At 30.7% G+C, this 48,880-nt stretch carries 48 protein-coding genes and 1 other annotated feature; of the genes, 13 read left to right on the forward strand and 35 right to left on the reverse strand.

From position 1 onward, the window contains the following. Window positions 1–207: 207 nt before the first annotated feature. On the forward strand, window positions 208–1,305 hold the full coding sequence (locus ACJAX4_RS02185) for a DUF3810 domain-containing protein (RefSeq protein ID WP_435787817.1): 1,098 nt from the start codon (window positions 208–210) through the stop codon (window positions 1,303–1,305). A gap of 48 nt (window positions 1,306–1,353) precedes the next feature. Here the strand turns inward: ACJAX4_RS02185 and ACJAX4_RS02190 are convergent, their stop codons facing one another. Then, entirely contained in the window at window positions 1,354–2,625 is a 1,272-nt protein-coding gene (locus ACJAX4_RS02190; protein WP_435787818.1) for an NlpC/P60 family protein, read from the reverse strand. A gap of 142 nt (window positions 2,626–2,767) precedes the next feature. Further along, entirely contained in the window at window positions 2,768–3,847 is a 1,080-nt protein-coding gene (locus tag ACJAX4_RS02195) for a serine/threonine protein kinase (protein ID WP_435787819.1), read from the reverse strand. A gap of 281 nt (window positions 3,848–4,128) precedes the next feature. Between ACJAX4_RS02195 and ACJAX4_RS02200 the strand changes: the two genes are divergently transcribed. Together ACJAX4_RS02200 and ACJAX4_RS02205 are read left to right on the forward strand one after the other, a co-directional pair. After that, window positions 4,129–4,572 (forward strand): cell wall hydrolase, encoded by a 444-nt coding sequence (locus tag ACJAX4_RS02200; protein WP_435787820.1) that lies wholly within the window; start codon window positions 4,129–4,131, stop codon window positions 4,570–4,572. A 65-nt stretch (window positions 4,573–4,637) separates the two neighbouring features. Then, window positions 4,638–5,075 (forward strand): hypothetical protein, encoded by a 438-nt coding sequence (locus ACJAX4_RS02205; RefSeq protein WP_435787821.1) that lies wholly within the window; start codon window positions 4,638–4,640, stop codon window positions 5,073–5,075. Between the two features lie 122 nt (window positions 5,076–5,197). On the opposite strand, the gene ACJAX4_RS02210 is transcribed toward ACJAX4_RS02205, so the two are convergent. The 11 genes from ACJAX4_RS02210 to ACJAX4_RS02260 all read right to left on the reverse strand — a co-directional run bounded on the left by ACJAX4_RS02210 (window position 5,198) and on the right by ACJAX4_RS02260 (window position 17,284). After that, a complete protein-coding gene (locus ACJAX4_RS02210) occupies window positions 5,198–5,749 on the reverse strand; it encodes a peptidylprolyl isomerase (protein ID WP_435787862.1) in 552 nt (183 codons plus the stop codon). A gap of 194 nt (window positions 5,750–5,943) precedes the next feature. Beyond that, a complete protein-coding gene (locus ACJAX4_RS02215) occupies window positions 5,944–7,701 on the reverse strand; it encodes a diguanylate cyclase domain-containing protein (RefSeq protein WP_435787822.1) in 1,758 nt (585 codons plus the stop codon). A gap of 17 nt (window positions 7,702–7,718) precedes the next feature. Beyond that, entirely contained in the window at window positions 7,719–8,183 is a 465-nt protein-coding gene (locus ACJAX4_RS02220) for a chemotaxis protein CheX (RefSeq protein ID WP_435787863.1), read from the reverse strand. Between the two features lie 8 nt (window positions 8,184–8,191). Further along, on the reverse strand, window positions 8,192–8,566 hold the full coding sequence (locus ACJAX4_RS02225; protein ID WP_435787823.1) for a response regulator: 375 nt from the start codon (window positions 8,564–8,566) through the stop codon (window positions 8,192–8,194). A gap of 5 nt (window positions 8,567–8,571) precedes the next feature. Then, on the reverse strand, window positions 8,572–9,426 hold the full coding sequence (locus tag ACJAX4_RS02230; protein ID WP_435787824.1) for a CheR family methyltransferase: 855 nt from the start codon (window positions 9,424–9,426) through the stop codon (window positions 8,572–8,574). A gap of 85 nt (window positions 9,427–9,511) precedes the next feature. Further along, complete coding sequence (gene cheB / locus ACJAX4_RS02235; protein WP_435787825.1) at window positions 9,512–10,594, reverse strand: chemotaxis-specific protein-glutamate methyltransferase CheB; 1,083 nt, start codon at window positions 10,592–10,594, stop codon at window positions 9,512–9,514. 47 nt (window positions 10,595–10,641) lie between these two features. Continuing rightward, window positions 10,642–12,657 (reverse strand): methyl-accepting chemotaxis protein, encoded by a 2,016-nt coding sequence (locus ACJAX4_RS02240; protein ID WP_435787826.1) that lies wholly within the window; start codon window positions 12,655–12,657, stop codon window positions 10,642–10,644. A 57-nt stretch (window positions 12,658–12,714) separates the two neighbouring features. After that, window positions 12,715–13,143, reverse strand: coding sequence for a chemotaxis protein CheW (locus tag ACJAX4_RS02245; RefSeq protein WP_435787827.1), 429 nt, complete (start codon window positions 13,141–13,143; stop codon window positions 12,715–12,717). A 13-nt stretch (window positions 13,144–13,156) separates the two neighbouring features. Then, a complete protein-coding gene (locus ACJAX4_RS02250; protein WP_435787828.1) occupies window positions 13,157–15,712 on the reverse strand; it encodes a chemotaxis protein CheA in 2,556 nt (851 codons plus the stop codon). Between the two features lie 226 nt (window positions 15,713–15,938). Further along, entirely contained in the window at window positions 15,939–16,769 is an 831-nt protein-coding gene (locus tag ACJAX4_RS02255; protein ID WP_435787829.1) for a type I phosphomannose isomerase catalytic subunit, read from the reverse strand. A gap of 20 nt (window positions 16,770–16,789) precedes the next feature. Further along, on the reverse strand, window positions 16,790–17,284 hold the full coding sequence (locus tag ACJAX4_RS02260) for a hypothetical protein (protein WP_435787830.1): 495 nt from the start codon (window positions 17,282–17,284) through the stop codon (window positions 16,790–16,792). A 220-nt stretch (window positions 17,285–17,504) separates the two neighbouring features. Between ACJAX4_RS02260 and ACJAX4_RS02265 the strand changes: the two genes are divergently transcribed. Continuing rightward, entirely contained in the window at window positions 17,505–17,648 is a 144-nt protein-coding gene (locus tag ACJAX4_RS02265; RefSeq protein ID WP_435787831.1) for a hypothetical protein, read from the forward strand. 88 nt (window positions 17,649–17,736) lie between these two features. On the opposite strand, the gene ACJAX4_RS02270 is transcribed toward ACJAX4_RS02265, so the two are convergent. From ACJAX4_RS02270 to ymfI, 6 genes are all read right to left on the reverse strand, one after another. After that, a complete protein-coding gene (locus ACJAX4_RS02270) occupies window positions 17,737–18,387 on the reverse strand; it encodes a lysoplasmalogenase (RefSeq protein WP_435787832.1) in 651 nt (216 codons plus the stop codon). Between the two features lie 178 nt (window positions 18,388–18,565). Next, window positions 18,566–19,972, reverse strand: a complete 1,407-nt coding sequence (cysS, locus tag ACJAX4_RS02275; protein ID WP_435787833.1) for a cysteine--tRNA ligase — start codon at window positions 19,970–19,972, stop codon at window positions 18,566–18,568. Between the two features lie 260 nt (window positions 19,973–20,232). Then, window positions 20,233–20,364 (reverse strand): hypothetical protein, encoded by a 132-nt coding sequence (locus ACJAX4_RS02280; RefSeq protein ID WP_435787834.1) that lies wholly within the window; start codon window positions 20,362–20,364, stop codon window positions 20,233–20,235. Window positions 20,365–20,417: 53 nt separating this feature from the next. Next, window positions 20,418–21,257 carry a phosphatase PAP2 family protein gene (locus ACJAX4_RS02285; RefSeq protein WP_435787835.1) on the reverse strand — a complete coding sequence of 280 codons (840 nt, stop codon included), beginning with the start codon at window positions 21,255–21,257 and terminating at the stop codon, window positions 20,418–20,420. A gap of 151 nt (window positions 21,258–21,408) precedes the next feature. Beyond that, entirely contained in the window at window positions 21,409–21,711 is a 303-nt protein-coding gene (locus tag ACJAX4_RS02290) for a hypothetical protein (protein ID WP_435787836.1), read from the reverse strand. A 138-nt stretch (window positions 21,712–21,849) separates the two neighbouring features. Continuing rightward, on the reverse strand, window positions 21,850–22,590 hold the full coding sequence (gene ymfI / locus ACJAX4_RS02295) for an elongation factor P 5-aminopentanone reductase (RefSeq protein WP_435787864.1): 741 nt from the start codon (window positions 22,588–22,590) through the stop codon (window positions 21,850–21,852). Between the two features lie 676 nt (window positions 22,591–23,266). Here ymfI and ACJAX4_RS02300 point away from each other — a divergent pair. The 3 genes from ACJAX4_RS02300 to ACJAX4_RS02310 all read left to right on the forward strand — a co-directional run bounded on the left by ACJAX4_RS02300 (window position 23,267) and on the right by ACJAX4_RS02310 (window position 26,691). Beyond that, window positions 23,267–23,983: a YesL family protein gene (locus ACJAX4_RS02300; RefSeq protein WP_435787837.1), complete on the forward strand. Its 717-nt coding sequence runs from the start codon at window positions 23,267–23,269 to the stop codon at window positions 23,981–23,983. Window positions 23,984–24,165: 182 nt separating this feature from the next. Beyond that, window positions 24,166–26,157 carry a transketolase gene (gene tkt, locus ACJAX4_RS02305; RefSeq protein ID WP_435787838.1) on the forward strand — a complete coding sequence of 664 codons (1,992 nt, stop codon included), beginning with the start codon at window positions 24,166–24,168 and terminating at the stop codon, window positions 26,155–26,157. Window positions 26,158–26,520: 363 nt separating this feature from the next. Further along, the gene (locus ACJAX4_RS02310) at window positions 26,521–26,691 is read left to right on the forward strand and encodes a 4Fe-4S binding protein (protein WP_435787839.1); all 171 of its coding nucleotides are present in this window, start codon (window positions 26,521–26,523) and stop codon (window positions 26,689–26,691) included. A gap of 58 nt (window positions 26,692–26,749) precedes the next feature. Here ACJAX4_RS02310 and ACJAX4_RS02315 read toward each other — a convergent pair whose 3' ends face one another. The 5 genes from ACJAX4_RS02315 to ACJAX4_RS02335 form a co-directional block, all read right to left on the reverse strand. Then, the gene (locus ACJAX4_RS02315; protein WP_435787840.1) at window positions 26,750–27,601 is read right to left on the reverse strand and encodes a YitT family protein; all 852 of its coding nucleotides are present in this window, start codon (window positions 27,599–27,601) and stop codon (window positions 26,750–26,752) included. A gap of 121 nt (window positions 27,602–27,722) precedes the next feature. Continuing rightward, on the reverse strand, window positions 27,723–29,114 hold the full coding sequence (gene asnS / locus ACJAX4_RS02320; RefSeq protein WP_435787841.1) for an asparagine--tRNA ligase: 1,392 nt from the start codon (window positions 29,112–29,114) through the stop codon (window positions 27,723–27,725). 63 nt (window positions 29,115–29,177) lie between these two features. Next, window positions 29,178–29,431: a binding site (T-box leader), on the reverse strand. A 188-nt stretch (window positions 29,432–29,619) separates the two neighbouring features. Continuing rightward, complete coding sequence (locus ACJAX4_RS02325; protein WP_435787842.1) at window positions 29,620–29,868, reverse strand: hypothetical protein; 249 nt, start codon at window positions 29,866–29,868, stop codon at window positions 29,620–29,622. A gap of 78 nt (window positions 29,869–29,946) precedes the next feature. Next, window positions 29,947–30,810, reverse strand: coding sequence for a YitT family protein (locus tag ACJAX4_RS02330; RefSeq protein ID WP_435787843.1), 864 nt, complete (start codon window positions 30,808–30,810; stop codon window positions 29,947–29,949). A gap of 297 nt (window positions 30,811–31,107) precedes the next feature. Then, complete coding sequence (locus tag ACJAX4_RS02335) at window positions 31,108–31,845, reverse strand: MBL fold metallo-hydrolase (protein ID WP_435787844.1); 738 nt, start codon at window positions 31,843–31,845, stop codon at window positions 31,108–31,110. Window positions 31,846–31,921: 76 nt separating this feature from the next. On the opposite strand from ACJAX4_RS02335, the gene ACJAX4_RS02340 reads away from it, so the two are divergent. Further along, window positions 31,922–32,290: a VOC family protein gene (locus ACJAX4_RS02340; RefSeq protein WP_435787845.1), complete on the forward strand. Its 369-nt coding sequence runs from the start codon at window positions 31,922–31,924 to the stop codon at window positions 32,288–32,290. Between the two features lie 51 nt (window positions 32,291–32,341). Here ACJAX4_RS02340 and clpA read toward each other — a convergent pair whose 3' ends face one another. Together clpA and ACJAX4_RS02350 are read right to left on the reverse strand one after the other, a co-directional pair. Beyond that, window positions 32,342–34,639, reverse strand: coding sequence for an ATP-dependent Clp protease ATP-binding subunit ClpA (gene clpA / locus ACJAX4_RS02345; RefSeq protein ID WP_435787846.1), 2,298 nt, complete (start codon window positions 34,637–34,639; stop codon window positions 32,342–32,344). A gap of 2 nt (window positions 34,640–34,641) precedes the next feature. Next, on the reverse strand, window positions 34,642–34,959 hold the full coding sequence (locus ACJAX4_RS02350) for an ATP-dependent Clp protease adaptor ClpS (RefSeq protein ID WP_435787847.1): 318 nt from the start codon (window positions 34,957–34,959) through the stop codon (window positions 34,642–34,644). 230 nt (window positions 34,960–35,189) lie between these two features. On the opposite strand from ACJAX4_RS02350, the gene ACJAX4_RS02355 reads away from it, so the two are divergent. The 3 genes from ACJAX4_RS02355 to ACJAX4_RS02365 all read left to right on the forward strand — a co-directional run bounded on the left by ACJAX4_RS02355 (window position 35,190) and on the right by ACJAX4_RS02365 (window position 37,682). Further along, window positions 35,190–35,978 (forward strand): CsxC family protein, encoded by a 789-nt coding sequence (locus ACJAX4_RS02355; protein WP_435787848.1) that lies wholly within the window; start codon window positions 35,190–35,192, stop codon window positions 35,976–35,978. 84 nt (window positions 35,979–36,062) lie between these two features. Further along, entirely contained in the window at window positions 36,063–36,830 is a 768-nt protein-coding gene (locus ACJAX4_RS02360; RefSeq protein ID WP_435787849.1) for a CsxC family protein, read from the forward strand. Between the two features lie 117 nt (window positions 36,831–36,947). Further along, window positions 36,948–37,682: a hypothetical protein gene (locus tag ACJAX4_RS02365; protein WP_435787850.1), complete on the forward strand. Its 735-nt coding sequence runs from the start codon at window positions 36,948–36,950 to the stop codon at window positions 37,680–37,682. Between the two features lie 74 nt (window positions 37,683–37,756). Here the strand turns inward: ACJAX4_RS02365 and ACJAX4_RS02370 are convergent, their stop codons facing one another. The 7 genes from ACJAX4_RS02370 to ACJAX4_RS02400 form a co-directional block, all read right to left on the reverse strand. Further along, window positions 37,757–38,518, reverse strand: coding sequence for a YdcF family protein (locus ACJAX4_RS02370; protein WP_435787851.1), 762 nt, complete (start codon window positions 38,516–38,518; stop codon window positions 37,757–37,759). Next, window positions 38,508–39,245 (reverse strand): glycerophosphodiester phosphodiesterase, encoded by a 738-nt coding sequence (locus ACJAX4_RS02375; RefSeq protein ID WP_435787852.1) that lies wholly within the window; start codon window positions 39,243–39,245, stop codon window positions 38,508–38,510. The genes ACJAX4_RS02370 and ACJAX4_RS02375 overlap by 11 nt, the downstream gene beginning before the upstream one ends. A 77-nt stretch (window positions 39,246–39,322) precedes the next feature. After that, window positions 39,323–40,219, reverse strand: coding sequence for a DMT family transporter (locus ACJAX4_RS02380; RefSeq protein WP_435787853.1), 897 nt, complete (start codon window positions 40,217–40,219; stop codon window positions 39,323–39,325). 143 nt (window positions 40,220–40,362) lie between these two features. After that, window positions 40,363–42,642, reverse strand: a complete 2,280-nt coding sequence (locus ACJAX4_RS02385; RefSeq protein WP_435787854.1) for a glycoside hydrolase family 65 protein — start codon at window positions 42,640–42,642, stop codon at window positions 40,363–40,365. A 44-nt stretch (window positions 42,643–42,686) separates the two neighbouring features. Then, window positions 42,687–43,532, reverse strand: a complete 846-nt coding sequence (locus tag ACJAX4_RS02390; RefSeq protein ID WP_435787855.1) for a carbohydrate ABC transporter permease — start codon at window positions 43,530–43,532, stop codon at window positions 42,687–42,689. After that, window positions 43,532–44,410, reverse strand: coding sequence for a carbohydrate ABC transporter permease (locus ACJAX4_RS02395; protein WP_435787856.1), 879 nt, complete (start codon window positions 44,408–44,410; stop codon window positions 43,532–43,534). Before ACJAX4_RS02395 ends, ACJAX4_RS02390 begins: the two co-directional genes overlap by 1 nt. Window positions 44,411–44,485: 75 nt before the next feature. Next, window positions 44,486–45,763, reverse strand: coding sequence for an ABC transporter substrate-binding protein (locus ACJAX4_RS02400; protein WP_435787857.1), 1,278 nt, complete (start codon window positions 45,761–45,763; stop codon window positions 44,486–44,488). A gap of 186 nt (window positions 45,764–45,949) precedes the next feature. On the opposite strand from ACJAX4_RS02400, the gene ACJAX4_RS02405 reads away from it, so the two are divergent. Further along, entirely contained in the window at window positions 45,950–46,699 is a 750-nt protein-coding gene (locus ACJAX4_RS02405) for a helix-turn-helix domain-containing protein (protein WP_435787858.1), read from the forward strand. Between the two features lie 73 nt (window positions 46,700–46,772). Here the strand turns inward: ACJAX4_RS02405 and proB are convergent, their stop codons facing one another. Then, window positions 46,773–47,576: a glutamate 5-kinase gene (proB, locus tag ACJAX4_RS02410; protein ID WP_435787859.1), complete on the reverse strand. Its 804-nt coding sequence runs from the start codon at window positions 47,574–47,576 to the stop codon at window positions 46,773–46,775. 282 nt (window positions 47,577–47,858) lie between these two features. Here proB and ACJAX4_RS02415 point away from each other — a divergent pair, with 282 nt between their 5' ends. After that, complete coding sequence (locus tag ACJAX4_RS02415) at window positions 47,859–48,272, forward strand: hypothetical protein (protein ID WP_435787860.1); 414 nt, start codon at window positions 47,859–47,861, stop codon at window positions 48,270–48,272. Between the two features lie 306 nt (window positions 48,273–48,578). Here ACJAX4_RS02415 and ACJAX4_RS02420 read toward each other — a convergent pair whose 3' ends face one another. Beyond that, complete coding sequence (locus tag ACJAX4_RS02420) at window positions 48,579–48,731, reverse strand: hypothetical protein (protein ID WP_435787861.1); 153 nt, start codon at window positions 48,729–48,731, stop codon at window positions 48,579–48,581. Window positions 48,732–48,880: the final 149 nt, after the last annotated feature.

A 48,880-nucleotide genomic window follows, 5' to 3' on the forward strand; every position in this document is an offset into this window, starting at 1 on the left:
CCTTTTAATTTTATATTTTAATATTTATTTAACCAAAATATTTTACATTTAACTTTTAAAAAATAATTTCATGTACCCCCCATAGGTATATAATAACATTCATATTTAATAAATGCAATATTTTTTTTTCTTAACACAAAATCTTTTGATTATTTATCTATTAATTGGTAAACTATAATTTGAAGAATCTATAAAGAAGGTGTTTTTTTGTATAAATCACCCTGTAACAAGCAAATAATATTAATTTTACTTTTACCTTTAGGTATAATTCTCACTCAAGTATCTAGAATATTTCCAAATTTTATAGAAAAGTTCTATTCCTCATTTTTTTATAAAATAATTGCTAATATTCTAAGCGCACTGACTAGATTCTTACCCTTTTCTCTTGCGGAACTTATAATTGTATCCTTTTCAATTCTAACATTAGGATATATTTTAAAAACAATTTTCAAATTATATAAATGTAAAAATAAAAGATTTAAAATTCTTAAAAATGCTATTTTAAACGCATTTGTTGCAGTAGGATTAATATATTTTTCTTTTCAAATTTTGTGGGGATTCAATTATCAAAGACCTACATTAGATAAAATATTTGAATTAAACGTACGCAAGTCGTCCTCAAATGAGCTTGCTCTACTTTGTGAAAGCCTTGTATATAGAACTAATACTCTAAGACAAGAAATAAACGAAAACGAAAACGGCGTAATGGAACTTCCTTATAACAAAAAATACATATTAAAAACCGCACATTTAGGCTATGACAGTGCTTCACTACAATATACTAAATTAAATGGTAACTATGGAACGCCTAAGGCTATACTGCTCTCTACTCCAATGTGCTATACAGGAATTACAGGTTTTTATTTTCCTTTCACAAATGAAGCAAATATTAATATGGCAGAGCCGGTTTCGTTTTTGCCTTTTACAACTACTCACGAAATGGCTCATCAAAGAGGATTTGCCAAGGAAGATGAGGCAAACTATATATCATACTTAGCCTGCATAAATCATCCAGATGTAAATTTCCAGTACTCCGGAACCCTTGCTGCCTTATCTTATTCAATTAATGCATTACGAAAAAATGATCCTGAAAGATATAATGCATTGATTTCAACCTGTAGTAAAGGTGTACTTAATGATTTAAATTATAACTATGAATTTTGGGCAAGGTATTCTGGTCCTATAGAGAAAATAAATGATAAGATTAATGACACTTACCTTAAATCTCAAAATCAGAAGTCTGGTACAAAAAGCTATGGTGCAATGGTGGACTTACTTCTTGCTGATTACAGAAAAAAGATGTAAGTAGATTTGTTTACACAAGTCTACTTACATCTTTTAATTTACAATTTATTATTTAACTCTTCTTGCAGAAAGATAATCATTTCTTGTTAATATTGATATTTTAACTACATCCCCTGTGTGAGGAGCATGAATGTACGAATTATTTCCTAAATAAATACCAACGTGATGAGGAGTTCCTGATCCAAAGAACACTAAATCCCCTGGTTGTAAATTTGCCCTAGACACATACTGGCCATGTGCTATCTGATTACCTGTTGTCCTACCTGTTGTAACTCCAAAATGTTTATACACATATTGAACAAAACCTGAACAATCAAAGGAATTTGGGCCTGTAGCTCCATATACATATGGCGTTCCAAGGAAAGTTTTAGCATAAGCTATTACTCCACTTGAGCTTGCTGTTGAAGTTTTTTTTTGCTGGCTTACTTCTTTTTTTATTACTACTGGAGGCGCAACCTTTGTTTTAACTTGTGTTTTAACTTTTTTTTCAACTATTGCTTCAACCTTTTTTTCAACTTTTTCTTCCACTATTGCTTCATTTCGCACTGCATTAACTGTACTACCTCTTGAAGGAGAAATTTGTTGAGCATCTCTAGTTGCTATTGCCAAATCATATTTAGCTGCTTCAATTTCATTCATAGTATTACCTAATAAAGCCTGTGTTTGTATTATTTCAGTCCTATGTATTTGTTCTTGTTTTCTGGATTCTACTATTAACTTCTTCTGCTCATTTTGCTTAACATTAAGCTTGTCCAATTTTTTTTCATTTACAATTTTTAGGGCTAACACTCTTGTTTTATTTTCATTTAGTACACTTTTCTTATTTTCAATAATTGTATTTTTCTCATTTAATTCGCTAATAATCTTGTTATCATATTCTACGATCTTTTTAACATTTTCTACTCTTGAAATGAGGTCTTCAATTCCATCCGCCTTAAGTAATATCTCTAGATAACTATCTGCACCATTTATAAACATAATTCTCATTCTTTTATTAAATAACTCTTCTTCATCTTTTATATTGTCTTCTGAAACTGCTATATCTTTTGTGTTTTGCTCTATCTTTTTCTCAGTACTCGCTATCTCATTTTTCGCTTTATCAATTTCAGTGTGAATTCCTCCAATATCAGAGTCTAACATCTCAATGGACATCTCTAATTCGTCATACTCCCTCTGTAAATTAGTATATGAACTCTGTTGATTCGTGAGCTGCTGCTTTTGATTACTTAGCTGCTGCGATAATGTTAATGCTAAAGCTGGCATACTTACAGACATAGCTAAACCAGAAGCTATAACTAAAGATAATATTTTTCTTCTCATTGTTTCTCCCCCATTTCAAATGTTATAAAAACGTCATGAATTCTCATATTATTTTCTTTAACAACATTATATCACTACATTAGGACAAACCTCAATAACAAATTAATAATTACATTATTTTCATATAATTTTATTTTTTCCTCTATTTAGATAATGTTGATTCCTCTTGGTTTACATTAATATTTTGTATGTCAAGATTAGTTTTTCGGTTCATAGTTTGTATAATATGGTCATCCGCAATAGCATCTGCAGTATTCACATCTATCCCTTGTATTTTATTACCATATAAAATATACATACCTACTAAAATTGCCATTATGAAAAATAAAAAACCCTTACTAGTTTTTACAAATTGCGTTTTATTCATAAATTGTGCTTTTATATACTTATTAAAGAAATTTGTATTAATAATAGGGCTACTAAAAACTGTATTTTTTTTATATTCATCTTCTTTGGATACCTCTAAGATTGCTTTTTTTAAATCGTTAACTGAACCATACCTATCACAAATATTAATCTTAACGCATTTCTGTATTATAATTCTTAGACTATCATCAATATCCTTATCATAATTTTCGTCCCAAAGAGGCTCTATGCCTGTGCATGGTGCCTTTCCCTTAAGCATAAAGTATATTAGCATTCCAAGGCCATATATATCCGTTTGCATACAACTTTTACCTGACCCATATTGTTCTGGGGCTGCATATCCGTTTGAACCAGCACACGCTATATCTTTTTCTGTATCTTCCTTATAAACTTTCGAAATACCAAAATCTATTAAAACGACTTTCCTACTGGAAGTTATAATAATATTGGATGGTTTTATATCTCGATATATTATAGCTGGATTCTGATTATGCAAATATCCTACAATATCACATAAATCTAATGTAATCCCACAAATTACATCCCGTCCTATGATACCACTTGCCTTAACATACTCAGCTAGTGTTTGTCCTTCTATGTAGTCTTGGACCATGTAAAATTTATTTTTTTCATAAAAAACATCAACTATTCTTCTAATACCTAAATGGTTCAGATTTTTTAAAATATTAGCTTCTGTCAAAACGTCTATGTTGTTTATATCTTTCATTATTTCTTTTATAGCCCAAAGGTTTTCAAACCTAATATTTTTGCATAAATAAACTGTGCTCATGCCACCCTTGCCTAGAATCTTAATTACCTCGTATTTACCGTCTAATATATCTCCACTATTTAACATAATTCACCTCTTGTATAAATGTTTAATAATTTATTCACATACTAATATACGTATAAATGCAAATTTTTAAAGGAGTTTTTCTTTTTTAGTCATATTTTATCCAACATCAATATATATATATACTATGATTGTACCAAATTTTAAGTGAACTTACTAGATTTTTAATTGCACTTTTACAATTTTATTGCAAATATAAATTATATTTCTTTTAATTTTTAAGTACTATTCTTAGCAGCATGAATATAATAATACTGTAAAGCGAATTAAGGAGATGACAATCGGTGGCTTACAGTGCTAGAGAGTTGTTGGCTAGAATAATAAAGTGTGAAGCAGGTGGAGAGGGAGAAAACGGAATGAAAGCCGTTGCCTCTGTAGTTATGAACAGAGTTCACGTAGCCTATGGTGAATATTTTAGGTTAGGTCAAGGTAATTTAAGAAATATTGTATTTCAAAGCGGGCAATTTGATTGTGCTGCTTCTGTACTTAACGGTATGTCTAACCCACAAACCATTTGGTCAAGCCCACCTGAACAGATACATTATGACATTGCCGATTGGGCTTTAGCTGGCAATAGATTATATACAACAGGCGACTCCTTATGGTATTTTAACCCATTTGCACCTGGGTGTCCATATTTGTTTCCTTTTAACGGCAATGGTTCCTTTCAAGTATCAGTAGCGGAGCATTGCTTTTACAATCCCACAAAAGGGTATGGTTTGACTTAATTTTAAATTGTTATTACCAAGCCTTTATATAATAATTTAATATAATTTTTTAAGGAGGATATTATATGTTTATAGCACCACCTAATAATTCCAATGGAGCTCCAATGTGGAACTCTGCTTCTATGTTTTCTGAGCCACCAATGATGCCTCTTCCAAATTTTGATATGCCTGAGGATGAAAGACAAGTTAAGCCACCTATGTTCCAAACTCCTATTAGTGCGGATGAATTAACTGAACCTATGCCACCCATAGTTAATAACCCTCTTTATAATCAAGGTTGGTTAACCACACAAATAGGTAAATATATAAAAATAGAATTTTTAATTGGAACTAATATGTTGATTGATAGAGAAGGCATTTTACAAGAAGTTGGCATTAGTTATATTGTTATTAAAGAAACTGGTTCAAATGATATAATAATGTGTGATATATACTCTATTAAATTTGTAAGAATTTTTGATAATCAAGCTATTAAATGTAGATCATCACGCGATAAAAAATAGGTCCTATCTATTTGCATAATGCAAATCACTAAAACATATGAATTCAAAACTATAATTCAGATGGCTATAAAGAGTAAAAATGCACCTAGTAAGTTAAACTTACTAGGTGCATTTTTTATAATTTACTTCACTTTAACTGCTTCTTCATACTTTACTCCAAATGTGTCCACAGTGACTTTTTTCATTATTTGATCTTTTTTAGGTTTGTCTCCACTCCCAGTCTCTACAGAAACTATTTTATCTACTGTTTCCATGCCCTCTGTAACCTTACCAAAAGAAGCATATTTACCATCTAAACTAGCATGATTATTATCAGAATCAGCAGCTACAATAAAGAATTGAGAACCAGCCGAGTTTGGTTCATTAGTTCTCGCCATGGAAATTACTCCTCTTCCATGCTTTAGTTCATTTTCAAACTCATTCTCAGTAAACTCTCCAGCTATTGCGTAACCAGGTCCACCTCCGCCAGTTCCGTCAGGATCTCCTCCTTGTATCATAAAACCTGCCATTACTCTATGAAAAATCAGTCCATTATAATACTCACTATTTATTAATGAAACAAAATTTCTAACTGTATTTGGTGCAATTTCTGGATATAATTCTACTTTTATAACTCCGCCATCTTCCATGTCAATTGTAACCATTGGATTTTTATCATTTGGTCCTTTTTCCATCTTAATTTCTTTAGGAGGTTCTACCTTTTCTGCTGTAGGTGGCGTGCTATCAACTTTTTTTTGTTCTTTATTAACACAGCCTCCTGCAAAAATCACAAACATCAATGTGCATAACAACATTATTTTCTTTAAAAACTTCATTTTTTTCATTTCTTAAACACTCCTTTTTATATCTAGTATATTTATTGGGACATCTAAACAATCTTTTTAAATATTTCTACTAAAATCGGGTCAAATTGTGAACCTGAACATTTTGATATTTCCAAAATAGCTTCCTCTTTAGTCATAGTCTTTCGATAATTCCTTTTATTAGTCATAGACACGTAAGCCTCAACAATAGAAATCATCCTAGAAATCATAGGTATTTCCTCTCCTTTAAGTTTTTGAGGGTACCCTGTTCCATCCCATCTTTCATGATGACATAATATGTAGTCTGCTACTGGAGTAAATTTTTGTATTGCAGTGGCAATTTTGTATCCAGCCTCTGTATGTTTTTTTACAATATCCCACTCTTTATCATTTAATTTCGTATTTTTTTTCTTTATGTCCTCTGGAATAGAAATCATTCCAATATCTCCCATTTCAGTATATAATGATATCTTTTCTAATTCGTTTTGAGATAAATTCATTTTCTTACCCATTTCAAGTAATGTGTTCCGAGTATCTAGGCCATTCTCATCATTACTACAAGAATTTTCTTTTAGTTTATTCTTTATAAATAGTAATGTATCTTCTCTATACTTTTTACTTTCACTAAATTTATTAGCGTACATTCTCTTATCTGCTTCATTTATAGTATGAAAAATATCTTGCTCACTATTCTCGTTTGTAGCTGTACCTACTGATATACTAAGTTTACCAAATCCTGAATTCTCTTCACTGCAAAACTTCTTTATTCTCGCTCCAATAATTTCAGCAGCTTTTTTATCAATATTCGGTAAGACTATTATAAATTCATCTCCACCAATTCGTGCAAGCAGATCACTAGCTCTACAACTTTTCTTTAAAACCTGTGCCGCTTTTTTTATAAGTTCATCTCCTACTTGATGTCCAAATACATCATTAGTTAGTTTTAATCCATTCAAATCTGACATTATAATACTTACTGGTAAATATTCTGGATCATTATATTTACTTATTTCTTCCTCGAAGTAAGTACGATTATTTATTCCTGTTAATTGATCATTAAAGGTTAAGTAATGAATATCTTTTTTTAATTTTTTCTCCTGAGATATATCAGATATGCTTACAACATATCCCATTTTACCACTGTTTCTTTTGGGTATAGAAGTAACTTGACACAATGTTATACATTCCCTTTCATGAGTTCCAATAAGAATCTTTTCACTCTTTTCTGTCAAATCTAAAACTTGTACTTCCTCTCTAGTTTTCGGATCTAATAATTTAAGAATATCCTTAAGTTTACCTTCTGCTTTATCATTAGTATATCCAATTAAATTCCTAGCGCTTTCATTCATAAACTTTACATTTTCATCTTTATCCATAGCTATTACGCCATCATTTATACTTTCCAAAATAGCATTTAACCACTTCCGCTCTTCCTCCAGCTTATTCTTCATTTCATGCTTATATAAGGCCATTTCTATATTGAATAATAGCTCCGTTTCTTCAAAGGGTTTTACTAAAAATGAATACCCTTCTCTTAAGTTTGTTTTTTCTAACATAGTTTTATCGGCTAATGCAGTAAGATATATAACGGGGATGTTTAAAATATTTGTTATTTTAGTAGCAGTCTCGATACCATTCATATCTCCTTCGAGTTCTATATCCATAAGGATAACATCTGGATTATGAATAAGTGAGGCTCTTATAGCCTCTTCACCCTTAGAACAAATTCCGGAAACCTCGTACTCTAATTTTATCAAACCATTTCGTATAGTTTTTGCAGTTACCTTTGAGTCTTCAACTATTAAAACCTTTGTACCCTTCATGAATTACTGCCCCCAAATCAATTTATATAATGAATTTGTGAAAATAACGACCTATCATCAATGATATAATTCTTAGTTACATTGAAGATTTTATCCTTATGCACAATAAAATGCTCTTGTCCTACGATTGTAAATGGTGGCGTGATACTAAAATGATATTTAGTACCCGATAATATTGCCTTTGATCTACCCGCAACCATATTTACAAGTTCTGCTGCTCCATCATATATCTCTTCATCTGTTATATCATTTTTTTCAATTCCTGTCATATAAGATATTATTGTAGTACATAATTCTTTAGACATTGTTAGACTCATTAATGCATTTCTTTCACCTAAAATTAACATAACTCCTGATATTTCACCTTTGTTTATTGTGCAGACTTCTCGCGTAAAATCTTCTTCAATGCACAGACCAGTCATAGTTTCTATAACGTCTCTTATTGCAGTGGTTAGACTTTCCTGTAAATAATCTTGTTCCATATTCAAAGTTATTCATCCTTTCCCAATGCTTCAAACATTTTTTTAGTTACTTCTTCCATAGTAAACGGCTTAACAACATAATGAATAGCCCCAGCTTGAATCGCTTTTATTATATTAAGTTTTTCGCTTTCTGTAGTAACCATCATCACTGGTATACTTTTAAATCTGTCATCACTTTTAATAACCTTTAATAACTCAAATCCATCAATACCTGGCATATTCCAGTCTAACAAAATTAGAGCTATCTGACAATGATTTTTATGTATAATACTTAATGCTTCTTCAGCATCCGCAGCCTCTAAAAACTCATATTCTATTACTTCCACTGCCATCTTTATTATTTTCCTTATTATTGCAGAATCATCCACAGATAAAATTTTCATTATATTCACCTCTTCACCTCATAATATATAGCTCCCAGCTTCTCTTGCCTTTCATAGTACACGTTATAATCAAAATATATTTCTGAACTACCTAAGAAAACATTCCCCAATTTTTCTAAAGAATTAGCTAGCCTTTGCAGCAAATCATTTTTTAAGGTTTCTGAAAAATAAATTGTAACATACCTGCAAAATATTAAATCGAATTTACCAAAGGAAAAAAAGCTCTTTTGAAGGTTAAATTTATAAAACTTTATCATGCTTTTTATATCTTCTTTTATGGTATATATCCTGCCTTCCTGAACAAAATACTTTTTCTTGTAAATTTCCGGAAGACCTCTCATTATAGATATAGCATCATATCTACCTACTCTAGCTAAACTTATTACAGCCCCAGAAATATCTGTGGCCATAATCTCAAATTGTGAGGTTTGAATATCCAAAATGTTGTTTTTCTCTAAGTAGTTATGAATAATCATTGCAATAGTATATGGTTCTTGCCCCGTTGAGCATCCTGCACTCCATATTCTTATCTTCTTTCTTTTATCTTCCCTAAGCATTTTTATATATCTAGGCATTAAAATGTTTTCTAAGACATCCCAAGGTTTTTTATCTCTAAACCATAGAGTTTCATTAGTTGTAATAGCATCAATTACTTTTTCTGTAATAGTATCATTCATACTATTATATATTAATTTATAAAATTCTTCAAAAGTATTGCAATTAAATTCTACTAATAATTTAGATAATCTGCTTTCTATTAAATAGGATTTTTCTAATGAAATTATAATTCCACATTTTTCTTCAATGTATTTTCTCATTTCCGAAAATTCTTTTGTTGATAAATTTACTATGATTTCCACCTCGTTCCAAATGACTTTTTATATAAGGGACATTCAAATAAATAAAAATTAATTATGCTAGTCTATTTGTTTTCATGCCCCTAAACTAAAAACCAGTTAATATATTAATCTTTTCTCCTATAGCACTTAAATGTATACTGGCATCTGAGAGCTTAGCATCTTCTATGCATTTAGGCATACCATAGACAACACAACTAATTTCACTCTCAGTTATACAATAACATTCACAGGACTCTTTTAATGCTTTTACACCCTCAGTGCCATCCGATCCCATACCTGTTAAAACTACAACCAAGACCTTTTTTCCCCTGTACACATTAGCAACAGCTTTAAAAAGCAAGTCCGCTGAAGGTCTTGCCCCTTTTACATTAGCTGAATGCTCAGTGATTATTACCTTAGCTCCATTGCTGCTACGCACAGACATATTTAGCCCTCCTGGAGCTATAAACACCTCGCCCTTCTCAAGAGTATCTCCACTACGCGCTTCAACCACCTTAAGTTGACAAATGTTGTTTAAAGATTGCGCTAAAGATTTAGTAAACCCTGATGGCATATGTTGCACTACTAAAATTGGAATATCAATATTACCCTTCATAGTTCTTAAAATTTTATCAAGAGCTGCTGGCCCTCCAGTTGAGGCTGCTATAAGTATAATATCAGCATTTTTATAATTACTCTGTCTACTTCCTCTTATGTCAATAGTTGCTTCACTAAGCTTATTTTTATTGTAACTCTTTTCATTGTCTAAAATATAAAAAATGTTTTTTGTATTTTTCCCTATGGATATTTGATTGAAAATCAATTTCAAATTACATTTTATTTTCTCAATGCTCATTAAATCTGAGGTGGGCTTTTCAAAAAAATCAATAGCTCCAATGTTAAGTGCTTTTATTGTTAATTTAATATTATCATCACTTATACCGCTTACAATAATTACTTTAATATGAGGATATTTATCCACAATTATTTTAAGAGTTTCGAGGCCCCCTAGTTTTGGCATAACTATATCCAGCAGTACAATGTCAATTTCCGAATGTTTTAGTCTATCTAGGGCTTCCATTCCATCACCTGCTGCATATATTACACGTGCTACACCTGTCACTATGACAATCTCTTTAAGTACCTTCCTAAACACACTGGAATCATCTACAATTAATACTTTTAGCATTATTTAATCATCACCCTCAAAGCTATGCATCATCTTCCATGATGCATTTACTTAATTCTATATTCACTAACTAATGATTTTAATTCTGTTCCCATGTTATTTAGCTCTTGAGACAGTTCACTAGATTTACTTGCTATTTCCGCATTTTCTTTAGTGTCTTTACTGATTTTTTCTATATTTATAGATATCTCATTAGCACCTATACTTATTTCTCTAAAACTTCTTGATACTTCCGATGTTTTTAAGGATACCATTTCTGTATTTCTTACTATTTCGTTAGACGCCATAGATATCTCGGATACAGACCTAGCTACCTCTACTACTCCGCGACTAGCCTCGAATATACTTCTTGATACACTTTCCGATTTATCATTTACACTTTTTATCTCATTTGTAATCATTCTAACTTTTTCTGAAGCTTCTGTGGCAGAATTTGATATTAATTGGGTATTAACAGATTGCTCTGTAACTGCTGAAGAAACAATATTTGTAGAGCTAACCAGTTCATTAATGACTCCATTTATTATTTCCATTGAGATAACCGCTTTACCTGTATCTGTTTGAATTTCTTCAATTTGTTCGCTTATTTCTTCTGTAGCATGAGTAGTTTGTTTTGCAAGTTCTTTCACTTCATTGGCTACAACTGCAAACCCCTTACCAGCATCTCCAGCTCCTGCAGCCTCAATGGCAGCATTTAAAGCTAGCATATTAGTTTGATCTGCAATATCCTTAATAGTACCTATTATTTTCCCTATTTTCTTTGCTAATATATTTAGTTTGATTATACTCTCAGTAGTCACTTTTACTTTTGTTTGGGCATCTTCTGTTATACTCAATGTTCTTTCACCATTTTTACTAATTTCACTTATTGAAGAATTAATCTCTCCTGTAGATATTGCAATACTTCCTACAAATTTATAAATATCTTCTGAAAACTCTAATACACCTTTAGTACTTTGAGACATCGAATCTATTAAATCCACAACTTTATCAATTTCTGTAGAGGTTTGTTCCGATGAAGATGCTATATTTTTTATATTAGTTGAAAGCTCTTCAGTTGCTGCCGCTATCATATTTATGTTATTACTTGTTTCTATTGAAGCATTTGCTGACCCCTCAATACTTGCAGTAATCTCTTCTACTGAAGCCATGACATTTGAGGTTTTATCATTAGTTTCCATACTTTTAACTGACAATTCCTCCGAGGTATCTAAAAGTACCTTAGATATATTATTTAACTTAAGGGATTTTTCTTGAATATCGTGAACAAATCCTACTAATTTTCGAATAAAGTTATTAAAGGCTATAGTTAATCTGCCCATTTCATCCCTGTAAAAGACTTCAGCCTCTATAGTTAAATCTCCAACCTCTGCTTTTTTCATTAAGTTTTCCATATATGTTACTACTTTGGTAATTAGATGTGTAGTATATACCCCAACCAGTATCATTATTACTATACCCACACAAAACAATATAATTACTAATCTTTTTACATATTCCCCTTTAGCTATTATTCTATCATTATCATACTTGGAATCTTCAGTTTTTATTTTTATGGTTTCATCAACAAAGCTATTCATATCTTTGAAGGCTTTGATAAATTCTGTATTTTTTAATAATTTTTGTGCCTCATCTTCTTTTCCACTAAGTGAAAGCTGCATTAATTTTTCTGCATAGTTTTTATAAACTTGTGAGGCATTTTTTGAATCTTGAATCTGCTTATTATTATTATTATTATTATTAGTTGTTGCTTCTATATCTGAAATATCTTTTTCAATTATCTGGAATTTATTTCTAACATCAATTATATACTGATTTTTCTCAGCTATATCTTTAGTTAGAGTTATATCTCTCATTATAACTCTAATAGTTTGAAACTCTTTTACTATTTCTCCCGCTTCTCCAAGTGGCACAACATTTTCATCGTAATTTTCACTGTTTATGCTTGATAAAATATAACTATTTTTTATTCCTACATAACCTATAAGTGCTGTAATTAGAATTGCAATACCAAATGCCACTGCCAACTTTTGACCTATTTTAAAATCCTTGAATTTTCTCAATTGTTCTCCTCCTCGATATTCTCTAAAGTATAAAAGCATTACTACTTAATTTAATTCCTAAAAATTTCCTACCTGAACTATTTTATGAAAATCTAATATTTTAAGTAGCTCTCCCTGTCCCTTTATCACCGAACTTATAAAACTTTCATTTGCTTCTACAATATCTTCTGGCAGCTCACAAAAACTTTCTTTCTTTACTTCTATTACATCACCAGTCTTGTCCAATAAGAACCCTAGCTGCTGATTATCCTCTGTTTTTAATACCATACATTGTAAATTTGTACCTTCTTTATTATTTTTTTTACCTAATATTATTTGCAGGTCAAATATAGTAACAATATTTCCTCTTAAGTTCATTAATCCCTTAATATGCTTTTTCCCATTTAACAAAGGTGTATATTCTATATTTCGAGTTATCTCTTTTACTAGATTTACATCTATACCCAAAAGTTCCCCCTCTACATAAAAAGTTAAAATTTTCTTCATTAGGTAACCTTCTTTATACTTTATTTTTTTCTCCTAAAGCCATTTCTAATAGCTCAGTAATATTTAATAATAATAGTATTTTATTATCTATAACTGGGCTTCCTGATATACCTTTTAATTTTATACTATCAACATTTAGATTTGTATTTACATCTATTTGGGTAGTGTCACATATTTTATTAATTAGTATTCCTACAGACTTATTGCCTTTAAGGATTATTATATATTGCCTTTTGTTAAGATTTTTACTTTTGCTTATAGAAATATAATTTGATGGTCTAATGACTTTGAATATTTTTTCCTTTATTTTTACAAACTCTTCATTCCCTACTAATTCAATGTTATTATATTGTATTTCCTCTACTCTTTCCACTAAGGATACTTCCATTGCCAAGGTTTCATGCTCAGAACACTTGAATAAAATTATTTTATTGCTTTCAAATGTTTGCTTTATTGTTTCGTGTTTTTCTTCATTGTTATCAACAATTGTTTCATTATTTAATTTTAGTTTAGCTTTTTGCGCAATGCTATTTATATCAAGAATCATAGCAACCTTTCCGTCTCCTAAAATTGTGACTCCAGAATAACACTCTGAATCCTTAATATACTTTGGTAAAGATTTTACTAAAACCTCTTCGCCATCGTAAATTTCATCCACCACAATTCCAAATTCCTTAATTCCAATTTTCACTATAAGAATTCTTATTATTTTTTCCCAATTACTTATATCCACCCATTCATTTGTTAATATCTCAGATAAGTTTACAATAGGTAATAATTTTTCTCTAAGTCTTAGAACTAACCGTTCATTAATATATTCTAGTTTTTTATTGTTATCATTTGGAACAATTCTAACTATTTCTTTAATATTAACTTGTGGCAAGGCAAATTTTTGATTACTGCTCTCTACTATAATAGCAGAGAGTATAGCAAGGGTAAGAGGAATAATTAATCTTATGTTAGTTTCCTTATTCTTAATTGAATATATTTCAATATTGCCTCCCATTTTTTTAATGTTAGTTTTAACCACATCCATTCCTACTCCCCGTCCTGATATATCAGTTACATTTTCAGATGTAGAAAAACCTGGCTTCAAAATAAGTTCCATAATTTCTTTTTCGCTCATATGTTCAAGTTCTGTCGAAGAAATAATTTCATTTTCTAAAGCTTTGCTTTTTACTTTTTCTAAGTCAATACCTTTTCCGTCATCAATTACGTCTATTATTACAAAACCAGATTTATAGTAAGCATTTAATTCTATAGTTCCATGGACTGTTTTCCCAGCTGATTTTCTTTCTTTAGGGGTTTCTAGTCCATGAGCTGCAGCATTTCTAACAAGATGTACTAGTGGATCTACTAAAACTTCTATTATTGACTTATCAAGCTCTACTTCTCCACCTTGAACTTCTAAATTAATTTCTTTATTTAAACTCTTTGATAAGTTTCTTATTATTCTTGGAAACTTATCAAAAACATTGACTAACGGCTGCATCCTAGTCTGCATTATCTTCCCTTGTAAACTAGATGTTACATGATCTATGTTTTGAATTATTCTATCCATACCTTGTATATCACTTTTATGTTTCTCCATTGTTCTAAGTAACTGATTTCTTCCAAGAACCAATTCACCTGTTAAATTTAAAAGTTCATTTAATAAACTTACCTTTACTCTTATACTTTCTTCTTTATAATTTCTATTTACTGATTTTTCTTCATTTACTGTTTTTACTTCATTCACTGATTCTACCTCTGTCAGTAATTCTGTTTCAGCAATTAATTCTGCTTGCTCATTTACTTCTAGTTCTTGTACATAATCATCTATACAGAAATCAAGTATTTTGCTCTCTTGTAAATTTATTGCCAAGGACATTAAACTTTTTTCTAATACAGAAGATATAAGTATATGTACTCTTTGTTCCTCTTCATCGCTAGGCCTTAAATATGTTTCGGTATTTGTATAGGAATCAATTATTTCGCCAATAGATTCTAGAATTTTCATAAAATCATCAATTGTTTGATGATTTTTCACTAAATCTTCATTTATGTTAATTATAATTTCGTAAAACCAATGACCACGTTTCTTTGCTTTTACAATAATATCATCATGAATTTTAAATAGGATTCTCTTTGAATCTATACGATTTACATTAAAATCTGTGTTAATACTTATTTCACTTTCATTTATGTTCAAAGTGTCCTTTATTATAATTTTTTGTATGCTGAATATAATTTCTGATATATCTATATTTTCAGTATTATTTATGTTTTCAACAAGTAATTTTAAATAATCATTAGCAGAGAGTAGTATATCAATATCTTTTTCACATATGCTATAAGTGTTATTTCTAATCTCTACAAATAGACTTTCCATAGAATGTGATATCTCAACTATTTTATCAAACTTGAAAAAACCTGCTGCGCCTTTAATGCTGTGTACAGCCCTAAATATCTCATTTATTGCCTCTGAATCCTTCTTGTTTTCTACTAATTGCAATACCTTTTTCTCTACTGTTTTAATATGCATCATGGTTTCCTCAATAAAATCATTTGTTAATTCTTCATTTATCAATTTACTGCCCTCCTAACCTATACATCTATATAAGCATCTTCCTCGAAGATGATATGCTATTCAACAAAATATATAACATAATTATATTCTACACTCATCTCTTAGTTCCTTCACTTTTTAAAATTTTTATCGAAATTTATGTTTAAAATGATAATTTTGTAAATATTTGTAGTGTTTTTTTGCTATATAATTAAAATTAAGGCGAAGTCTCTACTTCGCCTTAATTTTAAACACTCGATTTAATTAATTCCATATTCCCTTCAAGGATATACTTTATTCCTTTTGATATATATATAGTTTGTTCTTCTTTTAATTCAATTTGCTGATTATTAGCATTTATTACTCCTACGCCAGATATAACAGTATAACTATGGAAACTATCATTAACTGTGTCTTCATAATTATCCTTTACAATAATTTTTTCCACTTTAAAATATGGGGTCTCTAATTTATGAAAATTTTCTATTTTTCCACCACTGTTTTTTCCTTCATAATCTATTACATCCAAAGATTTTTCAATATGTAATTCCCTACCACGTCCCCAGTCATGAAGTCTATATGTAATATTACTATTTTGTTGAACCTCAATAAGCTTTATCCCCGCTTCTATAGCATGAACAGTGCCTGCTGGTATGTATATAAAATCTCCTTTTTTAATATTAATTCGCTCTAAATACTCTTCTAATTTATCTTCTTCTATAATAGTTTTCAGTTTTTCTTTATCTAAACCTTTTTTTATTCCTGATACTAAAGTTGCCCCTTCTTTTGCTTCTAATATATACCAACATTCTGTTTTTCCATTGGCATTTTCAACCCTTTTAGCATAATCATCATTTGGATGTACTTGTACTGATAAATTATCTTTCGTATTAATAATTTTATTTAAAATAGGGAAATTACTACCACATCCTAAAACTTTTGATAGTTCTTGACCCTCATATATCCCCTCTTGTATTGTAGATTCTCCGTCCTCATGACACGAAAGCACCCATTTCTCCCATCCCCATATTTTCTCACTTAAGTATGGATTTAATTTTAGAATTAATTCTTCAGACATTAATATCCCTCCAATTACCTTTAATTACTTTTCTCCATATTTGATACAATGATTTTCGCCTCTTCTTTTGTACTACTCGGACCACAAATATTAAATTTCCCACTATACTTACTGTCTACTTCATTTAATCTTAAAAGTATTTCATTAAAATCCTTTGATGTATCTATTGTACCCGTCACTTCATATTGCCCTATTTCACTGTTTTCAGTCTCTATAAAAGAACTATACCTCATAGTCTTAAAAATATTATTTTTCGCCCATATTCTTTTAATTATAACCTGCAGTTTAATGTCATCCACTTCTATAGTACCAGTAAATACATGATTTAAAGATAATTTCTTATTTAATACTCCAACAAGTGTAATTTCAGTTGATTTTTGAAATTCGTTATCCTCTGCGTACATATATCCTCCATAGCTTCTTTCAATGTTCATAGGCCTAAAATATATAACAGATATTAAAATAATACCAATAATTGCGATTGTAACTGAAGCCTTTAACTCTACTTTATCCACATTATCACCTCAAATCTATCTTATTCCATTTAATAATACTATTTTTACTTAATGCTATTCTTAATATTATAAACCAATTTATACTAAAGTGCATTAAAAAATAAAATAATTGGTAATGTATTACATTAATTAATTCAAGAATTATATATCTATTTTCGGAGAAACTATTGTTAATAGTATTAAAGTAACATTTATTAAAAATAGAAAGGTGGCTATATCTATGGCAAGGAAAGATTCTAAGAACTACAATTATACTACTCAAGAGCAAATTATAATTAAAAAAAATGAGGACGCTAGATTACCAAAACGACTTGGTAGCGATGATAAAATTCAGGCTGCTTCTGAGAGAAGTAAAATAGAATAATTTTACTTCTCTCAAAATTTAAAGTACATACATTAATACAAATGTATGTACTTTAATTGAATATTGCTAATATTAATAAATTTAAATATTATAAATATCCACTAACAATTAAAACCTCCGCTACAACATAGGATAGCATAATATATATATTTCCATTTTTAAATTTACCTTTAAAAGTGTAAAATGCTAACATAGAATCTGAACATAAAAACAATAAGGACCCAATAAAGGGAAGAAGAAATGATATACTCATACCCATAACAAAAATACGTGCTAAACTAGTAAAGCTCATTGATAAAATAACTACCATATAAATACAAGTTGGTATTACCATATCCCCCAAATACTTTGTTAATTTTTTCATTATAGCTATAGCGTAAATAGTGTATATTATGATAATAAGGTAAAACCATGCTGGTAAATTTTTTACAAAATAATTGCCTTGTAGAAATAGTAAAACATAACAAATATGCCCTATGAGAAAAGCACCTAGGCCAAGCAAAAAATTATTTTTCCTTTCAGACCACATTAAAAACACGTCACCCATAAAAGCAAATACTAATGCTATTACAATAAGTTTATTTACTGATGCTACACTTTCTATGTAATAAATTGCGAGTAGTGGCATTAACAATGGTTTAGTATAGATTCGCCCCTTAACATATCCATTTTTAGTGAAAATCATATGCATAACAAATGTTATACAAAACAATCCCCCAATTATTAATGTAGTTACCATAAAATCCTCCTAATACATAATAGGTATTTTATGTATATTTTATCATATTATGGCTTTCATTTCAAATCAATTAATAGTATGGCAAAACCCCTAAAGTTTATACATTTTAATAACTTTAGGGGTTCCATATTATTTTAAATTTTAAATTGTTCAACTGCTTTGTTTATTTTGATGTGCCTTATTTAACTTTCCAGGTAGTTCCTTCTTTAGTGTCAAGAAGTTCTATATTCATATTTGTAAATTCATTTCTTATTTCATCGGCTCTTGCCCAGTTTTTACTTGCTCTTGCTTCCGCTCTTTCAATTATAAGCCTTTTTATAAGCTCCTCATCTATATCTGAATCTTCATTTTGGGCTTTCATAAGATCTAACGAGAATATCTTATCAAAGTCTTCTATGAGTATAGCTTTTTCTTTGCTATTAAGTTTATCATCTTTTAAAACATCAAAAAGTACAGTAAAAGCATTTGCAATATTTAAATCATCACTAATACAAAATGAGAATTTTGCTTTGTACTCTGAAACTTTCTCACCACTTATTTCATCTTTTTCATCAATTGAATTTAAAATAGTAGCAATTCTCTCTTTAAGTTTTTTATACCCCTTCTTAGCCTCATTTAAACTGTCAAAGCTAAATAGTAACTGTTTTCTATATTTAGATTGAAGGCAGAAATATCTATAATCAAGAGGAGTATAACCCTCTTCTTCAAGTTTTAATAATGTTAAAAATTCTCCAGTAGATTTTGACATTTTACCACTATCTACTACTAAGAACTCTGCATGCATCCAATATTTCACCCATTTATGCCCTAGAACCCCTTCAGACTGCGCTATCTCATTAGTATGATGTATAGCAATATGATCTACTCCACCACAATGAATATCTAAATATTCACCAATATATTTAACAGACATTGCAGAACATTCTAAATGCCATCCTGGAAAACCTTTACCCCATGGTGATTCCCACTGCATAATTTGATTAGAAAACTTAGAATTTGTAAACCACAACACAAAATCAAGGGGATTTTTCTTATTAGGATCTATTTCTATTCTACTTCCCGCTACCAGTTCATCTATACTAATATTCGCAAGTTTAGTGTAATCTTCAAATTTATCAATTTCAAAATATACATTTCCATTAGAAACATATGTGTAACCTTTTTCCTGAAGTTTTATTATGAAGTCAATCATATCCTGTATATGTTCTGTAGCTCTACATACTACAGTTGGTCTTTTTATATTAAGTTTAGTACAGTCATCAAAAAAAGCATCTTCATAAAATTTAGCGATTTCCCATACGGTTTTATGCTCACGATTTGCACCCAAAGCCATTTTATCTTCGCCTTCATCTCCATCAGATTGAAGGTGCCCTACATCTGTAACATTCATTACATGCTTAACTTTGTAATTTACATACTCTAAGGATTTTTTTAATATATCTTCAAAAATATAAGTCCTTAAATTACCTATATGCGCATAGTTGTACACTGTAGGTCCACAAGTATACATACCCACCTTACCTTCTTTATAAGGCACAAACTCATCTTTATTTCCAGTCATTGTATTATAAACATTAAAACTCATTATATTCACTCCTTCTTAAATGGTAAATGAAATCTAGAATTTTTAAAATATAAAAAGCCACAGGCATACTGTAGCTCTAACCTTTAAAATATAAAATAGTTACGGATTGTTTTATTTCTTAAATCAACATTATATATAAATTCTAACATAATATTTAGATAATGCAATAAATAATCTAAATAATTCAACATTTATTATAAAAATAACAACCAAGTCTTAACACTAAATTAGTTTTAAGCTTGGTTGTTATAATAAATCAATTATTTACTTTTTGTAGATTGCTTTTTGTTTGTGGCATTCTGGTTTTTGCCAGTCTCTCTAGTTATAGGTGTGTCATAGTTACTCTTAACTAATCTAGAAAATTTATTGTCTGGTTGACTATCTTTAGGCATAAAAACATCTCCCTTATCTATACTTATATCTTTAGGTTTTGCTATTTATAAAATTATATTCTAATAAATTTTTTAAATATACTTGGTGCTCCAACTGTGATCCATAATCCTACTACAAGATACCTAAAAAAATCTGAATATATGCTAATAGGAAGTACTTCCTTTAATATGCTTTTTATAGCTATTAGAATGCCTAATCCAAATACTAATTTTATTAATTGTAGTTTAATAGTGCTTCTAACCTCGAACTGAACATACTTTGTTTCTAATATGTATCCAATAACAAATCCTAGAACTGTTCCTGCTATTGTATAATAGTTTTTACCTCTAAAAAATATCATTCCAACAAACATCGGTATAACAATTATCATAAGTATCCAGTTCTTGTTTGTTGCCTTAGCATAATCAAATATATAGTTAGATATAATCGTCCATATAATTCCAATTACTATTCCACCAATTACATCTACTGGGTAATGCAAACCAAGATATAGTCTCGAAAGTCCAACTAAGAGGATCATAATGATTCCAACTACATAAATCCATTTTTTCTTTTTCTGAATAATAGCTGAAACCCAAAAGGTTGTCGCCCCTTGAGTATGTCCGCTTGGAAAAGATTGTCCTGTAGCCGTTTGCAATCGAATCGATCTTACTCCAACTTCTCCTATAGGTCTAGTTGTATTGATTATATCCTTAAGTGCTGTGTTTATAAGTGTACTTGTTAGTATTGCAAATCCTAATTTATACCCAAAGTCTTTACTTATACACCAAAATACTATAGCAGCAGCAATAATATAAAAATACTCTTCACCCGTCATTGTGACTATTTGAAAGAATGCATCCCAAAATGGAGATGCTATAGATTGAATAAATTTAATAATTTCTAGCTGCATATTTGTGCTCCTTCTTTATTAGTTAGTATATGAAATCTATTCGATATACTTATATTAATTACCTTTATTATGACAAAACAAAAAATCAATCTAAAATATAGATTGATTTTAAAAAAATAGTTTGCAAACTTAATTTACCTTTTAAAATTCTTTACTCTACCTTTTCATAATCTACATCAATAATAGCACTATCACTATAATTGATATCATCCGATTCGTCTGCATACTTTTCACTGTTATACATATTTGGCTTCACATCATTTTTACCCTTTGTACTTAACTTATATATAATGTTCTTTACACCCTTTATTATTTTATAACCATACCATGCTGCAATCGCTAAAACTGGAATTAACACAATAAATATAGCTATATAAGGTAATGTCATAAGTAAAAGAATAAAGATACCAATTGATAAAGCTGATTTCATAAATCTTGAAATTGTATATTCCATGATAATATTACCCTTCCTTCATTTAATACAATTATTATCTAATTACTAAACTCATTATATCATATAAATAGAATTTAGTATTAATTGTAACCCAATAAAGTATTAATAAATTATTAATATTTAATTTATTTTGGTTTATTATAGTATTCCACCATCTATGTTTATCACTTGCCCCGTAATATATCTTGAATTTTCACTTGCTAAAAAAGTTACGAGCATTCCAACATCGCACACTTCCCCAAATTTCATCATAGGTATCTCTGAAACTAATGATTCTCGTTCCTCGCCTGTGAGGCAACTGTTCATTTCTGTATCAATAACTCCTGGTGCTATAGCATTAACTCTAATATTAGAGGGTGCAAGTTCCTTAGCTAGTGCCTTTGTAAAAGAATTGATAGCCCCCTTAGACGCAGAGTAAATAACTTCACAAGACGCCCCTACATTACCCCACATTGAGGATATATTTATTATGCTACCGCTTTTTTGCCTTATCATTTCTTTTACAACAATATGCGAACAATTTATCGTGCCCTTAAGATTTACATTTAATATTTTGTCCCAATCCTCCGGACCCTCATCCATAAATAACCCTATTTTAGAAATACCCGCATTATTTACCAATAAATCAATTTTGCCTAATTTTTCAATAGTAGTTTTTATAAGCATTTTTGAAAACTCATAATCACTTACATCACCTTTAATTATCATAGCATAAACCCCGAGTTCTCTAATTTCCTGCAATGTCTTTTCTGCCTCTTCATCATTACTTTTATAATTTATTACAACACATGCCCCCGCCTTAGCAAGTTCTATAGCAATGCCTTTTCCAATTCCTCTAGACGATCCTGTTACTATAGCTACTTTACCTTTTAAACTCATATAATTGCTCCTTCTTATATTGTTATTTTTAATACACTTTTTACTAGCTTTTAATATTGCAGTGGCACCATGTTCTGCCATTTTAGACTCTATAATTTTCTCTAATTCCAAATTATTTTCTATATAGTTTATTATGAGGAAACTGTGTGTTTTCCGCTTAAAAGGTAAGTCACCAATTAAAGGTTTTCTACTATCAATTATATTCGTGCAAAGTTCTTCATCAGTTTTAACTTGAACCCTTTTTATGTTTTCAATTGGTATAAAAAAATATTCTGCAGTTATTGTGGTGTTATATAAGACTCCGGAATTATTTATTACTATATTAGCATTAAAAGCGCATTCAATATTAGCGAAAGCTTTTCCACCTTCATCAAATTTTTTAATACAATTTTTTTTATTTTCATAATCTTTTTTTCTAGTTTTCCACATTCTATATAGTAAATTCATAATAATATCTTCACCTCCATATTATTATCATTCTATTAAATGTATTTTGCAACTATAATTTGATGAGTTTTTATAATACATCGCAACTATAAATATCCTCTGTACATAACACCAAAATTGTATCGTCTTTTTTATAGCTTCTACCTATTTGCATTTCACATAGTTTATGTTACATTTTAAGTAGATCTATTTAAATAGTAGCATTTGATAAATGCAGTTGGGGGAACAAATGGCTAAATCAAAAAGAGAATTTGGTGAAGGACCTATAAATACAATCACTAATTATGTATTTTGGTTTTTTTTGGGCAATCTATATTTTTTACTTTTAAACATTCCACTATTTATGGCAGTACTTATACTTTTTTCTAATGGTTCTGCCCCACTTCCAAAGGGGTTTATATCTATAATTGCTATATGTTGTATTCCACTTGGACCTTCTTTTACAGCCCTTCTTAGTGTTATGGGGAAACTTATTCGCGAAAAGGATATAAATATTACAAAAGATTTTTTTAAAGCTTATAAGACTAACTTCACTCAATCATTATTTTTTGGAACTCTTGAAATAATGCTAATTTCTATACTATACGTTGATATTCAATTTCTAGCTTCCAGAAATTATCCACAAATTTTAACTAGTATTATTTTTATAATTATATGTTTAATTTTCTTAATGAGTTTACACGTATTCCCAGTAATCTCAAGATTTTATTTGAGCAAGAAAGATGTTATTAAACTTTCTCTATACTATACCATTAGAAAATTTCATATTACGATTTTAAATTGCACTAGCTTTTTAGTTGTAGGATTCATATTTACTCAAGTTACTACATTCGTATTCATATTTATGTGGAGTATTATTTGTTACTTTATAATGGTGTATGAGCAGAAAATACTAATTGAAATTGAAGGTAAATTCATAAAAAGCACTGAAAAAGTCTTGCAATAAGGTATTTCACAAAAAATATGGAACGGCTCATATGTTATAAAATACTCTAAATATATAGCTTGCTTATCTTCATATATTCTTTCATATATGATAATATATATAATATAGAATAATATAGAATAATAAAATTATATAATTCAGAATGTTATTTGCTACTTTCAACTAATAAGGAGGAAAATAAATTGAATAAAATCGAACAACTAACCGTAGATACTATAAGGGTTCTATCCGCAGAATCAATACAAAAGGCAAACTCAGGTCATCCAGGTCTCCCTCTAGGTGTGGCACCAATGGCCTATACATTATGGTCCAAACACATGAAACATAATCCTTCTAACTCTAAATGGGAGGATAGAGATAGATTTGTTCTTTCAGCAGGACATGGATCAATGCTTGAATATTCACTGCTCCATCTATTTGGGTATGGACTAACTATTGACGATTTAAAGGGTTTTAGACAGTTTGGAAGCTTAACACCTGGTCATCCAGAATTTGGTCATACAAATGGTGTAGAAGTTACAACAGGTCCACTAGGCCAGGGAATTTCTAATGCTGTAGGTATGGCAATAGCAGAAAGTCATCTTGCAGCAAAATTTAATACAAGTGAGCATTCAATTGTAGATCATTATACATATGCTATATGTGGTGACGGGGATAATATGGAAGGTATATCTTCCGAAGCAGCATCCCTTGCAGGTACCTTAGGACTTTCCAAGCTTATTGTAATGTATGATTCAAATAGTATATCTATAGAGGGAAGCACAGACATTTCATTTACAGAGAATGTAGGCAAAAGATATGACGCCTATGGATGGCAAGTTTTATATGTAGAAGACGGCAATGATATGGAAGCAATAAGTAAAGCAATTGAAGCTGCAAAACTTGAGCAAAATAAGCCTTCCTTTATTGTAGTTAAAACTATAATAGGATTCGGTTGTGCTAAAAAACAAGGTACACCTTCCGCACATGGTGAGCCACTTGGAGAAGACAATATAACTGAAATGAAAAAGTGCTTGGGCTGGAACTTAGATCCGTTTACAGTTCCAACTGAAGTAACCAAACATATGGAAAATGTAAAATCAAAACTTAATGCAAAAGAAGAAGCGTGGAAAACGCTTTATGCACAGTATAGTAAAAAAAATCCTGAACTTGCTAAAGAATATGAAGTTTGGCAAAGTGGCGAACTTTCTATAGATTTACTTAAATTAGAAGAAATGTGGAAATTTGAGGGAAAAGCTGCAACAAGGAATTCATCTGGAGCAATAATAAACATATTAGCAAAATATGTACCAAACCTTATAGGTGGTTCAGCAGATCTTGCTCCTTCTAATAAGACATATATGAAAGGCCTTGGTGATTTTTCAAGAGAAGATAGAAATGGATCCAACCTTCATTTTGGAGTAAGAGAGCATGCAATGGCAGCTATAGGAAATGGTATCTATGCACATGGTGGTCTTAAACCTTTCGTTTCAACTTTCTTTGTATTTAGTGATTATATGAAAGGCGCTATGAGATTATCTTCCCTTATGGGTCTTCCAGTAACTTATGTTCTAACTCATGATAGTATAGCCGTTGGCGAAGATGGACCAACTCATGAACCAATTGAACATCTTGCAGCACTTAGGGCTCTACCAAACTTTAACGTGTTTAGACCTGCTGATTCTAAAGAAACAGCAGCAGGCTGGTACGCTGCAATAACTTCAAAGACAACACCTACAGCATTAATACTTACAAGACAAAATCTACCTTTATATGAAGAAACCTCAATAGAATCACTAAAGGGTGCTTATATATTAAAAACATATGAAGATAAGGGTAAAAACCCTGATATCATTTTAATGGCTTCTGGTTCTGAGGTAGAATTTATTTATGAAGGAGCTAAGGTATTAAATGAAAAAGGTATTAGGGCTAGAGTAGTAAGTATGCCATGTTTAGAACTCTTTGAAACACAATCTGAAGAGTATAAACAATCAATACTTCCCAAAAATACAAGAGTTAGATTAGCAGTAGAAGCAGGTGCTTCCTTTGGTTGGCACAAATATGTTGGACTAGATGGAGATATAATTGCCATTGATAGATTTGGAGCTTCTGGTCCTGCGGATGTACTCTATAAGGAATTTGGATTTACAACAGAAAATGTTGTTAATAAAGCAATGGATTTACTTAGTAAATAATTTATAGCACCATTATAAAAAAGCTCATCTATTCAGTAATCTGAATAGATGAGTTTTTTTAGGTTTATTAATATTTTTATATTGAATAATCTTTAAATTTCTGCATATAATATTATCGATAGTTATTAACTCACAGTGAAATTGATGAGCTCATCATTAATATAAATACAGCTAAAAAAGTTATTAACTACCACTGGTATTAAATGAACTGTTTTAAATCTAGTTTCAGCTGTAACTACAATTTAATTCAGTTCATTTAATACTATATTTTTTAAAAGATTCTATTACTAAAAAACTCTTTATTTATTAGTTCAATTATGATACTATGTATAGGTAAATTAGTAAATAAAGGAGGTAGTTATTATGTCATATAAAATTAATGATTCATGTGTAAGCTGTGGAGCTTGTGAGCCTGAATGTCCAGTAAATGCTATAACTCAAGGAGAGTCCATATATGTTATCGATGAAGATGTTTGTATCGATTGCGGAGCTTGTGCAAGTGTTTGCCCAGTAGGCGCTCCAGTTGAAGCTTAATTAAACATATTTTTTATAATATAAAAGCTACTGATTTTTATCAGTAGCTTTTATATTTTTATTCATTAATATCCTTAAAACCCTCTCCCAGTGTTTCATGTACGTTATAAGTGATTATAAAAGCCTTTTTATCAATCTCTTTTATATAATTTCTAAGTTTTATAAACTGCTTTTTATCTAGAACCGTAGTTATAATTTCTTTTTCTTCATTTGTATAAGCTCCTTTGGCAGTATATAAAGTAGCTCCCCTATTTAGCTTTTCAATAACAAATTTTTTTATATCTTCTCCTTTTTCACTAACCACTTCAACTTTTTTATAGATATTCATTCCTGCAATTACCGCATCTATAGTAAACCCATTAATAATAACTCCAAGCATGGCATACATTCCAATTTTAGGACCAAATGCTATAACTGCCAATATAGTTATAAAAAAATCAGCTAAAAGCAAAGCCTTGCCAATGTCTAAGTTGAAATACTTATTAAGTATTTTAGCTATTATATCAGTACCACCTGTGGAAGCATTTTGATTAAACACCATACCGAGTCCTACTGCTCCAATTAATATTCCAAAGATTAGTTCTAGAAATAAATCATTTGTTATACTCCCACTCATAGGATAAAACTTTTCTAATACCCATACCATACCCGATAATCCCAAGCTAGAGTATATGGTTTTAACTCCAAAACTAGACCCTATGAATACAAATCCTATGATAAATAGAATTATATTTAATACAAGCATTATAGCGCCAATGGTAATCTCTGGAATATACCAATTTACAATCATAGCAAGACCGCTAACTCCTCCTACCGCCAAATCATTTGGCATGAGGAAAAAATAAAATCCTACAGTTACAAGTGCTAGCCCAATAGTTATAAAGATATATTCTTTAATAATTTTTTTCATATTCATCCTCTCCTATTACTCCCGGATAGTGTAACCACTATCTACGCGCAAATTAAAGCAGCTCCCAATTTAGATACATAAAGATCTATGTATTTTGGAAGCTGCTATATACATTGTTAAATTAAAACTCAGCAGACCCAGTTGTTCTTGGGAATGGAATAACATCTCTTATGTTGCTCATACCTGTAATATACATAATAGCTCTTTCAAATCCCAGCCCAAATCCAGCATGCTTAGTTCCGCCGTATTTTCTTAGCTCTAAATACCACCAGTAATCTTCCGTGTTAAGACCGCATTCTTCCATTCTAGCTTCCAATATGTCTTGTCTTTCTTCTCTTTGACTTCCACCGATAATTTCTCCTATTCCTGGTACAAGTAAATCCATAGCAGCAACTGTCTTATTGTCTTCATTTACTCTCATATAAAAAGATTTTATTTCTTTTGGATAATCAGTTACAAATAGTGGTCTGTTATAAACTTCTTCTGTTAAATATCTTTCATGCTCAGTTTGTAGATCACAACCCCAAGTTACTGGGTATTGGAACTGCTTCCCTGATTTTTGTAAAATATCCACAGCTTCAGTATATGTAACCTTACCAAAATCTGCATTTACAACATTATTTAATCTTTCGATTAGCCCTTTATCTACAAAACTATTGAAAAATTCCATCTCTTCTGGAGCATTTTCCATAACATATTTTATAACATATTTCATCATATCTTCTGCAAGTTCCATATCATCATTTAAATCTGCAAAAGCTATTTCAGGTTCTATCATCCAGAACTCAGCCGCATGTCTTGCTGTATTAGAATTTTCCGCTCTAAATGTTGGTCCGAAAGTATAAACATTTCTAAAAGCTAGTGCGAACGCCTCTGCTGCTAGCTGCCCACTTACAGTTAAGCTAGTTTCTTTACCAAAGAAATCCTTAGTGAAATCAACTTTTTTATCCCGATCCGTTGGCATATCCGTGAAATCAAGGGTAGATATTTTAAACATTTCACCCGCACCCTCACAATCACTACCTGTGATTATTGGTGTATGGGTGTATACAAAGTTTCTCTTTTGAAAAAACTCATGAATGGCAAAAGCAGTTAGTGAACGAACTCTAAACACTGCTGAGAAAGCATTACTCCTAGGTCTAAGATGTGCAATGGTTCTTAGATACTCAAAAGAATGCCTTTTCTTTTGAAGCGGATAATCAGTATCTGACATCCCCTCTACAAGTATTTTAGTAGCCTTAACTTCAAAGGGTTGTTTCGCATCTGGTGTCAAAACTAACTTTCCTTCTATTGTTAAAGAAGAGCTTATAGGTAGCTTAGCTATCTCTTCAAAGTTTTCTAAGTCTTCCTCGAAAATAACTTGAATGTTTTTAAAAAAACTTCCGTCATTAACTTCTATAAATCCAAAAGCTTTAGAAGATCTTAAAGTTCGTATCCATCCAGAGATAGATACTGTTTCATCCCCATATTTTTCTTTTTCTCTGTAAATTTGTTTTACTAACAATTTTTCCATAAAATTGACCTCCTCCTAATATTATACTTTCTAAAATAACAAAAACCCTCCGTCTCTTAATAATAAAGGGACGAAAAGTTATAATTTCGCGGTACCACCCAATTTGTCATAAAATATGACCACTCTAATCAGTACAGAACTATACATTCGATACTGCCCAATATTTAACGGATTGGACCCGTCTAAGCCTACTACCCTTAAGGATTTCGGTTAGAAACTCTGAGACGTTCTTCAATATAAACTTCGCATTGGCCTTTCACCATCACCAACTCGCTTTGACTACCTTTTATATCTACTCTTCTCTTCACAGTTTTTACATTTAAAATCTTAATAATTAGCATGTGCATTAATTATTTTTATATTCTACTTAAAATTATAATATTTTTAATAATAATTGTCAATTTATTTTTTAAATAAAATAAAAAACTAAAAGCAACCATTAATAATCTAATAGTTGCTCTTAATTTGGTTCTATTATCCACTAATAGCTATATTTACTGAAAAATTAATACTCTTCGTACCCGTCTTCATCTATTTCTTCGTCTTCAATTTGATCTATTTCACCGATAACTGAATCTCTTTTAGCTGTTTCTCCAGTGACTTTGTTTTCAACAACGATATTGGATTTTACAACTCCATCTACTTCACTTATAAAGGATTTTGCTACAACATCTCCTTTTTCTAAAGAGACCCCCTCAGTAAGTTTTTCTGGGTGATCAAATGTAACAGGTTTGCCATTTAATTTATCACTCATTATATAATCACTTCCCTTCTGCAGTTAGTTTGCGCAACAGAAGTTTCAATTATACTTTGAAAATGTTTCCTAAATTACTTAATTCGTAAATCCTTCACCCAGTACTTCTCTTACATCTGCAATAGTAATGAAAGCATTTTTATCTATATCTTTAACCATTTTTTGAAGAGGAACTATTTCATTTTTACCAACTACTACGAATAACATTTGCTTTTCACCCTTTGTATACATACCAGTAGCATTTATTCCTGTAACACCCCTTTTTAAATCAATCATTAATATTTCCGATATTTCAATAGACTTATCCGAAATAATGATTACCGCTTTGGAAAAATTTATTCCTTCAAGTATACTATCTATAACCTTGGTAACTATGTATATAGATATAAGTGCATACATAGCCTTTTGAGCTCCGAATACAAAAGCACCTATTGTTACTATAGTTGAATCAATCACTAAAATAATTCTAGCTATAGGAACATTCTTCAAATAAACTTTTATAATATTGGCAGCTAAATCTGTTCCACCAGTACTGGCAGATGCTCTTAATATAAATCCTAAGCCTGTTCCAACTAATACTCCACCAAATATACTAGCTATCAAAAGATCTACCTGTGGTGCAGGTATATAGCTTGTATAGAAAAGTGCAAAAGATAGATATGCCGCAGCGAACATAGATTTACCCACAAATTCTCTACCCTTTAATTTCATAGCAATGATAAGTAATGGTATATTCACCACAATATTAGTAAACCATAAAGGTACTGCTATTCCATAATGCTTTTCAGCAACATATTCAATAATAATTCCAAGCCCTGCTACTCCACCTGTTACGAGTTTCAATTGTGCTAAAAACATATTAACTCCTGCTGCAAGTATTGTGGCTCCAATAATAATGTATAAATAATTTAAAATCTTTTCATTTTTTGTATCTATTCTCATTTACTTTATCCTACCTTCATATATTATCTTGTACTTATTTTGTACACGATTCAATTTTGACTTTCACTTAATAAATTTATCACAATTATTGTATTCTGTATATAAAAAACTAATTTCTCAATAGTTTATATATTCCTTTGTAAATTTTATCCACAAATCTATGACAATATAAAAAGCACCCTATGCAATATTAGTTTAGGGGGACTAAAAAAAATATTGCATGTGGTGCTTTTTTATTTGGTTTAATTAAATGATTAACATAAACAGCTTTATTTATACAGATATATTAAAATTTTTTTAATATATTATCTTTTGACCAGAATGATCAATCTGAATTACTTTTACTTTTGGCATTTTAATCCTATCATAAAATTCTTTAGTAATACTAACATCATCCGCGAAGTGCATAGGTATTAGCATTTTAGGTTGAATTTTTTCTGCAAAATACTCTCCACCTATATAATAAAACTCTTGGAGTCTTGGATCTACAGGAAAAAAAGCTATATCAATATGTTTTTCACTTTTTAATTTCTCAACCTCAGCTTTAAAAGAGGACTCTGCAAGAGATTTTTCTTCTACACTATCTTCTTTCCAATGCCACCAATTAAGATCACCTGCATGAAAAATAGTTAATCCATCAACTTTCACGAGAAACGATATACCAATATCTGTTGAACCATAAGCTTTAACATAAATATCTTTAACTAATTTTTCTTGGCCTTCTTCTATAAATGTATAGTTTGATTTTTCTTTATTTATTTTAATATCACTACTAAATATATATTGTATATTGCTATTATAGTTTTCCCATTTCAAAATACTAGGGTTATAATGATCGCCATGACTATGAGATGTGAACACAAAAACATTCTTCATTTCCTTAATATTTTCAGGTGATAGAAGTTCTGGCTTATTACTAGTAACCTCATTTCCCTGAGGCTCCTTATAAAAATCAAATATTAAGAAGTGATCTTTAGTCTTAATAACAAACCCACTGTGGTATATATAGTATATTTCAGTTTCAATTTTATTCATAAATTTCTCCTCCTTGTAAATTAATGATATAATGTACATTATATATTAATTTTTATACAAAAGGTGGTTATGTTAAATGAAGTTTTCTTTTGATCATAATAATATAAACGTATTAGATTTAGAAAAAAGCGTAGAATTTTATAAAAATGCTTTAGGATTTGTAGAAACTAGGAGATTTAGTGCACCGGATGATAGCTTTACTCTTGTGTTTTTAGGTGATGAAACTTCTTCACATAAGTTAGAGCTAACTTTCATGACCGATAGAACTGAACCTTATAATTTGGGGGAAAACGAGTTTCATCTTGCTGTAGTTACAGACAATTTTGATGAAGCATACCTACTCCATAAAGAAATGAGATGTATATGTTTTGAAAATAAACCTATGGGGATTTATTTTATCATGGATCCAGATGGCTATTGGATAGAGATTATTCCAACACGGTAGTTATATTAATTTTCAATTAAAAGGATGTTGCTTAAACGCAACATCCTTTTATTATTTACCTTTAACAATTTTAAGTTTATCATCAACAATGTCAACTGTTGCGCTGCCACCTTCAGAAAGATCTCCAAATAGTACTTCATCTACAAAATAAGTTTTTATTTCCTTTTGAACTACTCTATTTATTTCTCTGGCACCGTAAGCCTCAGAAAATCCCTTTTTACTCAACCATTTATATAAATTTTCTGTAACCACTAATCTTATATTTTTAGTTAGAAGTTTTTCTTCAAATTCTTTCATTGCCTTCTTAGCTATTTTAAGAGCCATAGCTTCATCAATTTTATTAAATACAATTATGTTATCTAATCTATTCCTAAATTCCGGAGAAAATACTCTTTCTACTTCTTTGGTTATCGCTCCTTCAGACCCTAGTCTGTCTCCAAAGCCAATTACATGTTTACTAGCCTCTCTCGCTCCTGCATTAGATGTCATTATTAAAATCACATTTCTGAAATCTGCCTTTTTACCAGTATTATCTGTAAGTGTTGCATAGTCCATAACCTGTAAAAGCACATTTAATATGTCAGGGTGTGCTTTTTCAATTTCATCCAAAAGTAACACAGATTGAGGATTTTTTTTCATTGCCTCAACTAATAGTCCGCCTTCTTCATAACCCACATATCCTGGTGGTGAACCAATAAGTCTAGCCACAGTATGCTTTTCTTGGTATTCACTCATATCAAATCTAATAAGTGGAATAGCGAGGCTCTTTGATAATTGCTTGCTTATTTCTGTCTTCCCTACTCCTGTAGGACCTACAAAAAGGAGCGATGCTACTGGCTTTTCTTCTTCATTAAAACCTGCCCTAGACCTCTTTATAGCTCTTACTAGCGTGTCTATGGCAGTACTTTGGCCAAAAACTTGTTTATTTAAATTGCTGTCTAGATTTTTTAGTGTTAACGTTTCATTAGTTGATACACTTTGCTCTGGAATTTTTGCAATAGAAGCTACTACTTTTTCTACTGCACCTACTGTAATTACAATATTTTCTTCACTTTCCTCAGAATAAAGTCTAGCATAAGCACCTGCTTCATCCATAACATCTATAGCTTTATCTGGAAGATACCTATCGTTAATATACTTGCTAGATAATTCTACTGCTGTTCTTAGTGCTTCTTTTTCGTAGGTAACCTTATGGTAGGATTCATATCTATCCTTAAGTCCCATAAGAATATCAAAAGCATCTTCAGTAGAAGGCTCCGGCACTTCAATTTTTTGAAATCTTCTAGCTAATGCACTATCTTTTTCAAAATGTTTTTTATATTCATCATAAGTAGTTGAGCCAATAAATCTTACTTTACCATCCGCAAGAAAAGGTTTTAGTATATTAGAAGCATCCAAAGATCCTCCTGAAACTGCTCCTGCGCCAACTATTGTATGGATTTCATCAATATAAACTATAGGTTTTTCAACTTTACTAATTTCTGTAAGTACTTTTTTAATGCGCTCTTCAAAATCGCCTCTATACTTTGTACCAGCAAGGAGAGCTCCCATATCCAAATAGTATATCTTACTTCCCTTAAGTAAATTTGGCACTTTATCTTCAACAATTAATTGAGCGAGACCCTCAGTGATGGCAGTCTTGCCTACCCCTGGTTCCCCCACATGTACTGGATTGTTTTTAAGCCTCCTACATAATATCTGTAAGGTTCTCAGAAGAATATCATGTCTTCCAATAAGAGGGTCCATTTCTCCTCTTCTGGCTTTTTCTGTTAGCTCCACCGTGAAATTATTTAAAAAGTTTCCTTCACTCTTTGGATTACTTTTCTCTTCATCAAAATCGTATTCTATTTCTTCTTTATTTTCTTCAAAGTCAATTGCCTCTTCTACATCATTAATGATGGTACCATCAAAGTCAAAAGTATCTACTACAGATATTCCATGAGCTATATAATTAAGAAGATCTCTCCTCTTCATTTGCTGTTTGCGTAGAAAATATGAAGCAAAACTTTCTTCATCATCATACATAGCTACAATCACATCACCTATCCTAACCATTTCTTTTCCCGAAAGCATAACATGATCTGCTGCTGTTGATAATATTGTTTGAATCCCAATTGATTGTATTGGCTCTGTATCTTCTACAACCTCTATATTTTCCTTTAAAAATTTAACTATCTGTTTTTTAAGTCTTTTAATATTTCCACCACTATTTTCTACTATATCAATACCCTCTTCAAAAAATAAAGAAGCGTATAAAATATGTTCTGGAGTGAAATATTCATGTTTGGACATTTGTGCTTCATTATAAGCCGCTGTAATAATCTCATTTACTATATTATCTAATTGCATAATTACTCCTCTTCTAAGGTTAATTTTAATGGGAAACCACTTTCTTCACACATTTCTATAGCTTGGGCAATTTTTGTTACACCCATGTCGTAGCTATATATTCCTGCAGTGCCGCTACCTTTTTTATGGACATCAAACATGATTTTTGTAGCCTGCACAACCTGTTTTTTAAAAACTCCAACTAAAACCTGAACGACAAATTCCATACTTGTATAATCATCATTATGAATGATGACTCTGTAAATTCCAGGTTTCTTTATCTTTATTTCAATTTTTTCTTTAACACTAACTCCATCATCAATTTTATTTTGTTCCGACATAATTAACAACTCCAGTATAAATATTAATTTAATGCTATACCTTACTACTAAACTATTATATCCTACTTGTTTATATATTACTTCATTTCCCTATACTTTTTCAACTGTTTTATACTTTTATCTTTCATATATAAGATTTTAAATATAATAGCACTAAAAGTAACCTTTCTTTTATTTCCCTCATATCATGCTAGTAGGCCTTAATCCCCTTAAAAAAAGGAGGAATTCCGTTGGAAGAGAATCAAACTATTCACCCAAGCGTTAATTGTGGTGATATTAGTTCAAAAACATTACCTTTAAGTAGTGGAGTTAACATTATACCAGTTGGTATTAATGGACCACTAGTTGTTAAAATTCCTGTCGTACTTGCAGAAACAGAAATTCAAATAAATGTTGAAGCCGAACTTAAATTAAAAGAATTATTTTATGAAATTAAAAGAATAAAAAAAAATGTATATTTGACCCAGTGTACTTTGCTTCCAAGGTCAGGCAGAATTGTAGATGGCGTTCTTGTAACTGGAAAGTTATTTATAAGTGGATATGTAAGGAAAAATATAGAATACGCTACTGCTGACTGTGTAGGGGATAAAGGTATAAGTGGTAGAATATATCATACAACAATAGATACCAAATTTACAGCTGTAACAGAAGTTCAATATGCAATACCTCCAATAGTTAATGCTCATGGAGTTCAAACTGAAATAGATTTGTTAAGTGGTTCCACATGTCATGATCGTAAAGATATTTCTATGGGAAAATCCTTATGTGAGCTATCTTTTGAAGAGAATACTATATTCACTGAAAATCCGTACTGCGAATTAGAATCAGTAAGGATTTTCGAAGCAGACCTAAATAGAGATTCTATAAAGCATCCTACTAAACTTTATAATAAAATAGTTGAGAAAATGGTTATATATGTAACAATAAAAATTTTACAACTACAACAAGTAAACATTCCAATGGCAGATGCTTCAGCAAAGGAATGTTACTTAGCTGAGTTGTGCAATTTTGACGTGTAAATATTACATTTAACAGTAACAATTTATTACTTCCATCATAATATGTAGTAGGTCTTAGGACCTTTATAAAAAGGAGGAATTTTCTTGGAAAAAAATCAAACTGCCCCACCTTGCAATTACTGTGGTGAAGTTATTAGCTCACAAACTTTACCCTTAAGTGATGGAGTTTTTATTATGCCTACTGGTATAAACGCCCCTCTTGTAGCTAAAATTCCTGTAGTGTTAGCTGAAAGAGAGATTCAAATAGATGTTGAAGCTGAGCTTAGATTAAAAGAACCATTCTATGAAATCAAAAGAATAAAGAAAAATGTATATTTAACTCAGTGTACTTTACTTCCTAGGTCTGGAGTAATTGTAGATGGCGTTCCTGTAACTGGAAAATTATTTATAAGTGGATATGTTAGAAAAAATATTGAATATGCTACTGCTGACTGTGTAGGGGATAAAGTTGTAAGTGGTAGAATAGCTCATACAACTATAGATACCAAATTTACAGCTGTAACAGAAGTTACCTACGTTGTTCCACCAGTAGTTAATTTCCGTGGAGTCCAAACTGAAGTAGATTTATTAAGTACCTCACATGAAGACTGTAAAGATATTCATATGGGAAAATCGTCATGCGAACTATCTTTTGAAGAAAGTACAATTTTTACTGAAAAACCATACTGTGAATTAGAAGAAGTAAGAATCATTGAAGCAGATCTTTTAAGATCTCCTATAAAACATCACACTAATTCTAATTCAAAGGTAAAACTTTATGATAAAATAATCGAAAAAATGGTTATATATGTTAGGATTAAAGTATTACAAGTACAACAAGTAAATATCCCAGGTCCTGCTGCTACACTATAAGAATTTAGTATAACCGTTCTTCTAACCCTAATATAAACCTTTAGAAGAACGGTTGTTTTATATATTCTAAGCCTAATTCATTACTATTTCCCAATCCCTATAATAAGGAGCTTTGCATTGAAAACTTATAATAGCTATGATAAATTAAGACTAAAAAAAATACTTGGTATTTTGAAACTCTTACAAGAAACATGTTGTACTGAAAATATTCCCGATGAAAAAAATGATAATAGTTTAATATCAAAAATCCCAATAATAATATCAGAAAAAACTTTCGGCACTCCGATTGAATCAATATTTAGACTAAAAACCCCTGCCTTAGAAATAAAAAATATGAAAAAGGACGTATATTTAACTAATAGTACACTACTCCCTATATATGAGGGGCATGATACTTATAGCCATTCTAAAGGAAAACTCTTTTTAGAGGGTTTTGTTAGAAACAAATTAGATTTTTCTATAGCAAAATCATCGAAAGACAACATAATTAATTTAGATACTGAATCGGTTATAATTTATATCCCTTTTAATTGTACTACTTTAATACAGTACAGCGCCCCCCCAGTTTTATCTAAAACAAAAATTCTAGATCCTATCCCCCTTTATATATCACCAAATTGTGCAGATATTACTAATGAATATATTAAGTGCAATATTCCACCTATAAATTGTGAACTAAAAGGATATAATATTTATGAAACATATACCCTTCTTGACAAAACACCTTTTAATGAAGACTTCCCTATAGAAATCAATTTCAATACTATCAAAGAAAATATAATAATAAATCTTTCAATAACACTTATTCAAGAACAAGATGTAGCAATAATTTATGGAGAAAATCCTAAATAAAAAAACAGGGCTTATAAGAATTATTCTTATTTCCCTGTTTTGTAATTTTTAGATGAACTTTATAAATCACATAATTATCTATCAAAAATAAAAGAATTTATTACCGCCAAATATTCCCTAACAAATAAAGTGGGAACAAGCATTGGATGAAGTGGTGATGGATATCCATAAGCCTTTAGGCCTTGCCTTTGTGCTAAAAATTTAGCTCTGAACATATGAAAATTATTTGTTACAATAGTTACTTCTATATTTTTTCTTTTCTCTATTTCCTCTAAAATCACTGTTGTGAATTTCATATTTTCTAGAGTGCTAGTGGATTTTTCTTCCTTTATTATTTGATTCTCTGCTACTCCATTTTTAATTAAAAATCTTTTCATAGCCTCAGCCTCAGTGATAGTTTCACCCGGACCTCGTCCCCCTGAAACTACTATCATTACTAAAGGATTCATTTCGATATATTCTAAACTTGCATAAAGCCTTTGGTAAAGTGCCGTTGAAGGAATTTCTTCTCTAAGTCCTGCCCCAAGTATTATTAAATAATCAGTTTTTTCACTATGCTTAGATACTGCTGCTCCAATTATCACAGCTTCTAATACTACAAATGAAGCTAGTCCCATAAAAAAACAAATTTTTATAACTGTTTTAATTTTACCTGGCCTTAACAAAGTGTATTCACCATCATTGCTTCTGTTAAATAAACCTAATGCTATTAATAATAATCCAAGTCCAAGATAAAATTCCGCAAAAGTTACTCTACCTCCAAATATTATGGTTCCTATAAAATAAATTTCACATACTATACCCAAGACTATATATATATTTCGTTTATTTTTCATAATTACTGTCCTTCATTAATTTATTAAGTTTGTCTGGATAATCAGTTATAATGCCATCAACTTTCATTTCCAAGAAAGATTTCATATACTTCTCATCATCCACAGTAAACACATTCACCTTAATTTTGTGCTTTTTAGTTTGTTTTATTACTTCTTCATTCACCGCCAAAAAATATGGATGTATAGCATTTGCTCCAACAGTTTTCGCATAGTCATATGGCTTATAAATTCCTGCCATATAGAGTACCCCTGTACTAATTTCCTTTGATATTTTATTACACTTAGCTATAGAATAGTGGTTAAAACTGGATAAAATAACTTTATTCACAATCCTATGCTTATAAATAAGTTCAATAAGTTTTTGCTCAATATTTTCATATATTACTACACCACTTTTAATTTCAAAATCAATAATAATGTTTTTATCTTGGACTAGGTAAATTAGCTCTTCTACTGTGGGAATTTTAATACCTTTAAATTCTTCACCCATCCATGACCCAGCATCTAACTTATTTAGTTCACTATAAGTATAGTCCGCTACAAGTCCCTCTCCATTTGTTGTCCTATTCACCATTTCATCATGAATAAGAACTAATACTCCATCTCTGGTCATCTGCACATCTGTTTCTATACCTGTACATCCCATTTCCAAAGCCTTCTCAAAAGAAAGTATTGTATTTTCCGGGAAATACGCACTTGCACCTCTATGAGCATAATTAATTGTCATTACACAATCCCCCTTTAAAGTATTTCATACTAAAGTATAGGTTGATTATATCATTAATATCCCATATTATATATTATTTACATAAATAATATTGCAACTCCGCCTATAGTTATAACTGCCCCTAATACTTCTTTTGCTGATACCTTCTCTTTAAATACAATTATAGAAATTGGTATAATTAAAATACGTGAAACAGAAGCAATTGTTGCCGCAACCCCAGTAGAAATATATTGCACAGCTAATAAGGATAATGATACCCCTATAAACGGTCCAAAAAATGACCCTATAGAAATGTATTTTATAGCCTTTAAATCTTTAAGTGATAGAGCTATTTTGCTCCAATTCTTTCTTAGTGTAATTATTATCGCAAAGGCAACAGTAGCAGCTATAATTCGAATTTGAGTTGCAGCAAAAGCATTATAACTTCCCATACCCAGTTTACTGAACACCATGCCTACGGCTTGTCCTATTGCTCCGATAAATGCATAAGAAATACCTTTTAAAGGATGAGATAATTCAACTTTTTTTTCATTAGATCCTTTAACTAGTATTACAAGAAAGATACCACCCATTGTTACAAACATTCCTAGTAGGTCTAAAATTGTAAGTCGCTCCCCTAGAATAATAAATCCAACCAATGCTGTTATTGGAGGAACCACAGCCATAATTAGTAAAGATATACGGGACCCTATAAGTACAAAGGCTTCAAACAAAAATAAATCGCCTAAAACAAAGCCTATAACTCCAGAAATACTTAGCCACATCCATACAGATGCTGATGCATCTAAGGGTAAAAACATTCCCCTTGTAAAAAAAGTATATATTGCAATTAGCAAAAATGCTATAATAAGTCTTATAAAATTCACAGAAAGTGAACCTACTCTTTTCCCAGCTGCTTCAAAAGCAATTGGGGTTACTGTCCAACAAATAGCTGTAACAAATGCTGCTATTTGTCCTATATTTAAGTCAATCATATATTTCCTCCTAGTATATTAGTCATTATATAAAGTGTTTAATAAATCCAATTTAAGAATATCATATTACATTTGAATAATCACTATATTTATTAACCTAAAAAATAAGCAGGGTAACCCTGCTTATTTTTACTGCTCATAAATTAATTCACTATTTCTATTTTTTCACTTTTGACAATTTCGTATAGTATATTGTTCACTTTAATTTTAATAGGGAATTCACATTGGATAGTTACATATGTTTTATCTTTTTTTACATCCACCTGAACCTGAGCACCTTTGTACAAAAAATTAAATTTAAGTTCACTCCAATGTTCAGGGAGCTTAGGTGATAAGGAAATATAGTCTTCTTTTATTCTAAGACCTGCAAATCCATACACCAATGCCATCCAGGTTCCACCCATATTAGCAGTATGAACTCCATCCTTTGTGTTCCCATGAGTATCATCCAAATCCAGTGTTGCTGTTTCTATAAAATATTCGTATGCCTTCTCTATATAACCTATTTTGGATGCCATAATACTGTAGGCAGCACAAGATAATGAAGAGTCATGAGTTGTTATTTTTTCATAATAATCATAAGAATTTTTAATAGTCTCAAAATCCGAATCATCTTCCACAAGGAAATGAGCAAGTACCGTATCTGCTTGCTTTAATACCTGATATCTGTAAATAGTCAATGGATGATAATTTAGTAATAGAGGATATTTATCTTCAGGTGTATTTTCAAAATCCCATACTGCTTTAGATAAGAACGTATCATCCTGAGCATTAATTTTAAGTTCTTGATTATATGGCAAGTACATATTTTTATAGGCGCATACAAACTGCCCTATTTCTTCTTCATTGAGACTTATTTTGTTACATAAATTCTTTAGCATTTCTGGGTCTATGTCTAATAGTTCATAATACAATTTTGATGCCCATTTTAAATTATACTTTGCCATAACATTTGTATAGTAATTATTATTTACTACAGCAGTGTATTCATCTGGTCCTGTTACAGCGTCAATTTTAAATAATCCCTTATGAAAATGCCCTATTTCAATCCATGTTCTAGCAGTTTCAAAAACAACCTCTGCCCCAAATTCTTTTATAAAATTAATATCTCCCGTTGCTAAATAATATTGTATATAAGAATAAGCTATATCAGCATTAATGTGGTATTGAGCAGTCCCAGCAGGGAAAAACGACGAACATTCCTTCCCTGCTATAGTCCTCCATGGGTAAGCTGCTCCTTTTTTATGTCCCATCTCTCTTGATCTTTGCCTTGCATTATCTAAAATTGTGTATCGATATTTTAAAATTCCTTTTGCAAGATCCGGATAGCATAGAGTGAAAAACGGAAGTATATAAATTTCAGTATCCCAAAAATAATGCCCTTCGTAGCCTTCTCCACTTAACCCCTTTGCTGGTATGTTGCTTTTATCATCCTTTCCTACTGCTTGAAGAAGTTGAAATAAATTGTATCTTAGCCCCAGCTCTAGTTTTTCATCTCCATCAATATTGATATCTGCTAAACTCCAAAATTCATTTAAATATTCCCTTTGACGCTCTAAAACTTTCTTAAAAGGTTCACAGCTAATCTTCTCTATTAAATCTATACCTTGTGACTCTACGCTTTTGTAACGCCTTGAATCTGTGTAAACATTATATTTTGTAAAGTTTATTACACTTTTCGAAGGGTCTGTTTTAAAAGTAGCTTTTACTCCACTGTCTCCGGTTACAATAGAAGCTTCATAATTTACACTTAGGCTATGCTTTGTTGTAACTGCTACAGACATCTTAGAATTTTCAGTCTCAGACACTACCTGCATAATACCATTTTGAGCCACTTTGGACTTTACTGATAAAATATTAGCGTGTCCTGCTGCAACCCGTGGATCACTCTCATCTGTAAAGTTTGATACATCACCGTTAATTTCAGATTCTATAGTAATACCTTCATTAAAATTGACCTTTTCTATTTCATAGTGAATAGCGAATAATTCTAAGTATTTAAGTGAAGCGAGTCTTGTTATTTTTATTTTAAGTTCGAATCCTCGGGGTGAAACCCACCATATGTCTCTCACATAACATCCATTCTCCATATCAAGATATCTGTGTAGACTTTTTACAGTTCCACTAAACAGAGAAAATCTTTCTCCATCAATTATTATATTAACATTTTGCACGTCTGTAACATTTACTATTTTTTCCATAATTTCTGGAAACGCATATGCTTTTTCGCCATATTGTATAGGAACTTCTTCATAAAAAGCATTTATATAGGTACCCCTAACTGTTGGGTAAGTCTTTAAATATCCCTCTTCAAAATTTCCTCTAATTCCTATATATCCATTTGAAACATTAAAGATACTTTCATTTTTCAAAAGATCTTCTATATTTAAACTATTATCACTTATAATCCATTCATTTTTCATAAAGCTACTCTCTTTCCGAGTTATCCATGATTTCTAACTCTAAGTTATTTTACTGCTCCTGCCATAACACCTTTAATAATATATTTTTGTGAAAATAAATAGAATATTATTATTGGTATAATTGTAAGAACAAGACCTGCCATTGCAAGATTCCATTGTATTGTAAATTCACCGAAGAAATAGAAGGTTGAAAGAGGAATTGTTCTAAGTCCTGGACTTCTAAGTACCAAAGATGGTAGTAGATAATCATTCCATATCCATATTACATTTAAAATAGCTACTGTGACTGTAATTGGCTTAAGGTTAGGAAATACTATCCCCCAAAATACCTGAAACTTATTGCATCCATCTATCATTGCTGCTTCTTCAAGTGATCGTGGAAAACTCTTAATAAAGCCATGATATAGAAATATTGATAAACTGGATCCAAACCCAATATACATAAAGATCAGCCCATAAAAACTATCTATCATTGTAAAATTAATAGCTTTCATTTCCCAGCCACTCATGTACTGCATTAAGGGAATCATAACAGACTGAAAAGGAACAAGCATCGTTACTACAAAAGTGTATAGTACAAAATCTGCAAGCTTTGAATTACTTCTAACTAATGCCCATGATGCCATAGATGAAAAAATTATTATTAAACTAATACTTGTAACTGTTACAAATAATGAATTTAACAATGCGCTTAAAAAATTCATTTTATCAATTGCTGTTATATAAAAAGAGAAATCTAATGATTTTGGAAGTCCCATGGTGTCAATAAATATCTGCGCTCTACTCTTAAAGGAATTCACCACCATAATATACATAGGGAATAAGGTTAATGCCGCTGTTATAAACCCTAATATAACAAATATTGTGGATGCTTTAAACTTTGCTTTCATTACATATCCACCTCTCTTTTCTTAGTAGTATAAATTTGTATAACAGTAATTATCATTATGACCAAGAAAAAGATAATGGACTTTGCCTGTGCCTGTGCATACTTGTTATAACTAAAGGCAGTAGAAAAAATATTCATAGTAACAAGTTCTGTACTTCCAAAGGGTCCACCATTTGTTAATGATAGATTAGTATCATATTGTTTAAAGGAAGTAGATAGTGTTACAAATAAACTTATTGTAAAAGCAGGAGCTATTAGCGGAAGCGTTATTTTTTTGAATTTAGTCCAGTTATTTGCCCCATCTATACTAGCTGCTTCCATAACGTCCTCTGATATACTCTCTATAGAAGCTATATATATTACCATTACATACCCTGCCATTTGCCATACCCCTACAATAACTAGTGCCCAAAAGGCCGAAGTAGGTCCATCTAGCCAATTAAAGAATATCTTTTCTGTATGTGTAACTACTCCAAACTCCTCAAAAAACTTTGTAAATACAAATTTCCATATAAAACCTAAAATAAGTCCTCCAATTAAGTTTGGTAAAAAATATACCCCCCTGAAAAAATTCTTGTGTTTGATTTTTGAAGTTACTAGTAGTGCCAGTGAAAGCCCTACAATATTCACTAGAATAATCATAACAAAAGTATATTTTGTTGTAAGGAGAAAAGATGTCATAAACTTTCCATCACCAAAAGCTGCGGTGTAATTTTCAAACCCTACAAATGTAGGTCCTTTAAAAGCAAACCCATCCCAATTTGTAAATGAATATACTAGTCCCATAACAAAGGGAATTATAACTACATTTATAAATATAAACAACGAAGGAGTAACAAACAAAGCTGTAGTAATTTTGCTTTTGAGCTTTTTATCCATTCTTAAACCTCCAATCCCATTTTTATTATTTAGACTAAAAGCCTCTTAAAGAGGCTTTTAGTCTAATTATATTTATTATTTTGCTGCATTAACCCAAACAGTGTTTATTTCATCTAATAACTGCTCTGCATTTATTCTATCTGCATAGAATTTTTCCATTGCACTTGAAGAATCCTTATCTACACCTGCTGGAAACAAATTGAATGTCCATGGGATAGTCTTTCCTTCTTCTGAATATGTTGCAATTTCCTTAGATAAAACATCTAATTTGCTAGTATCAAAGCCATCGTATGCTGGAATTACGTTGAACTTATCAGTTGCATATGATTGTCCAACTGGATCTGTAAATAACCAGTCAAGGAACGCAATTGCTCCTGCTTGTTGCTCTGCGGATGCAGCTTTATTTACTCTAAAGAAGTTCGAATTTCCTACTGATAATGACTCATTACCATTTATAGGCATTGGCATCATACCATATTCAAAATCAACTTTATATTCGTCAATTATTCCTTGCGCCCAGTTTCCTTGATGAATCATTGCAAAATACCCTTGTGCAAATCCTGCAACTTGATCGTCATAACTATCTTTAGCAAGATTTGTATATGGTTTTAGCTTTTCTAAATCTTTTGCATATTGCATAACTTCTGGAATGTCTTTTAGTTTTAAATCTCCACTTATAACTTTAGGAATAACCTCTTTGTAGTTACTCATTGTTGCAAATGGCCAGTTAAATGGGTGCATAAATTGGAAATAAGTTTCTTTTGCAAAAGCTATTGGGCTTTTAACGCCTTTAACCTTAGCAAGTTTCTTGCTTGCCTCTACTAAATCATCCGTTGTCTTAATAGTAGCTGCATCTATTCCTGCTTCACTAAACATTGTCTTATTATATATTAATCCAAAACCTTCGATTGCCATTGGTAGACCGTATAGCTTGCCATCTTTCATTGCGTCATCGGCTTGTCCTTTAGATATTTTTGCTGCTGCTTTTGCAGAGTCTAGTGGAGCCATAAAATCGAAGAATTTATCAAACTGGCTACCACTTTCACATGTAAATAGTGTAGGTGCTTTTTCTGGGCTGGATGCAAACTGTGATTGTAACGTTGTTACCAAAGCATCTCCTGTAGAACCTAAGATTTGTACTTCAACATCTTCTTGAGACTCATTGAATGTCTTTGCTGCATCTTCAATCTGTTCTTGAATTTCAACCTTATTTTGAATTACTGTGATTACTGCTTTTTCTTTTTTAGTAGCTTCTGGTGTTTTCGCATCACCGTTACTGTTGTTCGTTGCACATCCAGTCATTGTTGATAATGCTAATACAATAGCTAGAATTGTTCCAATAGATTTTTTCATGCTAATTCCCCCCATTTTTTATTTTCTTTTTTGATTTAAAATTTAATGAATACCTTTACAATAAGAAGAACTGTTACTTCTTATTGTAAAGTATATTGACATTATATACAAAAAATAGTATAATTTTTATACAATGTTCATATATTTTATACTTTATTAATGTTAATTTTTGTGAGGTGATATCTAATGGATAATATTTATAAAAAACTTGAAATAACAATGTCTAAAAATAGATATACCTCTTATATCCACCCTCCTTATGCACTTGAGTGTATGCTAGTACAAGCTATTCAACAGATGGATAACGATAAAAGTATTGAAACCTTAAAACAAATCAATTCCCTTGAACGTGCTGAGCTGTCTAAGAGACCACTTATTTCCCTTAAGTATTCTCTAATAGGCTCCTGTACATTCTTTACGCGAGCTGTAATTGAAGTAGGACTTGATACTGAGACATCCTTTATGTTAAGTGATTATTATATTAATCTTATTGATGAAACTATTACTGTAGATGAAGCTAAGGCATTAGAATACAAAATGTTATATGACTTTATTAAAGTTTTAAAAAAGTATAAAGGAACTATTTACAATTCACTCATTAACAGAGTGATAACCTATATAAATAAAAATATAGAAAACAATGTATCCCTTAAAGAACTTTCTTCTTTTGCAAACGTGCATCCCAATTACCTATGTACTGCTTTTAAAAAAGAAGTGGGTAGAACCTTGACCGAGTATATTAATGAGCATCGAATTATTGCCATTAAACAGTATATGAATCACGCAAATTCGAGTATAAGTGAAATAAGCTATATTTTTAACTTTAATCATGTAGCCTACTTTTCTCGCTTTTTTAAAAAATATACGGGCTTAACGCCAACTGACTATAGGAAACAATGTTCCAGTAACAATTCAATGGTGGAAGAAATGGAATAGTTCTAGTACCCTTAAATATAAAAAACACTATAGATATTATTAAAATTTAATAATATCTATAGTGTTTTATTCTCTAAATTGACTTTCTTTCAAATAATGTACCTATTTCTTTCCCATCTAGAATATCACTAATAATGTTAGGCTCAGACCCCTCTGCAATAATCATATCAGCATTTGCAGCTACTACAATTTTTGCTGCCTTAATTTTAGTTGCCATACCACCTGTTCCAAGATCTGATCCTACGCCGTCTGCTGAATTCACAATTTCATCAGTTATTTCTTTTACATTGTAGATAAATTTAGCATTAGGATTTGTCCTAGGATTTGAATCATATAATCCATCAATATCTGATAGTATTATAAGCAAATCTGCACCTATTACCTTGGTCACCATAGCAGATAATGTGTCATTATCTCCAACCTTTATTTCATCAGTAGCCACAGCGTCATTTTCATTTACTACTGGAATAACTCCTTGCGATAGCAATGCTTTAAATGTATTGTTCGCATTTAAATATCTTTTTTTATCCACGATATCATCTTTTGTAAGTAGAATCTGTGCTATAGTCTTGCCATACTCCGAAAAGAATTTTTCATACATATGAATTAAGGTCCCTTGACCCACAGCTGCAGCCGCTTGTTTTCCAGGAATAGTTTTTGGTTTTACCTTAAGACCTAATTTTCCCATGCCAGCTGCTATAGCTCCTGAACTTACTAGTACAACCTGAATTCCTTCATTATGAATGTCTGCTAATTGGCGTACAAGATTCTCTATATGCTTTAAATTTAATAGTCCTGTAGAGTGAGTTAATGTTGAGGTGCCAACCTTTACCACAACTTTTGTTACATCTTTTAGATATTCCTTTCTGTCAATCATATAACTACTCCTCATCTCATCATATTTATTACGTATAATTTTCATGCTTTAAGTTATTCTAATTTTACATCATATAAATATAAATTTCCATCTTTTATATTGACTAATGTGAAGTTAAAATGTTTTAGTTTAGAAAATAGAATTTTGTATCATAATAAATTTAATGATATAATTAATTTATCGTCATAAACCAAATAAAAAACATACTATTATACACACTAGTTATTCTTTAACTATGACTTAAACAATAACTAAATAAAATTGTAAAGCGAGAAGATTAAAATGAGAAATGCCAAATTAGAAAGAGTAATAACAAAAATTGATAATGAAATTGCCGCTATGAATATAGCTAAGAAATACTTATCTAATTTAGAAGAAATTAAAGATGTTCAAACTACTATGAATAACAAAAGACAATTATTAGCTGATGAACTATATGCTGATGATAAGAAATGTTATGAGGAGTGTTGTGACATTATTGAAGAAATGCTTGATAAAGAACTAGGAGAAGACGATCAATTAGATTTACTCCAAACCATAAAAGAAAGTTTTGGGAGACAAGCTCCAAATGTTAGCAAAAAAAGTAGCGGCCTTAATGCTTGGTTGAAAGAACTTTGCATCGAATACAATTGGGTTAAAAATGAAGAGATTGATTGGGATGTATTAATTCTCACTGGATTTGGTATTTACGAATAATTTTAGTTCATAGAAAAAGCTGCTTATAATAAGCAGCTTTTTCTTATTTTTCTATTTGCCTACCTCTGGAACTCTCTTTGCATCTTTGTTCTTCATTTTTTTATTATTATCGCCTTTAGGTTGAACTTGTGGTGGTGTAGGTCTACTCATTCCTTTTTTCGCCATAATTTTACCTCCTCAAATTTATTCGTAAGTTTTGTAAGAACTTGCATTTCTTAAAGGTAGTTTGTACTTGCCTAAGTTATATATTACACTTATTATCCTTTACAAATTATTTAGTTTAATACATCTTATTTTTACCTACTTTTATTTAAGGGTATTGTTAATTTCTATGACTTCTTCTTCATTTAGACTTGTTAAACCTACAATTTCTATAACGCCCATGCCTCTATGAAGCAAATCTTTTACATTTTCAACTTCCTCTTCATGCTGGCCTTTAGGTAATTTTGTTTTTTTCATAACTTTTAAATCCTCCTCTATAAATCGAATAGAAGCTAACAATTAAAATGTTTCGCCCCTTTCACAACACCCTACGTACCGTTCGGTATAAGGCGTTTCATTAGTTTACGGGTTTAACGTGGTTATAATAATCCGAAAAGAATATGTAG

It is taken from the genome of Clostridium sp. (assembly GCF_051278035.1).
GTDB lineage: Bacteria > Bacillota > Clostridia > Clostridiales > Clostridiaceae > Clostridium_AD.

Excerpts from the sequence above, each read along its gene's own strand:
- ACJAX4_RS02395 (WP_435787856.1), bottom strand. The coding sequence starts at position 44,410 with ATGGATAAAAAGCTCAAAAGCAAAATTACTACAGCTTTGTTTGTTACT.
- ACJAX4_RS02380 (WP_435787853.1), bottom strand. The coding sequence starts at position 40,219 with ATGATTGACTTAAATATAGGACAAATAGCAGCATTTGTTACAGCTATT.
- ACJAX4_RS02285 (WP_435787835.1), bottom strand. The coding sequence starts at position 21,257 with ATGCAGCTAGAAATTATTAAATTTATTCAATCTATAGCATCTCCATTT.
- ACJAX4_RS02325 (WP_435787842.1), bottom strand. The coding sequence starts at position 29,868 with ATGAGTGATAAATTAAATGGCAAACCTGTTACATTTGATCACCCAGAA.
- ACJAX4_RS02315 (WP_435787840.1), bottom strand. The coding sequence starts at position 27,601 with ATGAAAAAAATTATTAAAGAATATATCTTTATAACTATTGGGCTAGCA.
- ACJAX4_RS02280 (WP_435787834.1), bottom strand. The coding sequence starts at position 20,364 with ATGCCTAAAGATAGTCAACCAGACAATAAATTTTCTAGATTAGTTAAG.
- ACJAX4_RS02255 (WP_435787829.1), bottom strand. The coding sequence starts at position 16,769 with ATGTCTGAAGAATTAATTCTAAAATTAAATCCATACTTAAGTGAGAAA.
- cheB (WP_435787825.1), bottom strand. The coding sequence starts at position 10,594 with ATGCTAAAAGTATTAATTGTAGATGATTCCAGTGTGTTTAGGAAGGTA.
- ACJAX4_RS02405 (WP_435787858.1), top strand. The coding sequence starts at position 45,950 with ATGGATAATATTTATAAAAAACTTGAAATAACAATGTCTAAAAATAGA.
- ACJAX4_RS02350 (WP_435787847.1), bottom strand. The coding sequence starts at position 34,959 with ATGTCGGAACAAAATAAAATTGATGATGGAGTTAGTGTTAAAGAAAAA.
- ACJAX4_RS02420 (WP_435787861.1), bottom strand. The coding sequence starts at position 48,731 with ATGAAAAAAACAAAATTACCTAAAGGCCAGCATGAAGAGGAAGTTGAA.
- ACJAX4_RS02300 (WP_435787837.1), top strand. The coding sequence starts at position 23,267 with ATGGCTAAATCAAAAAGAGAATTTGGTGAAGGACCTATAAATACAATC.
- ACJAX4_RS02415 (WP_435787860.1), top strand. The coding sequence starts at position 47,859 with ATGAGAAATGCCAAATTAGAAAGAGTAATAACAAAAATTGATAATGAA.
- ymfI (WP_435787864.1), bottom strand. The coding sequence starts at position 22,590 with ATGAGTTTAAAAGGTAAAGTAGCTATAGTAACAGGATCGTCTAGAGGA.
- ACJAX4_RS02220 (WP_435787863.1), bottom strand. The coding sequence starts at position 8,183 with ATGGAACAAGATTATTTACAGGAAAGTCTAACCACTGCAATAAGAGAC.
- ACJAX4_RS02215 (WP_435787822.1), bottom strand. The coding sequence starts at position 7,701 with ATGAAGGGTACAAAGGTTTTAATAGTTGAAGACTCAAAGGTAACTGCA.
- ACJAX4_RS02330 (WP_435787843.1), bottom strand. The coding sequence starts at position 30,810 with ATGAGAATAGATACAAAAAATGAAAAGATTTTAAATTATTTATACATT.
- ACJAX4_RS02400 (WP_435787857.1), bottom strand. The coding sequence starts at position 45,763 with ATGAAAAAATCTATTGGAACAATTCTAGCTATTGTATTAGCATTATCA.
- proB (WP_435787859.1), bottom strand. The coding sequence starts at position 47,576 with ATGATTGACAGAAAGGAATATCTAAAAGATGTAACAAAAGTTGTGGTA.
- ACJAX4_RS02310 (WP_435787839.1), top strand. The coding sequence starts at position 26,521 with ATGTCATATAAAATTAATGATTCATGTGTAAGCTGTGGAGCTTGTGAG.
- ACJAX4_RS02335 (WP_435787844.1), bottom strand. The coding sequence starts at position 31,845 with ATGAATAAAATTGAAACTGAAATATACTATATATACCACAGTGGGTTT.
- ACJAX4_RS02390 (WP_435787855.1), bottom strand. The coding sequence starts at position 43,532 with ATGAAAGCAAAGTTTAAAGCATCCACAATATTTGTTATATTAGGGTTT.
- ACJAX4_RS02290 (WP_435787836.1), bottom strand. The coding sequence starts at position 21,711 with ATGGAATATACAATTTCAAGATTTATGAAATCAGCTTTATCAATTGGT.
- ACJAX4_RS02385 (WP_435787854.1), bottom strand. The coding sequence starts at position 42,642 with ATGAAAAATGAATGGATTATAAGTGATAATAGTTTAAATATAGAAGAT.
- ACJAX4_RS02340 (WP_435787845.1), top strand. The coding sequence starts at position 31,922 with ATGAAGTTTTCTTTTGATCATAATAATATAAACGTATTAGATTTAGAA.
- clpA (WP_435787846.1), bottom strand. The coding sequence starts at position 34,639 with ATGCAATTAGATAATATAGTAAATGAGATTATTACAGCGGCTTATAAT.
- asnS (WP_435787841.1), bottom strand. The coding sequence starts at position 29,114 with ATGGAAAAATTGTTAGTAAAACAAATTTACAGAGAAAAAGAAAAATAT.
- ACJAX4_RS02270 (WP_435787832.1), bottom strand. The coding sequence starts at position 18,387 with ATGGTAACTACATTAATAATTGGGGGATTGTTTTGTATAACATTTGTT.
- ACJAX4_RS02370 (WP_435787851.1), bottom strand. The coding sequence starts at position 38,518 with ATGAAAAATAAACGAAATATATATATAGTCTTGGGTATAGTATGTGAA.
- ACJAX4_RS02190 (WP_435787818.1), bottom strand. The coding sequence starts at position 2,625 with ATGAGAAGAAAAATATTATCTTTAGTTATAGCTTCTGGTTTAGCTATG.
- ACJAX4_RS02375 (WP_435787852.1), bottom strand. The coding sequence starts at position 39,245 with ATGACAATTAATTATGCTCATAGAGGTGCAAGTGCGTATTTCCCGGAA.
- ACJAX4_RS02225 (WP_435787823.1), bottom strand. The coding sequence starts at position 8,566 with ATGAAAATTTTATCTGTGGATGATTCTGCAATAATAAGGAAAATAATA.
- ACJAX4_RS02245 (WP_435787827.1), bottom strand. The coding sequence starts at position 13,143 with ATGAAGAAAATTTTAACTTTTTATGTAGAGGGGGAACTTTTGGGTATA.
- ACJAX4_RS02205 (WP_435787821.1), top strand. The coding sequence starts at position 4,638 with ATGTTTATAGCACCACCTAATAATTCCAATGGAGCTCCAATGTGGAAC.
- ACJAX4_RS02210 (WP_435787862.1), bottom strand. The coding sequence starts at position 5,749 with ATGGAAAAAGGACCAAATGATAAAAATCCAATGGTTACAATTGACATG.
- ACJAX4_RS02195 (WP_435787819.1), bottom strand. The coding sequence starts at position 3,847 with ATGTTAAATAGTGGAGATATATTAGACGGTAAATACGAGGTAATTAAG.
- ACJAX4_RS02265 (WP_435787831.1), top strand. The coding sequence starts at position 17,505 with ATGGCAAGGAAAGATTCTAAGAACTACAATTATACTACTCAAGAGCAA.
- cysS (WP_435787833.1), bottom strand. The coding sequence starts at position 19,972 with ATGAGTTTTAATGTTTATAATACAATGACTGGAAATAAAGATGAGTTT.